Origin of the sequence: Paenibacillus tuaregi (assembly GCF_900086655.1) — a bacterium.
GTDB classification, from domain to species: Bacteria; Bacillota; Bacilli; order Paenibacillales; family Paenibacillaceae; genus Fontibacillus; species Fontibacillus tuaregi.
Genome location: NZ_LT575476.1, coordinates 2964256 through 3021926, shown reverse-complemented (window position 1 = coordinate 3021926; position 57671 = coordinate 2964256). Strand labels below are relative to the sequence as shown.

Sequence of the window (57671 nt, the reverse complement as noted above, 5' to 3'; positions counted from 1 at the left end):
TATGGTATCGGCGGGTTTTGACCTGATGGGCACAAGTGGGGAGAATGTGGACAAGCGGGTAGAACTGGTTGTTCTGCGTGAACTCAGCCTGATGGCTGGAAGAATCGGGGGCACACTTGTTTTTATTCTAATCCTGTCCTTCAGTCAAACAACGAGCACTTTAACGTGGCTTATCTTGGCTCTAGGCACGGCTCCGATAATCAGCTGGATTAGCATGCGCAGGCTTCTTAAAGCGGGAACCCGTAAAGCATCCTAATAAAAAAAGCCTCGAATCCGAGGCTTTTTGTGTGTACTATTGGAACCCATAATGCAGATTGGAGACAGTGATAGCCTGTCCGCCAATAATAATCTTGTAAGTGCCGTATGGTAAGTTCGGAATTGAAGCATTGATCGTTCCACTTCCGCCAGCAGAGGTAAAGATCTTGTCGTATACTTCTTGTCCATATTGGTTGCTAACATAAACTTCTGCGTACGTCGAACCTGAGAAATTCGCCGAAATCACTAACTGGCCTTGACCTGTAGCCTGTACACTTGTAGCAGCCGATGCGGATAGAGGTACAACAATAAATAGGGCGAAACAGAGGAACAACATGGCTAAAACTCTACTCTTCATTATTACACATCCTTTACCATAATTTAGGGCACATCATCAAATTAGCACATTAATGTAAAGGTGTAAACGGATAAAATTGTCAACTGAATTTAACCTGCAGCGATGGGTGCAGCATACGCCTTCGGAGCCTTTTCGCGAGCACAACCGGACTCTTAAACAAAATCAGGGGTCGTCTTTAGTGACGACCCCGTTCCTTTTAAATACACTTTATTGGTTCAGCAAATCATAAACATCTTTATATTCGTAGCCATGAGCCTCGGCAACCGCTTTGTACGATACATAACCGCCTACAACATTGATTCCTTTGGCTATCGCTTTGTTGTCCAACGCGGCACGCGCGTACCCCTTGTTGGCTATCTGAAGCCCATAGGGTGTGGTTACGTTGGTAAGTGCCAAGGTGGAAGTGCGTGCAACAGCACCCGGTATGTTCGCCACCGCATAATGGATCACGTCATGCTTTACATAGGTCGGATTATCGTGTGTGGTAATCCGGTCAATGGTTTCAATAGAACCCCCTTGATCAATAGCAACATCAACGATTACGGAGCCAGGACTCATGGATTTCACCATTTCTTCCGTTACCAGTCGTGGAGCGCGGGCACCAGGAATTAATACGGCACCTACAACCAGGTCGGCATTCCGGACAACTTCGGCAATATTATAAGGATTGGACATTACGGTTTTGACCCGTCCGTTGAATTGGTCGTCCAAGTGACGCAAGCGATCCGGGTTAAGGTCAACGATGCTAACATCCGCCCCAAGGCCGGCAGCCATTTTAGCTGCATTCGTGCCCACGATGCCTCCGCCGATTACGGCTACTTTCGCCGGCTCCACACCAGGAACACCGCTTAGCAGAATTCCTTTGCCGCCATGAGCCTTTTCCAGGAAATGTACCCCGATCTGAATGGACATTCGTCCAGCCACTTCACTCATAGGCGTGAGCAGGGGAAGACTGCCATTATCAAGCTGTATCGTTTCATATGCAATTGCGGTTACTTTCTTCTCCACAAGCGCTTGGGTCAGTTCCTTCTCGGGAGCAAGGTGAAGGTAAGTGTACAAAATCAAACCTTCGCGGAAGAAGCTATATTCCTCCGGGAGAGGCTCTTTAACCTTGACAACCATCTCGGCGGACCATACTTCAGCCGCATGATCTTTTATTTTGGCACCTGCTTTGGCGAAATCCTCATCCATATATCCGATCCCGGCGCCAGCCCCGGTCTCAACCCAGACCTCATGGCCAGCATGGGTGTAAGACAGCACGGAGCTTGGTGTCATGCCCACTCGGTACTCGTTGTTTTTGATTTCCTTTGGAACGCCTATAATCATGGTAAATCTTCCTCTCTTGACAGGTCCCCTATGGGTAGCGTGCCTGGATTTAAATTTAATTATAGACCTCGTAAAGGTGATCTCCACTGGACAATTTGTAAGGAAAGCTGTCAGTTAATTTTTACATTGACAATTCAGGATGAAGCAGTTGATAAGCGCGTATGGCCACTTGGAGGGCCAACCGGTTCTCTGGAGACATGTAATCTTGGCCGAGCAATTCTTCGATTTTCTCCAGACGGTAGTATAAGGATTGCCTTACGACAAAAAGCTGCTGCGCGGCGATCTGCTTGGAGCCGTCACAATCCAGGTAGACTTTTAACGTTCTCAGGAGCTGGCTGCCCCTTTTCTTATCATAATCAAGGATTGGGCCGAGGTATCTATCAATGAACACATGCATAATTTGTTTGTCTGTAATGTTAAACAGCAGTTGAAAAACTCCAAGCTCGTCAAAAAACAGGACATCCTGGTGCAGTGTGGGTGACAGGGAGATGGCCTGAATCGCTTCTTGATAGCTGACATAAGCCTGCATAAATCCTTTGTAAGCCTGCCCTATGCCAATGGTCAGCCTCATATCCTCATCTGATTTCAACTCCTGGATCAATTGAAAGGCATGCCGCAGTCTCAGCTTGGCAGATTTGCCGCCGACTCTGTCAAATATCATGACAACCAGCCTGTTATTCTGCAAGGTGATCAACGGATGAAAGGCATACTGCTCAAATATGGAGCGAACGCCAAGGGACAGATGGATACCGTCCGTTTCTATACCGGAGGTTTCCGAAATTTTGCGGGTATCCTGTTCCAGGCCAAAATCAATTAGACATACATAACAATTCAGCTCATTCAGTATGCCGAAATCCGTTCCAATTAATACTTTAATCTGTTCTTCCTCACGAATTCGCAGATGGAGCAGATCGTCCACCCATAACGTTTGGGAGTAGAGCTTGCGTTCTTCCATATATCTTTTGCGAAGTATATCCTGAGCGATGGACAGTGAAGCCGAGTCGAGAATCAGATATTCAAATTCCTGGGGCTTGCGGTCTAGAAGAATGACGAGATGCGCCCACGTCTTACCAAGAGCACCGACCGGCTGGGCAATCAGAGTTCTCTCATTCCATTCCTTTAGGAGAGGAGAGAATGAATCCCGGGCTTCCTTTTCTAGGAGATTCTTTAACGTTTCCAGCCACTCTTTGGCTTCACTGCGTTCCATTTGCGGCACGAAAGTGGGACTGCCATCCGACGGCAAGTAGATGACCTGTGATTTAATGCTGCTATGAAGCAGTTGAAGCACCTGGGAAACGCCTTGAGAAGTAAGGGTCATCCGGTGAAACTCACGGGATACTTTCTCCAATCCCCTAAGCACCTGATGGTGCTGATTGATCAGATAAGAATGAATGTCCTGGGTAATATCAATAAACCGGACAGACTGGGGAAAAATAATTAAAGGGAGCTCGTGCTCCTCCGCGAGCGTAATCCATTCTTCGAGAACTGAGTTCACATAGTGGCCCATTTCGATACATAAGCAGGATACATTCCGCTTGATGAGCTGGTTCATATACAGCTGAAATAACCCGATATCCTTCTTGAATGCTGCTCCGGTGGTCAATATCATTTCTTCCCCCTGCAGGAGTTCCTCAAAGTCTATGACTTCAATGATATGAACCCAGCGGACCGGGCGATTCAAGCCCTTCTCGCCGGCGGCAATGTAGGCATGCTTAAAATGATGCCTCTCTAAAACTTCCTTAACGGTTAATTGATAATTAGGATTCAATATATTCCTCATCTCTTTTCGCGCTAAAAAGTGAAGGTTGAATTTGAGCCTAGTCTAGTATACCGCAAAATGGAAATTTGCTGACTGGATAATCATGATTTCATAAATGGTATCGGATTTTTGTTTTATTACAAATATCTTGCTTGTTCAGGCTAAAAAGGGTTACACTTTTTTGTAGGATTAATCAAACAAAACTTCGATTCTGCGTATGCTGCTCCAGGCTTAAGCTGCGGCCATCTGCATCAGGCAGGATAAGAAGGAGAGGTAGAGATGCTTGATTTAAGTGTGAAGGACCCTGATAAATTAGTTGCGGTTGCGCATGCGCTGTCTACGCGGGCCCGGGTTGATATGCTCCGATTGCTTAATACGAGAAGCATGAATATTATTGAGATTGCGGAAGAATTACAGCTGCCTGTATCGACAGTAGCGAATAATGTCAAGATACTAGAGGCTGCCCAGCTTCTAACCACTGAGTTACTGCCTGCGGTTCGTGGGGCTATGAAGGTATGTACCCGGACCTACGATGATATTCATATGAACCTGAACCCTTCCATTCAGTCTAATAAAGCTCCTTACGGATTGTATGAGATTGAACTTCCGATCGGTCACTACAGCACCTGTGAGGTTTACCCAACCTGTGGCATGGCTAACTCGGACGAGATGCTTATCCGCGAGGACGAACCTGCCAGCTTCTATCATCCGAAGCATATCAGCGCTCAAATCATCTGGTTCCGTCAAGGTTATCTGGAATATTTGCTGCCGCTTGAGCTTCCAGAGCAAGTGAAGATCAAATCACTGGAATTCTCCATGGAGATTTGTTCGGAGGCTCCTAATTATGATAATGATTGGCCCTCAGACATATCGGTGTGGGTCAATGGGGTGGAGATTGGAATGTGGACCAGTCCTGGAGATTTCGGAGACCGCAGAGGGAAGCTAAATCCTTCATGGTGGTTGGATTGGACAACCCAGTATGGCCTTCTCAAAACCTGGAGGGTAGAAGAGGACAGAACCACGCTGGACATGAAGAAAATTTCGGATGTGGGTATTAACGACCTTAAATTAGAAACGCAACCCTATTTGAAATTGCGCATCGGTGTTGACCCTTCTGCTGTGCACAAAGGTGGGGTTAATCTATTTGGCAGAGAATTCGGAGATTATGAGCAGGATATTAAAATGAGAATTCAATATGATCCAATATCGGAATGAATGGACAGGACTTTGTTACATCAATCATGTAACAAAGTCTTTTTTTATTAATTAGTTACAATTATTTTAAATGAATGCGTTGACATTTGGTGAAATCACCATTAATATACCCGTATAAGAACAAAAAATATGTAATAAAACAATTTATTTGTTCTTAAAATACTTTACTTAGAAACTGGGGGGTACACATGAGAAGGAAATTCAGTACATTGATTGGTGCGCTATTCTTGTTATCACTTATCCTTAGTGCTTGTGGCAGCAGTGACAATTCTTCGAAAGACTCCGGTGGTACATCAAGCAACAAAACAAATGAAACCGCTTCAACCGGAAGCGGAGAGAAAGTAAACTTGTCGTTCTGGACCCTGTTTGACGGCGGTGACGGTGACAATATGCAGGCGCTGGTGGACAAATTCAACCAAGAACACCCGAATATCCAAGTGAAAAACACAAAGCTGGTATGGGCTGAATACTACACGAAGCTTATTACCGCAGTTGGAGCAGGCAATGGTCCTGATATCGGAATTTCCCACATTTCCCGGCTACCTGACTTAATCAATCAAGGTGTTGCTACCGAACTGGACGAAGCTGCGAAGGAAGCAGGGGTTGACTGGAGCACATTTAATCAGAATATTCTGGATGCTTCCGTCTACGATACCAAGCATTATGCAATTCCTATAGATACACATCCCTTCATTATGTATTACAACAAAGCTCTTCTGAAGACAGCCGGGCTTCTGGGTGAGGACGGCAAGCCGATCATTGAGCAATCGGCTGACGGATTCATCAAATTTCTGACCACGCTCAAAGAAAAGCTGCCAAAAGGCAAATACCCTTTTGCACTCTCCAACACGAATGACGATCCTTTCCGGTTATGGTGGGCACTGTATTCCCAGCAAGGGGGCAATGATGTTGTGTCCGATGATCTGAAGTCGCCGGAAATCGATACGGCCAAGGCGGTCAAGGCGGCCGATTATATCAAGGACCTATATCATAAATACAACTTCATCAAGCTAAATGATCCGGATTTCTACAAAACATTCCAGAGCGGGAATGCTGCCATCATGATGACTGGAGTATGGGCTACAGGGACTTGGGAGAAGACAAAAGGTCTTGAGTTCGGAGCAATGCCGATCCCTAAAATTTATGATCAACAAGCAACGTGGGGGGATGCTCATACGATCATCCTGCCAACAACCACCAATGAAGACCCTGAGAAACGCAAAGCTGCACTCATCTTCGCGAATTGGATCGCCGACAACGGGCAAATCTGGGCCAAAGCTGGCCACATTCCAGCCAAACCCGCAGTGTTCGACAAACCGGAATTCAAAGAAATGCCTTACCGCAGTGACTATGTCTCTGTAGCAAGTACAGTTAAATTCCCGAAACATTCGGATAAGAACTGGCAGATTCGTGATAATGCGATGTTCAAATATCTGAATGAAATTTGGTCCAATAAGATGTCAAGCACCGATGCTTTTGGTAAGATCCAGACCGAAATTACGAAGATTCTAAGCGAGTAATCAAGCTTTGACTTTCGTTTCAGGCGGCTTGTGAGAACCTGCTCCAAGCCGGCCTGAAGCACGAAACGAGGTGAAGTAAGCATGAAAAAACTTCGGATAGATATGCAGGCGCTCCTGTTTCTGCTGCCTTTTCTTATTGTATATGTACTCTTTACGATATGGCCTATGATCAAAGGTATTGAAATGAGCTTTTACAAGTGGACCTTGATCAAAAAGCTGAAATATGTCGGTTTTGACAACTTTAAGCGAATGTTTCAAGACGACCAATTCTGGGCAGCCGTCTGGCATTCAACCATATTTGTATTTTTGACAACACCAACGATGATCGCTTTGGCTATTGGGCTGGCACTGATAGCTAACCGGAAATCCCGGCTGCAGAAGCTGTATCGCAGCGCCTTTTTTCTCCCAAGCATCTTGTCGGTCTCCGTGGCATCCTATCTAGGACTGTTCATGTTCCAGCCGTATACGGGATTCATTAACGGATTTCTTCACGCACTGGGGATTCTGCCGGAAGGCAAAGAAGTGTTCTGGTTGACTGAGCCTTCTCTTGCCTGGATTGCTATCGCTGCACTAACGCTCTGGTGGACGGTTGGCTTTAATTTCATCCTGTATTTATCTGCTATGCAAGAAATCCCGGACGATATGTACGAAGCGGCTTCACTAGATGGGGCAACCCGGGGTCAGATGTTTTGGAGAATCACCCTACCTATGTTGAATCCGATCACCCGCACCATACTGATGCTGCAGATTATTGCTTCCTACAAGGTGTTCCTGCAAATATACATCATTACAGGCGGCGGTCCACTGGATTCGACAAGACCGATTATCCAGTATATCTATCAGACCGGCTTCCGTAAGAATGATCTCGGTTATGCGGCAACGATGTCATACATGCTGTTTGCGATCCTGCTCGTTCTCTCGATTATTCAATATGTAATTAGCAATCGGAAGGAGGCAGTCTAAGGATGAAATGGGTATATCGAATAATTTCACTGGCCGCTGCCTTCGTGTTCCTTATTCCGTTAGTCTGGATGATTGTGGTCTCTGTTAAGGAGGAGGGGATGAAGGTGTCGGGTACGGTTGATTGGTTCACTCCTCCGTATTCCTTCGCGGTTTATTCCCAAATCATCGGTGGAACCAAACTGCTGCAATGGGTATGGAACAGCTTTTTTGTAGCGGGAGTCGTTACAATCTTAACTGTACTAATCGCGGCAATGGCAGGTTATGCGATGTCTAAGATCAGGTTCCGCTTCAGATCCGTCATGTTCTTTGTCATACTTGCCGGTCTGTTAATTCCAGGTGAGGGCATTATTATTCCACTGTATCAGGTTGCCAAAGACATGCATTTGCTGAATTCGTATCAGGGGCTGATTTTCACCGTGTTGGCCTCTCCGATGGCTGTTATTGTACTTAAAAGCTTTTTCGATGGAATTCCGAACGATTTGATTGAAAGCGTGCAAATTGACGGGGGAGGGACCTGGCGGATCTTCCTGACCATTATGCTTCCGCTTACCCGTCCAGCACTGGCATCTATGGCTATTCTGACCTTTATTGGCTCGTGGAACAATTTCCTGTGGCCATTTCTATCCATCACGAACGATAAGTTCTTCACACTGCCGATGGGAATTCCGACCTTGATGAGTCAGTATTCAGAAGATTATGTAAAGCCTATGGTAATCAACACGCTATCCTCCATTCCAATTATTATCTTGTTCCTCATCTTCGAGCGTCAAATTATTAAGGGTATCAGCTTGTCCGGCATTAAAGGATGAGTGGTATATATAAAGGAGTAGAGAAGAATGACAGTAACAAAGCGTAACGAGTATCCACGCCCACAATTTGTTCGTAAAGAATGGATGAGCTTGAATGGGGAGTGGGATTTTGAATTTGATGATGATTCCGTGGGGGAGAAGGAAGGCTGGTATCGAGGAGGTCATGATTTCTCCCGGCAAATTCAAGTCCCCTTCTGCTATCAGAGCCAGTTAAGCGGCATAGGAGACACCTCGTTTCATGACATTGTCTGGTACCGCAAGAACTTCTCGATACCAGAAGAATATGCGGGAAGACGACTGATTCTGCATTTCGGGGCCGTGGATTATGAGGCCAAAGTATGGGTGAATGGATGCCTGGTTGCGGTCCATGAGGGCGGTCACACCCCATTTCATGCGGATATTACGGATGTCCTCGTGGAGGGGGATAATACCGTTATAGTGAAGGCAGTAGATTACAGCCAGGACTTTACGCTCCCGCGTGGCAAGCAGTATTGGGAAGAGGAGTCCATGGGCATATTCTATACACGTACAACAGGGATATGGCAGACGGTATGGCTGGAACCCGTAAGTGAGACTCATCTGAAGCGTATCCGGCTTACGCCAGATATTGATACCAATGAGATCGCCTTACAAGCTTTTATTCAAGGTCCCTTATCTGAAGGGAAGATTCAGCTGAAATCGGTGATTCGGTTTGCCGGTGAGCTTGTGTCTGAAGATATTTTCTCCGTATCCGGCAATAACGAATTCCGCAGGATTAGACTGCAGGATTTCAATGATCATCACCTTGGCCGCTGGTGGTCACCGGAAAAGCCAAATCTGTATGACATTGAGCTTACTTTGCTTGTTAACGGCCAGGCCGTAGATACCGCCTCAAGTTATTTCGGCATGCGCAAAATTTCCGTTGAGGACGGCGTTGTTCTGCTTAATAACCGGCCTTATTATATGAAGCTAGTTCTTGACCAGGGGTATTTCCCTGAGGGGATATTGACCGCTCCTTCAGATGAGGATCTGCGCAGAGATGTTGAGCTGACTAAGGAAATGGGCTTTAATGGAGCGCGCAAGCATCAGAAAATTGAAGATCCAAGGTATCTATATTGGGCCGATAAGCTGGGACTGTTGGTTTGGGGGGAAATGGCCAATGCTTATAAATTTACAGAGAATTATGCTGGTCAGATTACACGGGAGTGGATACAGGTCATAGAACGCGATTACAACCACCCTAGTATTGTGGCGTGGGTCCCGCTTAATGAGAGCTGGGGTGTCACTGACATTTTGATTGATAAAGCACAGCAGCAGCATGCGCTTGCCCTTTACCATACGACTAAATCGCTGGATACTACCCGCCTTGTAATATCTAATGATGGCTGGGAACTCGTCAAGACGGACCTGGTTACGATACACGATTATGAATGGCGGCGTGATGTACTGGAGGATCGTTATTCTTCTGTAGACAAGACTCTTTCCGCACGCCCCGGGAATCGATGGATTCTGGTTCCTGGTTTCCCTTATGAAGGCCAGCCGATTCTGCTCACCGAGTTCGGGGGAATATCGTTCAAGAAGGGCAGTCTTCAGGAAGGATGGGGCTACTCCGGAGCTTCCAGTGATGAAGACTTTATTAAACGCCTGGCGGATGTTGTGCTTCCAGCTCTAAGCTCGCCAGTGCTGCAAGGGATCTGTTATACCCAACTGACAGATGTGGAGCAGGAGATTAACGGACTTCTTACTTATGACCGCAAGCCGAAGATTCCTCTTGAAATCATCCGGAAAATTAATGAAGGGCAGCAGCCTTAAAAATAAACAGAACGTCAAGATCCTTGATTATGAAGGGCTTGACGTTTTTTGTTATTAGGAAGGGGCGTATTCATATAAAAATGATGTGATATAGACTAATTATGGAACCACTATCACTTAAGTCTTGGTAGCCTCTATAGGATTTAATAGACTATACTAAGTGGAGGTAGATTGAAGGAGGAATTTGGGATGAAATACATACTGAAAAGAACATCATTCATTGTTGGGGTCACACTGACCCTACAAGCCGGAATGGGGAGCTTCGATACGTCAACAGCCTTAGCAGCCGGTTCTACTCAAAGTCCTACAGTGATTACAGCCATTGGATCGGCTGCCTTCACGGCTGGCAATAACACGAGCCCGGTCCCCGTCACTATTGACTCCAGCTTGACGATTACAGATCCAGACAGTATTACACTTGAAAGCGCAACGGTCGCCATCACGGGGAATTTTCGATTAGGGGAAGACGTTCTGCGTTTCATTAATAACGGGGCAACCATGGGGAATATAGTAGGAAGCTATAATACCGCTACTGGCGTGCTCACATTGACATCTATAGGTGCTACAGCTACCTTGTCCGAGTGGCAAAGCGCCTTACGCTCTGTAGCGTATACTAATGTGGCCATTACGCCAAATACTTCGCCTCGTACGATTAGTTTCAGCGCATATGATGGCACGAATAACAGCAACAGTGCAGCGAGAGCAGTTACTGTGACCGCTGTGAATCAGACGCCAATCGTGACCACGAGCGGTGGTCCAGCGACTTTTACAGCTGGCCCCGCCGCGACTCCAGTCGCTATCGACAGCGTTCTGATAGTAACGGATTCGGACAATACAACCCTGTCCAGCGCCACGGTCTCCCTTACGGGCAATTTTCATTCAGGGCAAGATGTCCTGGGTTTCAGCAATGATGGGACAACGATGGGAAATATAGTAGGAAGCTATAATAGCGGCACTGGCGTACTGACATTAACCTCTTCAGGTGCAACAGCCACCTTATCCCAATGGCAAGGCGCCTTGCGCTCTGTAACTTATAGCAATACGTCGATCGCCCCGAATACGTTAACCCGTACAATTAGTTTCAGCGTAAGTGATGGTACGAATAGCAGTAACGGTGCAACGAAGACCGTAGACGTAACCTTGGGCACGGTAAACCAAGCTCCCAGCGTGGCAGCAAGCGGTGGCTCTACCACATTTACAGCTGAGGATGATACAGCTTCAATTCCTGTCGCGGTTGACCCTGGATTAACAGTCGCAGATCCGGACAGCCCGGTTCTGAAAAGCGGAGTTGTCACGATCACAGGCAATTTTCATTCCGGTGAAGATGGACTTGCATTTACCAATGACGGAGTGACAATGGGGAATATTTCGGGCACTTACGACCAAGGCACTGGTGTATTAACCTTAACCTCACCGGATACATCAGCCACATTAGCCCAGTGGCAGAGCGCCTTACGTTCAGTTGTTTATACCAATAAGGCAGCGGCTCCTCATACGGCAGCCCGCACAATCAGCTTCTACGTCAATGACGGGGTCGCTGATAGCGGCAGCGTATCGAAGAACGTTACAATCAAGGCGCTTAAGAGCATTACCGCGAAACCGCAAACCGTAAGTGTTCAAGCAGGTCAGACCGCCTCAGTTGCGATTTCCGCTCTTTATTCGGAAGGACCGGAAACGGATGTGACCTCCAAGGTGAAGTGGACTGTTCAGTCACCGGAATTGGCCAGTATTTCAAACGGGACTATAACGGGTCTTAAAGCAGGGACTACGGTCATTACCGCAGTGTACGGGACTCAATCTGTAGGAATTAACCTTACGGTAACTCCTAAACCAATCGTCGAAAATCCGAACCCAGGCTCAAATCCGACCCCAAATCCGAATCCTGTGCCGCCTTCATCGTCTTCGGATAACCCAATTCCTGTGAAGCCGCCAGCTGCACCGGACCCGGTAGTCCTGCCTTCGAAGAAGCCTTCTGCTTTCAGCAATTTGGTTGATCTGGACCGTCTGAAGGATGCTGTTCAAAAAGCCTTGGAGTCCGGGAAGTCTACCGGTTTCAAGGATACAGCATCGCACTGGGCTAACAATGATATTGCGCTAGCCTCCAGGCTTGGCATAGTAAATGGTTATGGTAATGGAACCTTTAAGCCGGATGCGCCGGTTACCAGAGCAGAGATCAGCGCGCTTGTTGTCAAAGCATTTGCTCTGGAGCAAGGAAGTGGTGTGAATACATATCCGGATATTAAGAACTCATGGGCGAGGGAGTTTATTGAGGTTCTTGCTTCAAAGGGTATCCTGAGTAGCTATCCCGATGGAAAATTCCGTGCGGATGAGCAGATCAACCGGGCTGAGATGGTTTCGATCCTGTCGAAGATTGTAACCCTTCAGGATGACAAATCAGCTCTTGGGAACAGGTTCATTGACGTAGCCCCTGAGTATTGGGACAGCAAAAATATTGAAGGTGCCGCAGCTGCTGGATTAATTCAAGGGGTGGGCGTTAACCGCTTCCTGCCAAATGGCCGCCTCACTCGGGCGGAAGCCATCACGGTGATCATTCGTATGTTGAAACAAGATCCCGTTATCAAGGGCTTGCTTCAGTCCTAATTCAGGAGTAAGCCGACTCAACAGAACTCAGGTTTTTTATACAAAAAAGCCTCCGGCCCCCCCCATAAGTTCATCTTAAAGATGGACCGATGGGGTTGTATGCCGAAGGCGGCTTCTTAACCGAAGCGGGAAATCAAGTTATGGGAGATAAATCCAGTAAGATTCATCACGGTCAGTAGATGAAATGACATTTTTCAAGAAATAAATCTTGCCCCCATGCAGACAAGTCTGATCGGAGAGGCCAGCAAGTTCACCTGGATATGCTGTGCTTGTGCCGTTATTGGTCAAAAATCTGTAATTACCCCATTTCGCAGGTGTGCTCCAGCCTACGTGGAAAGGTGTCGTCTGCGGGGTTTGTTTGGGTTGACCAATCGTTGTCAGACGTTTTACTTTCATCCCGTCCAGATTCTTAACATTCGGGTAATTCACGACATATAGTTCGCTGTTGCCAATCAGATAACGAAGCTTAAGATAAGGCTCGTTGGTCTTGTAGTATACCTTATATCCAGAAACCGTCTGGCCTGCGGTATATGGTTTGCTTGTGTCATACCAATAGCCAATGTCACTGCTTCCGGGACCTTTCTCTTTCGTGGCACCTGTTGAAGGGGTTCCGTGGAATAATGGGAACCATGCGGTTGGATATTGACCAACTGAGGATGAAGCTGTACCAAAGCCTACCTCTGCATAGCCTCCACCAACACCGTCAAATCCAGTATAGAGATATCCTGCCTCACCGTATTTATTTGCTGTTGCAATATCATAGGCGGGGAAAGTGATATCATCTGCGACTGCTCCCGTATAGCTTTTGCTGGCTGAGCTTGCTGGGGTAGTCAAACGGTGAAACGCTCCATCCCCTGATACATTATTCTGAAGATGTATTCCTCCGCCCGGAAGATTAGGGGTGGCTTGAATGGAGACGTCATGGTTAGATGTAAATAACGAATTTCTTTCAGAAGACCCGTCAGTATCTTTCTTCTCTTCAAAAACAAAATCCTTGGTTATGTCTCCACGTTCGGAGTTCTCTGCAGAGACGAATGCTCCATCACTATCGAAATTGACAATAGTCACTTCCGCATTCTGCAGCTTTTCGATATTGTCCTTAAGGGCAGGATCCTGAATGCTATCCAATGAAGCTGTCAAGCCGTTGGCATTTAACGATTGTCTAAGACCCGAAGGCACGTTATGCAGTGCCAACTCGTCCTGGATTGCTTCTTGGATATAGGCACTGAACTTATCGTTCTTGGGCGCTTCAGCATGAGCACTATAGAGCGGCGCAATACTCATAACTAGCAGTGACGATAAGAGAATCTTGGTTTTATTAAACATATAAAACAAGCCTCCCATTCATGTAATGTTAGTTGTCTGCATTTCATGAGGTTATATGAAAGCTGGCCAGCTATTCATAGCAAAAACAGGAATACTTTAGAAATATATGTAAATATTTACCTTGTACAAGTTATTCTAGTAATTAATAACATATTTGTCAATTGGATTTTGCGATTTATAACAAAGTTAATAAATTCCTGAATGCAAGGGGGAGTTGATTTATATGTTTCCGCTATTAGAAACTAAGAGATTAATCCTAAGAGAGTTGACTGAGGACGATGCAAAGGACATCTTCTCTTGTTTCTCCAATAAACAGGTAACACGTTATTATGGCCAGGACACTTTGCGGAACGTGAAGCAGGCCAAAGACTTGGTTGAGTTTTTTGATGATAATTACAAAGCAAAAAGAGGGATACGCTGGGGGATTGAGAGGAAGGAAGCCAAGGGAATCATCGGTACCATTGGATTTAATGCTTGGTCTACCAAACATAAACGGGCCGAAATAGGCTATGAAATTCATCCGGACTACTGGAGGCAAGGTTATGCTTCTGAGGCGGTGTCCAGAATTATAACGTATGGCTTTGATAATATGGGTCTGACCCGCATTGGTGCTGTTGTGTTCCCTGACAATACGGCCTCCAGTACTTTACTGGCAAAAATGGGCTTTCAAAAAGAAGGGGTTCTTAGGAACTATATGTATCAAGCTGGCATAGCCTATGATACGGATGTTTATGCATTGCTCCAAGAATGTCAAAATTAAAAATATCCTTATTTAGACGATTTTCGCACTTTTTCTACCCGTGCTAAATCGTTTATAATTATTAGATAGTAGTAGATATTTTAATCCATTAATAATTATAATAGACTATGTAAGGTTACCATTCAGATAGACAAGAGGTGTCCTAAGTGGCGGCTTGCTTGTTATTACACCCGGGCAGGAACGTCATCTCTTTTTTTGCAAATACAGGGATAAGGAAGGTTGTCATGAGCAATTTACAGAAACAAACAGACGTTATCTTAATTGGGGCCGGAGCCATGAGCGCAACTTTGGGAGCATTATTGAAAGAGCTGGCACCGGAATGGGAAATCAAAGTATTTGAGAAGCTTGCAAGCGCCGGGGAAGAGAGCTCTAACGAATGGAATAACGCGGGTACGGGGCATGCTGCACTGTGCGAGCTTAACTATACAACCGAAAAACCTGATGGATCCATAGATATTAGCAAAGCTATAAAAATTAATGAACAGTTCCAGATTTCAAGACAGTTCTGGGCTTATCTTGTGAACAGCAACCTGATCCAGAGTCCGCAGGACTTTATTATGCCGATCCCTCACATGAGCTTGGTTCAAGGGGACAAGAATGTGGCTTTTCTAAAGAAAAGATTTGAAGCGCTATCAAATAATCCGCTGTTTCAAGGAATGGAATTTTCCGACGATCCAGATAAACTGGCGGAGTGGATTCCGCTTATTATGGAAGGTCGTACATCGGATGAACCTATTGCTGCGACAAAAATCGACTCTGGGACGGACGTTAACTTTGGTGCTTTAACGCGCATGCTGTTTGATCACCTGCAAAGCAAAGGCGTACAGGTACACTATAAGCATAGTGTTAAGAATATTAAGCGCAGCAGCGAGGGCGGATGGCAAGTTAAAGTGCAAAATATCGATAGCGGCACAACCGAGTACCATACTGCGAAATTCGTCTTTATCGGTGGTGGGGGCGGAAGCCTGCCTTTGCTTCAGAAGACCGGCATTCCCGAATCCAAACATATCGGGGGATTCCCGGTAAGCGGATTGTTCATGGTGTGCAAGAACCCGGAAGTTATAGCTCAGCACCACGCCAAGGTATACGGTAAGGCTAAGGTGGGGGCTCCTCCGATGTCTGTACCACATTTGGATACCAGATATATTGATCATAAGAAGTCACTGTTGTTCGGGCCGTTCGCCGGTTTCTCACCCAAGTTCCTGAAGACAGGCTCTAATTTTGATTTGATTGGTTCTGTTAAACCGAATAATCTACTGACCATGTTGGCGGCTGGAGTAAAAGAAATGAGCCTAACCAAATACTTGATCCAGCAGGTTCTGCTCTCGAATGAGAAACGGTTAGAGGAACTGCGCGAGTTCATCCCGACGGCCAAGCTTGAGGATTGGGATATCGTGGTAGCAGGCCAGCGTGTGCAGGTTATCAAAGATACAGAGACAGGCGGGAAAGGTACTCTTCAGTTTGGTACGGAGGTTGTTAGTGCCGCTGATGGCTCGATCGCCGCTCTTCTGGGAGCCTCCCCAGGGGCTTCTACTGCCGTTCATGTCATGCTTGAGGTGTTAGAGAAGTGCTTCCCGCAGCATATGAATGAATGGAAGCCTAAGATCAAGGAAATGATTCCGTCTTATGGCGTGCATTTAGCGCAGAACGCGGAGTTATTCCAGGAAATTCATAACGCTACAGCACAGTCACTCGGCTTAATCAAGAAAGAGCCGGTCTTTAATTAATTCAAAAATGAAGAATTAGTGGTCTCTACTTCATAGCAAGTTATAAATTAGCGCGTCAAGAGCCTTTGATTATTACCTGATCAAAGGCTTTTTTGTGCTTCATATTCACTTGGATGTGATCCTTCACCATCCTGCGCAATTACACCACCAGCTAGGCTCCTGCATACGATGACATTGTAGTTGAATTGAAACATCGGAAGCGGGGGAGCGACGTGAGTATTCAAATGCCAGGGTACCATCAACAAGTGTTGTATCAAGCCGATCCAAATGTAGTTCATAATCTGAGGCTTATGCGGGACAGAGTGCATCATATCTGCAGACAGCATATGAATCAAATCGTTCGAATTGAGACGATGGATGGTCAAGTGCTGGTGGGAAGGATTATGAATTGTGATAAGGGGATAATGTACCTGGCTGTATCTAAGCAAGGGGGATATCGTGCGTTCTTTGGAAGTCCTTTCTCGAGTCCAAGCGATGAGCTGATATTGACACTTGTTCTTTATGAATTGCTTGTGATCACGCTGCTGTACACCTGAATCAAAAGCAAGAGCCTCAGGAAATCCTGGGGCTCTTGCTTTTCGATATTTACAATGAGGACAAACTTAGAACGTTCTCAGCACAATTACCAGCAAGATGTAAAGCACCAAAATCACCGCTGTGGAAGTGAAAAATGCTCCGTAACCTACATTACCACTCATTTATATTCCCTCCCTTAACGTTTTCTACACTCACTATATGCCTCATGGATGATCATGGATTGGTCATTTAACCAGTTCTCGTTTTTTAGGAAGATTTTTTTTGTAAATGCAAAAAAAAACGTTGAAAAAAACCTGCCATATAAAATGAACTTTAGAATTAACCGCTCTCAGCGGAGAGACCGAGTGATTCTGAAGAAGCGGAGCGTCCGAATAATTCAACCAATTTAAATTGTACACATCTTGGTGACATCTTGGTGAAATGACCGTCACATTCATACATTATATTTCTTCTCAGAAGTCGTTCATTCATGAGGAGGAGCTATGATCAGTCGTAATAAACGAAGAAAGTCTATCAAAGGCATTTATATTCTGCTCATACTATTTATTGTTTTGTTAGGACTCAAATTAACTTGGCACAACGATTCCTTAACAGGGAAGCTGATCTCTAATCTTGCGGAGAGAAAAGAGACAGCTATGACGGTATCCCCACCGAAAATTGTAAATAAAACGAAATACCGGATCGTTGTTGATGCTGGCCATGGGGGCAAAGATCCGGGAGCGCCTGGAGCCAGCGGGGGCCATGAGAAGATCTTTAACTTGGCTCTTGCCCAGCGGGTATATCAGCTGCTGAAAGAGGAACAGATGTTCGAGCCCCGAATGACCCGAACGGAGGATCAGTTTGTTGAATTGCAGGATCGTGCAGCTATTGCCAATGATTGGAATGCGGATGCACTGATTTCGATCCATGCCAACACGTACAAAGACCCAAAGATATCCGGGACGGAAACTTTGTATCGCCATAGTGACAGCATCCCCTTGGCAGAGATGATTCAGGAGCAGGTGTCTAAAGCGTTAGGTTTTCCGGACCGCGGGATTAAGATGGAACAGCTCAAAGTCTTGTCGTTATCAAAGATGCCGGCGGTTGTGGCAGAGATAGGGTACATTACCAATCCGGAAGAGGAGGCCATATTGCTGTCAAACAAGGGACAAGATTTGGCGGCTCAAGCTATTGTGGATGGGTTAAAGAATTATTTTGGGCAAAACGGTTCCCTTAACCCGCCCAAAACTGAAGAGTCAAGGCAGATTCCGTCACCTCCTGCCCTGAACCAAAATCAATATAAAATTGAAAATAAAGTATATTTCGACGGTTCAGCAAAAGACGGGAAACAGGTAGCCTTAACGTTTGACGACGGTCCTGATACCATTGCAACCCCTAAAATCCTCGACATCTTAAAAGAAAACAAGATCAAGGCAACCTTTTTTATCCTGGGAAACCGGGCCAAATCCCATCCTGAGCTGATCCGTCGCATCGTAGACGAGGGGCATGCAATCGGCAATCATTCCTGGTCCCATCCTAATTTTGACAAGACTCCTATGAATGAAGCCATGAAGGAGATCGAGGACACACAAGACGTGATTGAAGACGCAGCCGGAGTTCGTCCTATTCTGTTTCGTGCTCCCTATGGGGCGCTGCCAAAGGATAAATTAAATGCGATCAACAAAATGAATATAGCGGTAATAGGATGGACTGTAGACACGTTGGATTGGACGGGGGTGTCTTCGAACAAAATTTTGAGCCTGGTCCACAAGCAGTTAAGGCCGGGTGGCATCGTGTTGCAGCATTCGGCCAACGGAAAAAAACATATGGCCAACACGATTGAGGCGCTTCAGCAGATGATTCCTGAGCTTAAGGAAAAAGGGTATAGCTTCGTTACGGTCCCGCAGCTTCTGCATCTGCCTGATTCGCAGTCGCAGTAGAGAAGGAACGGGAGATCAAGTCCTGGAACGAACGCTTAACTATTCATGTTTTTTGCTTCTACTATGTGATAAAATCGACTCGAATACAGGCTAAATAACGAATAAGGAACGGAGAACTTCATGACGAAGACGAAAATTCTCATCATTGAGGATGAGGAGCCAATTGCCGATCTGCTTGCTTACGGACTAGCGGCGGAAGGTTTTGAGACCTGGACCGCGTCAAGCGGGGCGCAAGGCATAAGCAGGCTGGAGGAATTTAAGCCGGACCTGCTTCTGCTGGATTGGATGCTCCCGGATCAGAGCGGGCTTGATATATGCAAAAAGGTTACCGCAAACTACAATATCCCCATTGTTATGATCACCGCCAAGTCTGACATTACGGACAAAGTTCTCGGGTTAGAATTTGGTGCAGACGACTATATAACCAAGCCGTTCGACCTGCGCGAAGTTATCGCCCGAATCCGTACTATTCTCCGCAGAGTGGATCAAGCTAACACAGATGAGCGGAGGGACGATAAGGAGAATATCATCCGGTTTAAAGACATCGAAATTGTGGCTGAGGAACGGCTGGTGAGGAAAGGCGGTAATCTGGTTGAATTGACACCCAAAGAATTTGATCTCCTCATGACGTTATGGCGGCATAAGGGTAAGATCTTTACCCGCTCAGAGCTGCTTGATTTCGTATGGGGGTATGATTTCGTCGGTGATACTCGGACGGTAGATACCCATATTCAGCGGCTCCGTAAAAAGCTTGACGCAGGTGGCCTAATCACGACCGTATTTGGAATTGGATACAAATTCGAGAAACAGGCGGAAGAAAGATGATTCGGACGATCAGAGCCAAATTTATTGTAGGTTTTTTTCTCATCTTTTCCCTTTCATTTCTGGTGCTCAACCAGACGGTTAAGGAAGTCATCCGGACAAGTAACCAAAGAATTGTTACTTCGGATTTGACTGGGCTCAAAAACAACAGCAACGTCTATGTACGCCAAGCCTTCCTGATCAATCATTTTACGAATAACAAGCTATATTTCGGCCAAATGGCTGAGGAGATGGTGAATGACCTGAACCATGCCACCGGAAGCAGTGTCAGTGCTTATACGGTGGATGGTGTTTTGTTGTTTTCCTCTGACAAGTTGAAGTTCACCGGGCGGGGGGACGACGATCTCAAACAGGCGATCGCTGGCCGCACCGCGTACAACATCACTTATGATGGTGACCAAGGTGCGGTTCTATTCTCTTATCCGGTTGTCATAGATGGCACGAAGGTAGGCATTTTGCGTTTTGCGAAAGACTTTTCCTTACTCTATGAACAGAGCAAAAGAATATCGGAGATCATCTTCTATATCGCATTAGCGGTCTTTGCCGCGGCATTTCTGTTCTCTTATATTCTGTCCAGACATATCACAGTACCGCTGGTCAAGCTGACCCGGGCTTCCACTGAGGTGAAGAACGGAAATTTAGATGTGCGCATCCATTTCCGCCGGAAAGATGAAATCGGCCGTCTAGCCGTTAATTTCAACGATATGATCAATCGGATTAGCCGCCAGATTTCAACTATTGAGAGCGACCGGGACCGGCTCAAGGAGTTGAATGAACAGGAAAAGCGGTTCTTCGACAATGTGACGCATGAGCTGAAGACGCCATTGACTTCCATTCTAGGCTATGCGGAAATAATCCGGCAGAAAGGGGAAGCTGACCGCGTTTTTTTTGAAAAAGGTATGAATCATATCGTACAGGAGAGTAGACGGCTGCACACTATGGTGCTGAAGCTGCTGGAAGTATCCCGCAGTTCTTCAAATTTTGGCGAGTTTGAGAAGGTGGATTCGGGCCAAATTTTGCATGAAGTTTGTGATTCGATGTCCTTCCGGGCCAAGCGCTACAAGAAGCGGATCGTCTGTGAGGTGGAGGAACATCTGTATGTGAACGGACAAGCGGATCGGCTGCGTCAGCTTTTTATTAATCTCTTTGATAATGCGATCAAATATAGCTCGCCGCAATCCGTGACCTCTGCGAAGGCAGAGCTTCACTCAGGACTCGTGCGCTTTACTTTCACTAATCCGGGCGATCCGGTACCACCTGACCAGATGGAGAAGTTGTTTCAGCCGTTTCATTCGGCAAGCCGTAGGTTGATGGAAGAAGGCAGTGTCGGTCTTGGTCTGAGCATCGCCAAATCAATTGTCGATGACCATGGCGGGAGCATCCGGTTGGTTAGCCAGGAGGGGCAGTTTAAGGTTTACGTGGAGTTACCTTTTCAGAAGGAGGAGGAGTCATGATACGCAAACGGCTTGCCATATTGCTGGTGTTAATTTCTATTATATTCCTCCTCTCTGGATGCGGTTGGGGACCGAAGTCAGAGACAATTGTTATTCCTGGTACTGAAGATGAGCATCTTGCCGATTCTGGCAGCAAGCCGTTTAAAGTGAAAACTATTTATCGCCTCCCGGTAACAGATACAGCTCAATTACTCGGTTGGATGGATTCGGAATCTGTTGTCGGTCTATTTCGGGAGGGGATTGTCACAACCAGGGATATGCCGGATAGCTTGCAGCGGCTTGCGCCTCCTTATAAACAAGTCGAAAAAATGCAAAACATGGACAATGACCTTGGGTATTTAAAGTTGTCTCCAAACGGAAAATATATTATCGGGTTTAAAAAAGCGCGTGATGGCATAGTAGTTAAGTTGATTTCACTTTCTAATGGAAGTGAGAATAATATAGCTACCTTAGTACCCTCTGAGGAGCAGCTCTTGACCAAGCTGGAGTGGTCGGATAACAGCAGATACATCTCCTATCTTGTTGCAACAGACACTGACACTGCCCAGGGCAGATCTAGTAAGACAGAAACCAAATATCCCCCAGTCAAATTGGCCGTATATGACACCATGGCTGGTCAAATTAAACATTATCTTCTTAAAGGCCGTCAATTCACATACAGCGTTTCCGGGGCGAAAATATCGGATGATGGGCAAAGCGTTTTGATAAACTGTGGTCCGAGTGAGCTGAATACCAGCATTGCGATGGGGACAATAGACGGTACAAGTGTTGAAATTCAATACGAGCATCAGATGGATTCCGAGCAGATGACTTGGATGAACAAAGATCAGTTTGTATTTCTCGGAACCGAGGGAGTGCTGTATGAATACGACCGGCGGAATAAGGCCCTTACCGTCCTGCTGGAGAGGGTCCTCAGCTTCCAATTATCGCAGGACAGGAAGTATATTGCCTACTCCCAGAAAGACAACGACTCAGTCTCCATCTTTGCAGGAAAGCTTCAAGGTAACAATGTCCTGTACAAAGAATCGGTATATCAAGGTGTCTCTCCGGCAGAAATGTATTGGAGCCTGCAAAATAACAGCCTTCTGGTAATAGGACGAAAAATGTACTCAGCTACCAAGCAGTCCGTGAAATCAGCTCCAATTCCTGACTCGTCTAATCAGCCTTTTATCATTAAGTTTCAATAGTTCGTTCGGATCAATACAAATATCCTCTCTATGCAGCTGATTGAGAATAAAGAGCCATCCCGTGAGGATGGCTCTGTTCATTAGTTCGGTACAGAAGCCCGAACTACCTGCACTAATGCTCTATATGTTTTGCCCTGATATTCGGCAGTGATGTAGGTGATCCCGGCACGAACCCCGTTAATATTGCCATCCTTGTCATAGTCAACGATAGCCGGATTCTCGCTCTTGAAGATGGATTGCTTGGTGACGTCATGGATTTTGCCATCTTTGTCTTTGAATAGAGCGACTGTGTCTATTGAAGTTCCTTCAGTTAAGGAATATTCCTCTGAATCCAGATAGAATGTTCCTTCCGGGTCGGGGTTGCCGCCGCCTGATTTGGTTACTTCAATCGGAAGCTGAGCCGTAAGCCCCTGGTAGACGGCATGTATCACGGTGCTGCCCGGTTTAACCCCGGTGATCAAACCTTTGGAGTCCACAGAAGCCGTATTCTCGTCCTCCGAGGTAAAGGACATGGATTCCGTGAGAGCTTTTTCCGTTCCATCGGAATAGCGGGCTTTTACCGAAGCGGTTGCTGTCTCGCCGACAGCGATTTGTTTGCTTGTATCTGAGAAGGAGATTCCGGTTAAGACAGGCTCCACCGGTGTGTCTTGACCAGAGGTCTTGGCCACTTTCAGAAGGGTTTGATTGTTTATTTTAACCGCTCCCATCAGTACAAACTTGCCATCTTGTGTTACGGTTCCCTTGTCAAGATTAGATAGATTCGGTTCTGTAAAAAGAATCTTGCCCAGAATCTGTCCGTTGTCATCAAGCTTTAAAGCTGCGACCCTAGTCTCTGTATCAGGATAATTTCCCGTGCTTTGGGCACCAAGCAAGGCATACCCTTGGCCAAAACGAACGATTTTATTGAAGAACTGACCTTTAGAAGCCTCGAAAGATTTCTCCCAGATTACCTCACCAGACCCATTAATTTTGGTCAAGTAATTTATACCATCTCTCGTTCTGCTGGCAATCAAATAATTATCCTCATTTGCGGAAATGATGGAATACGCTTCACGTCCAATCGGGAGGAATTTCTTGGTCCAAACTTCATTTCCGTTCGCGCCTAGTTTAGTAACAATAGCCCCGTCATCTTCATTGCTGCCGATAACCGTTTTAACGGTACCCACTGCAATTGAACCGCCATCGGATGTAGCGATGATGTCATTATAGTTCTGATAGTTGCCAAACCGGTACGTTCTATTCCACAATTCTTGTCCGTGAGCATCGGTCTTCAGCACATAGGCTGAGTCCTCTCCTGAAGCGGACAGGGTATAACCGGTAACCACGAATCCACCATCCTTGGTCTCAGCCACAGCGTCCCCCGACCGATTGGCTCCACCCTCAAACTCGCGCTCCCATTCTACAACACCTTGAGCACTAAGTTTGGCCATGAAAACAACATCACGTGGTCTATCATCATAGTTTCTGGTAGTCCCGCTGACGAGAATTCCGCCGTCTTGGGTCTCCACTGCATCATAAGCCTCTGTGTATTCAGACAGGCCATGTTGAATCATTTGCTGCCACTGAGTGACACCGGCAGCGTTCAACTTAAGAATGTAGGCTTTTGAACCTCCGAACATTTCGCCCTGAGTGTTGCCAGCTATAATATAGCCTCCGTCAGAGACAGGGATTATGCTGCGTGCTGTTGTGAAGTACTGATTCTTTCCGTACAGGTAAGACCATTGATCAGGATCCCCATGATTGGGGGTTTCGACTACTTCTACTTTAAGCTGGGCACGATGCCCTTCGTAGACTGCGTTGATCACGGTGTTGCCCGGTTTAATCCCAGTAATGAATCCTCTGGAGTCAACGATAGCTACACGCTCATTTTCTGAGCTAAGGGATACGAACTCTTTTATCAATTCTTTGGTTCCATCCGAATAATGCGCATTTACAAGTGCGGCCGTAAGTTCACCAACTCCAATCGTTTTACTGGAATCTGTGAAGCTGATACTTTCCACGGTTGGTTCTCCAGGTTGGCTGTTTACGGCCAGCTTGGTAACCTGTATGAAGGTATTGTTTTTTGCGCCTTTTGTTTCTCCAAGCAGAACAAAACCGCCTTCCCGTGAAACGGTTGCACTAACCATCCGTTCAAAATCTTTGACACTAAATGCACTCTGTTTCAGGATCTTTCCGGTATCATCTATATTAAATAGCTCATATTTTCTTTCTTTAACATTCGTGGAACCTTTCTTATATTCTGAGAAGAGGGCATACCCATCATTAGTCCGGACAACTTTCTTGATAAAGCTGCTCTCCGGAGTTGGGTCGAACTTTTTATCCCACAGTACTTTACCATTTGCGTCAATCCGGGTTAGATACTGATCTTGCTCCGTGCCTGTGCCGTAGATCATATAACCGCCATCACCGGAGGAAACAATTGAAAATGCCATGCGTAATGAATCAGGTTCAGACAGCTTCTTGGTCCATACTTCTTCCCCGGCCTCGTTCAGTTTCGTGATGATAGCACCCATTTTCGGGTCGTTGTAATGTCTATCATGCTGGCTGCCCACCGCGATGGAACCGCCATCTTGAGTAGCAATAATATCGTAGTAGTCATTCTCGTCGTTAAAATTGAGCTTTTTGAGCCAATTCTGCTGGCCCTTAGCGTCTGTTTTAAGCACAAAACCATATTGAACATCCGGCCAATTCCAGGATTGGCCTGTAACTACAAAGCCGCTATCTTTCGTCTCAGTTACGGACATATCTGACACACTGAAAGCATGGTCATAGTCTTTCTCCCATTCCACAGTACCTTGTGCACTGAGTTTGAGTAGAAAGACAGAATTTTTTCCTTTTTCAGTTTCAGCCGTCCCACAGACTAGAAACCCGCCGTCCTTAGTCTCAATTGTTTTATCCACCGAAGTGGATTTGTTATTATGCTGAATTTTTTGTTCCCATTGCAGTTTCCCGGAAGAGTCCAGCTTCACAATATAACCCTGTAAATTTGGTGAGATGGTGATGGTACTGGTTACAATATAACCTCCGTCTGAGGTAGAGATTACGTCGCTGCCTCCTACATACCATTGATCCATGCCATACTGCTGTGACCATTCGACCACAGGTCTGCTTATCGCAGAAGATGCGTAACCGTGGCTAGCTGCGATACCCGAGACGAGGGTAAGGCTGAGAAGTGCAACACTTGCTTTACGAATAATAGAACGAAACACGCTTTAACACTCCCTCCAAAATTTAAGTGATGATGGCTTATTCTGGAATGCGGATTCTCTTAATCATTATTAAATAATCGGGAGGGGGAGGGAATCCAACCTTTTTCATATATTTGGCAAGCTGCTAACTTAAGTAAGTTTTGAATTTCAGATTTGCAGTGCTTTTTAAGTACAGATCTAGTCAGTTAGTCATACAACCTGTATGCTCGAAGTTCAATTGAGACCATGCCAGTTTAGCAAGCATGGCAAAAAGGGAAGGCCCCATTCAAAGCGAATGTGGACCTCCCAAAATTTGCTGTACCTCTCTTATAAGTTCAAGGCGTTATCTTGGCACAGAGTCACGAACAACCTGCACTAACGCTTTGTAGGTCTTGCCCTGATATTCGGCGGTGATATAGGTGATGCCTGCACGAAGGCCGTTAATGCTCCCGCCCTGATCATAATCGGCGATCACCGGGTTCTTGCTCTTGAAGGTGGTCGCTTTGGTGACATTATGGATTTTTCCGTCTCTATCTTTGAGGAAAGCAGTCGTATCAAGAGAAGTACCTACTGCTAAGGAGTACTCCTCAGAATCCAGATAGAATATTCCTTCCGTCTCGTTGATTACTTCGACTTGGAACTGAGCCGTATGCCCCTGATAGTCGGCATGGATTGTAGTGCTGCCCGGATGAATACCGGTAATAACACCCTTAGAGTCCACGGTGGCGATATTCCCGTCTTCTGAGGTGAAGACTACAGAGTTTTTAAGAACCTTTTCGGCTCCATTAGAGTAACTGGCTTTTACGAGGGCTGTTGTTTGTTCTCCGATGACAATCTTTGCGTTCGGATTTGCGACTGAAATTCCGGTCACAACAGGGTCACCAGGTGGATGTTCCGTTCCTGTGCTCTTGGCCGCTTGCAGAACGGTTTTATCTTTACTGGCTTTAACAGCTCCTATGAATACAAATTGCCCATCAGGGGATACGGTACCAACATCAAGACCAGATAAATTAGGCTCTGTAAAATAAAGATTGGCTGCAACCTGTCCATGGTCATCAAGCTTTAAAGCTGTGGACTTGCTCTCCCTGTTTGGGTAATCTCCCGTTGTAAGGTTTCCAAGTAATACGTATCCTTGGCCATAATGGGAGACTTTATAGAACTGTTGGCCCTCCGAGGCCTCATAAGATTCCTCCCAAATCACTTCACCGGATGCATTAAGCTCAGTTAAATAATTAACACCGTCCGTCGTTCTGCTCGCGATTAAGTAATTATTCTGCTTCGTTGAAATAATAGAATAGGCTTCGCGCCCAATCGGGGCGAACTTCTTGGTCCACAACTCCTCTCCGCCTGGGCTCAGCTTAGTAACGATCGCTCTATCATTTTCATTGCTGCCTACATAGGTGTTGATGGTACCGACAGCAATGGAGCCGCCATCCGGTGTGGCTAGGATATCATTGTAGTTCTGGTTGCTTCCGAACCGAAAGCTTTTCTCCCACATAAGCTGCCCATGGGCATCCGTCTTCAGCACGTAAGCTGAGTCTTCTCCAGAAATGGAGAGAGTTCCGCCGGTAACCACGAACCCGCCATCGGTAGTCTCGTCTACGGAATACCCCGACTTATTGCCACCACCATCAAAACCTTTCTCCCATTCAACAAGACCTCGGGCACTGAGCTTGGCCAAGAAGACTTGATTACGCGCACGCTCATCCTGGATTCTGGTGATCCCGCAGACAACAATCCCGCCGTCCTTAGTCTCAATAGCTTTTAAGGGCAGGGTGTATTCAGAGAGGCCGTGCTGAATTTTTTGCTGCCACTCCAGGGTGCCACCAGCATTCAGCTTAAGGATATAGGCTTTGGTACTTGAGTAAAGTTGGTCCTTGGTGTCCGCTATTACAATATAACCTCCGTCTGAGGCAGGGACTATGCTCCGTTCCAGGATGTAATATTGGTCTTTCCCGTATTGATATGACCAATGATCGGGATCTCCGTGGTTCGGATTTTCGAACACTTCTACGTTTAGCTGGGCCTTATGGCCTTTAAAGTCAGCATGTATTGTAGTACTGCCAGGCTTAATTCCTGTAATGAATCCTTCGAGATCAACAGCAGCTATCCCGCTGTTATCTGAGGTGAGGGATACAGAATCGATGACGGCCTCTTTGGACCCATCCGAATAATTAGCCATGATGATCGCAGCTGTGTGTTCACCGACAGCCATCGTTTTCCCGGTATCGGCAAAGCTGATTCCCTCCAAGGTGCGTTCTCCCGGCTGACCGTTTGGTCCAGCGAGCTTGGTCACCTGCATAAAGCGATTATAATCGGGACCCTTCACGTCGCCTAACAGTATAAATCCGCCATCCTGTGAAGCGGATAATCCTGTCATGCGATCAAAACCTTTGACGGTAAAATCCGTTATGTCCAGGGTTTTCCCGGTATCGTCCAGCTTTAAGAATTCATATCTTCTTTCTTGAACATTAGAGGTATGACTATATTCCGAGAAAAGGGCATAACCTTCTTCAGTTCGAACAACCTTCTTGAAAAAGTCAAAATCCGGTGTTGGATCGAGCTTTTTCTCCCATTTTATATTGCCGCTTGAGTCAATTCTGGTTAGATAATGATCATCTCTGGAAGATTTGCTGTAGATCACAAATCCACCGTCCCCCGACGGGGCGATTGAAGATGCCATGCGCAGGGAATCCGGTGTTGACAGGTTCTTGGTCCAGACCTCATCACCGTCCACACTTAGCTTGGTGATCACAGCGCCTTTATTTGGATCATTAAAGTAGGTGTCGTATTGAGTGCCAACTGCAATTGAGCCGCCATCCGCTGCAGCTATAATATCTGCATAGTACTGCTCATCGCTAAATTTAAGCTTTTTGAGCCATACTTCCTGCCCCTGAGTATCTGCTTTCAGCACAAAAGCATGCTGACCATTCGGCCATCCATAGCTCTCACCCGTAATTACGAAGCTGCCATCTTTCGTCTCAGCCAAGGACAACGAGGATGCACTAAAGCCAAGGTCAAATTCTTTCTCCCACTCCAGAGCTCCCTGGGCCCCCAGCTTAATTAGCAAAATATTGTGCTTCCCGCTTTCACTTTGAGTACTCCCGGTGACTAGAAACCCACCGTCCTTTGTCTCAATGGTTTCATTGGCTGTTGTAAGTTTGCGGTTATCATGCTGAATTTTTTGTTCCCACTGCATCTTTCCGGCAGGGTTCAGCTTCAGAATATAAGAACTTCCAGCTGATGCGCTAAAGTCGCCGGTAACTAGATAACCTCCATCGGATGTAGAGGTGACGTTACGAGCAGCTAAGTATCTCTCATCCATGCCGTACTGGCGGGACCACTCAACTACAGGCTTTTCGGCATTGGAAGAAGCATAACTGTGACCAGCTGCAATACCTGAGGCAAGGGTGAGGCTGAGAAGAGCATAACTGGCTTTACGAAACAGAGTACGATACACTTGTGACACTCCTTTCAAGATTTGGGGATAGGATTGTCTTGACCAAAGGCTCCTCTCAATTATTGAGTAAGAAGAAGAGGATGAATATCCCACCAACATCATAACTTTGGTAAAAAGTAGCGTAGGGAGAATAGAACTATACATATGTCTTTTGTACAACTACTCATAAAAAGCTATTGACCCTCACACTAATGTCAGGGTTTATAATGAGTTTGTATCGTCCAGGAAGGGAGCGACTTTGATGAAAATAGGGGAACTGTCTGCGTTAACTGGAGTGAGCATCCGCTCGCTGCGCTATTATGAGCAGCAGGGCCTGCTTGTTCCCAGCCGCCAAGAGAATGGTTACAGAGACTATTCGCCACTCGCGGAGGAACAGGTTCGTACCATCCAGTTTTATTTGGGTCTCGGCTTGTCTACGGAAGAGATCGCCGGTTTCCTGCAGTGCGTACTGAAGAATAAAGAGGCGTTTTGCCGGGAAGTACTGCCGGTCTATCAGCAGAAGCTTGCCGAGATTGATGACCAGATTCATTTGCTGAAGAATATCAGGTCGAATCTCGAGGAGCGCATACGCTCGATCCTGGACGAACGACAAATGGATGGACAGGAGGAAGAACGATGAGTATATTAGCTGTAGATGAAAGAACTTTTGAGGGTAAGGTGAGGGAGCAGGGGGTAACGCTTGTTGAGTTTGGTGCAGTATGGTGCCCGCCGTGCAAGGTTTTGCTTCCGATTCTTGATGAATTGGCAGGGGACTATGGTGAGCGGTTAACCGTGTTAAAAGTGGATTGTGATGAATCACCGGCGGTTGCTGCTGAGTATGGAATTATGTCCATGCCAACGGTTATTGTGTTCCATAACGGGGAGCCTGTCGACAAGCTTGTTGGTTTACGGCCAAAGAATGTGTATGAATCACTGATTGAGCGGTATCTATAATTAGGTATGAAATAACCCAATTATATATATAACGGGCAGCCTTAGCGGGTTGCCCGTTTTTTTTTGGTAAGGGAAGTACTATGTGCCTTCTGGCAGCGGGATGAATATGGCGTCAGTCCCTGGGATGCTGAGCACATCAGCCAGGCATATTGGCATCTGCAACAGAACCACGAAGCTGTTGAACATCCAGCATTGGAGGCCGTCCGTACATACGGGCATATTCCCGGCTGAATTGTGACGGGCTCTCATAGCCTACGTGGAAGGCCGCGTCTGAAGCTTGCATGCTTTCGGTCAGCATTAAACGCCGGGCCTCCTGTAGACGTACCGTTTTTTGGTATTGCAGCGGGCTCATCATCGTGACACGCTTGAAGTGTTTATGAAAGGCCGACGTGCTCAGGTTCACGGATTTCGCCAACTTTTCGATGATCATCGGGCGGTCGTACTGCTGGTTTATGTACTGGATGGCTTGAGAGATACTGTGCGCATGACTGCCAGCGATCGCAAATTGATGGATAAGAGCACCATGCTCGCTTTGAAGCACCCGGTACAGGATTTCCCGGATGAGAAGCGGGGCAAGGACCGGAATATCTTCCGGTGTACTGAGCATCCGCATCAGCCGGATTACAGCTTCCAACAATGCGGGAGATGTCTCGTTAACGGTTATACCCCGGCCGGATTCCGGAGGAATGGAACCGGAATGCTGCATCTCTTTGAAGATGTCCAGGATCACATCGGTGTCGAAGCACAATTTCAGGCTCAAATACGGAATCTCAGGTGATGCTTCAATAATTCGGCCGATAATCGGGAGTTCGACGGAAGTGACCAAATAGGTGGAAGGATCGTACCTATAAACTTCGCCAGCCAGTGCGGCCGTCTTCGCCCCTTGTGCCACGACACAAATGGATGGCTTATATACAGATTCCATCGGTTCCGATGAATCTGTGGCATGCATTAAACTCAGAGAAGGCACAGCTGTCTGATATGTACCGCTGGACGGAGCGTGCTGACGGATCAGGAGTGTTAATTGCTGCAGCGCTTGCTCCATGTGCAGTGAATTATTTACGGTATCCATGGTTGCGGACTCCCTTCAGGAAGAGTATGTTCGTATATTTCTTATAATAGCGAGAGTGAAGAGAATTAGGCAAGGATCGAACAGGGATGTTCTAACGGTCAAGTACACTCAATTACTATAATAAATTCGTAAACATAAACAAAGGAGAGAATGAGTATGAGTATAAATGAGCAAGTAGCTATTGTAACCGGGGCATCACGGGGGATCGGACAGCAGATTGCGGTCCAACTGGCACAATCCGGAGTGAAGGTTGTTGTCAATTATTCCTCAAACGCAACTAAAGCGGATGAGGTCGTTAAGACGATTGAGCAGTCTGGCGGCGAAGCGATTGCAATCCGTGCAGACGTTAGTAAAGTGAGTGAGGTGGAAGCATTATTCTCTGAAACACTGGAGCGGTTCGGACGTGTGGACATTCTGATTAATAATGCCGGCATTATGGAAGGTAGAGCCATTGCGGATGTGACAGAAGAAGACTTTGACCGGAACTTCGCGGTCAACGTTAAAGGGACTTATTTTGCATGTCAACAGGCCATGCAGCACATGGCCGAAGGCGGAACAATTATAAATTTCTCTACCTCTGTGGCTGGGGCGATGCTCCCTACATACAGCATTTATGCTGCAACTAAGGGGGCAGTCGAGCAGTTGACCCGTCAATTAGCGAAGGAATTTGGCCCGAGAAACATCGTCATTAATTGCATTGCACCAGGCCAAGTCGCTACCGATCTATTTCTAAATGGGAAGTCAGAGGAGTTAGTTGACTCTTACCGCCGCATGAATGCGTTTGGACGCCTCGGTGAACCGGAGGACATCGCAAATGTCATTGAACTGCTTGTCAGCGGCAAGGCCCGGTGGATTACAGGGCAGACGATTCGCGTAAACGGCGGGTTCAATTGATGGAGCAACCTTTATCTCAAAATTAAAGCTTAGGTTGATAACTAAGAGAAGCTGCGATCTTCGCGGCTTTTTTCTGTTTCAGATCCTATTATAGGAATTGTTGAAATTTGATACCTGTCCGAATTATTGATATATTCCCTAAGAACGAATATGTTGTTCGATATTTACTTACATACAAAACAGTAAGATATTGGAGGTTGCAACAATGGAAAAAGAGCTGAATAGAGCAGTTGATTTACGAAAGAGTAAGAATTACTTAGAATCGAACGAAATTCTTATGAAGCTGGTTCAGGAATTCCCCGATCATGCGTCTATTAACTATCAATGTGCCTGGAGTTTTGACCTATTAGGAGAGGAAGCAAAAGCAGTACCTTTTTACGAAAATGCCATCCGCTTAGGATTGTCTCCGGGAGAATTAGAAGGAGCTTTAATAGGGTTAGGAAGCACTTATAGGACTTTAGGGAAATATGAGGAGTCAAAAAGGGTATTTCTAAAGGGGATCGAAGCCTTCCCACATAATAGAGCGATCCAAACCTTTTACTCCATGACGCTTTATAACTTGAACGAGCATAGTAAAGCAATGGAGATGTTGTTAAAATGTTTAATCGAAACGACAAAGGATACGAAGATTTTAGGTTATAAAAATGCAATTGAATTCTATTCGGATAAACTAGATGAAGTTTGGGAGTAACGGCGAGACGCCGGGGGTGCCTGAGGCGATGAAGGATAAAGTCATGCATTTGAGGATGACCGTGACGGGTGCAAATTCGCTTATGATCTCCGATTCTTTTTAGCCGGTCTCGTATAATCGCAACGTGGATGTTTACCAAATCGTAAGGGGGCGCAGCCCCCTGCCTAGAATCTGCTAAGAGGTAAGGGGCACGCGGCTCTACACTACCTTAGCTCCATAAGAGCGGGTCAACAGCACACACTGTCCGCTGTCCATTTTCACACCCGTAACTGAAAATGATTTGAAGTCAATTCCCTCCAAGCTAGCTCCTCTCAGGTCAGCCCCAATGCGGTTGATTTCTGTAAAATTCTGATTCATGCGCTGATACATAAGATTCCCTCCGAGGTGTTTGCAAGATGTACATAGACGATTCTAATATAACACGTGTATGTTAAGGCCCATATAACCGTTACTTAGATGTCAAGTAGTTTATTTGTGTCTAAGATGTGTGTATTATTTTAATATTGCTTTATAGCAACCTAGATTAAAGGAGGTTTTAAATATGAAAATTCTACTGGTGGGTGCTTCAGGAACTTTGGGAACCGCCGTTCACAACGAGTTGGGAAAGCGGCATGAGATCATTACTGCTGGACGGAAAGGGGCGGACATTACCGTGGATATGTCTGATCCGGAGAGCATCGTAAATATGTATAAAACGTCCGGCATGGTAGATGCAGTAGTTTGCACTGCCGGTCAGGCTTATTTCGGTCCGCTTAAGGAATTAACGCCCGAGTTGAATGAAATCACCATCTCCGGCAAACTTAAGGGTCAGATGAACCTGGTGCTGCTTGGACTCGACTATGTTCGGGATCAGGGCAGTTTCACGCTGACTACCGGTATTATTATGGATAGCCCAATTATTGGAGGCGTCTCATCGGCAATGGCCGGAGGGGCGATCAAGGCCTTTGTGCAGTCGGCCGCCATTGAAATGCCAAGAGGAATCCGCATCAATAATGTAAGCCCGAATGTACTGGAGGAATCGATGGACACTTATGGCCCATACTTCCCAGGTTTTGAACCCATACCGGCGCGGAGAGCAGCGCTTGCCTTCCAGCGAAGTGTTGAGGGTGCTCAAACAGGGCAGACCTATACGGTGTACTAACGGATGAAACAACAACATTTGGGATTTCCACATCGCAACCCCCTCGCTGAGAAGAAGGTTACCTGGCTGGAGCTGTTTTACGATCTGCTCTTTGCTGCCGCTGTATCCAAAGCGGCACATGTCTTGATACATGTGGAAGCCGGCGTAGTTCCAATAGAATACTTAAGCAAATTTGTGCTCATTTTTGTGCCGATCTGGTGGGCTTGGGTGGGACAATCCCTCTTTGTTAACCGGTTTGGGAAGGATATTTTTTCGCACCGGATCTTTTTGATCCTGCAGCTATTTTTTGTGCTGATTATGACAGCGAGCCTGTCGGTGGATTTCGATCAGTACTATATCCCATTCTTCATAGGATACATCGGCTTAAGGGCTATGACAGCCATTCAGTATCTCTCGGTACATAAAAGAGAAGAGGCAGACCGGAGGGTCACCGCCCGTTATCTGGGAAGCCGGTTTTGGATAGGACTTGTGGTATCATCGTTATCCTTATTTTTTGATTCGTGGGTCCGTTATGTCCTTCTATATGCGGGAATTGCCATAGACATCCTGCTGCCGATCATCGGCCGGCAATACTTGCGGAAAACACCGACCCAAACACATCATTTGTTAGAGAGGTTCTCGCTGTTTACGCTTATTCTTCTTGGTGAATCCGTAATCAGCATTCTTAGTGTTCTGCAATCGGGTATCATGACCTGGGAATCGATTCTGTTCGCCACAATAACCTTTATCTTAATCATTGCGATCTGGTGGCAGTATTTCGATAATGTAGAGAAGAAGGTGAACAAGGAGATTGAAACCGCAGGGCAGACTATTATTTACGGCCATTTGTTTATTTATCTATCCATGTGTATGATTGCGGCTTCGATCAAGCTGTTATTCTTGAACCAATTAAATGAGTCATTTAAGTTAGTGTTCATTTTTGGCTCGGTATTGATTTATTTTCTGTCAACCTCATTGGTCTTCCACAGATACAGACATGCGGAGGAGCGGTTGAAGTTCTATCACTTGGTGTTATTTTTGGGATTACTGGCCGTATTTTTTGTAGTTGATTTGTTATTCCCACTGCCTAATTACATCATTATTGGGGAACTGGCATTGTTTTTTATCGTGTATGCGAAGTTGACATCTTAAGGGGGGAGATCTTCCTCATAGCCGATTTGAAGGTTGTCTAATTTGGGGGGAATCAAGGGTCAATATCCCCCGTGATCATATCGCTTAGTGCCATCCCTTGCGGGACCATAGGGTACACAAGCTCATCTTTATCAACAACAAAATCAATTAAAACAGGCCCTTTTGTCTCCAGGGCTATCTGCCATACCCGCTGTGCTTCCTCCGGGGTCTGAGCTCTCAGTCCTGTTATGCCATACGCCTCCGCGAGTTTGACAAAATCCGGGCTGCCCGACAAATCGATATGGCTGTGTCGTCCCTCGTAGACAAGCTCCTGCCATTGCTTGATCATGCCTAAAGTGCGATTGTTGATCACAACTATCTTCACTGGGATTTGATGGATGGAGCACACGGCCAGCTCTTGTGCGCACATCTGCATCCCACCGTCACCATTGATTGATATGACGGTTCGTCCGGGATTGCCGATTTGAGCGCCGATGGCAGCGGGAAATCCGAATCCCATTGTACCAAGCCCCCCTGAAGTAATCAGGGTGCGGGGATGGTTAAACCGGCCAAACTGCGCGGTCCACATCTGATGCTGTCCGACGTCCGTCGTAACAATGGCTTCGCCTTGGGTGGTTGCAGCAATCATTTCGATCACATATTGAGGCTTGAGCACCTGCCCATCCGCCCGGTAGTGGAGAGGATGGAGCATTTTTATCCGGTTCAGATCAGCGATCCATGATGCGGTAGGGCTGGAAGAAGTGGGACTGTCTGCACCCGAATCTGCCCGCAGCTCATCAAATAAGGCACGAAGCACCATGCAGGCATCCCCGGTAACCGGGATGGTGGAAGACACCAGCTTGCCTACCTCGGCGGGATCAATGTCGACATGGGCAATGACCGCCTGCGGCGCGAAACCTTCAAGCTTCATGGTCACCCGGTCATCAAAGCGCGAACCGACTGCGACAAGCAGGTCGCACTCCAACAACGCCCGGTTGGCGGCATAAGTTCCATGCATGCCTGCCATCCCAAGCGAAAGAGGGTCTTTGGAAGGAAATCCCCCGATTCCCAATAGCGTTGTCGTGACGGGGATACCCATGTGCCGGGCCAGTTCCGCGAGCGCCTGTTCAGCTCCTGCATGGATAACACCTGCTCCTGCCAAGAAGAGCGGTTTCTTGGCCGTCCGCAAGGCTTCGGCCAGCCTGGCGACTTGATCCGGCCGGAAGGCAGGAACCGGCCTGTAGCCCCTTATAGAAATTTCCTCCGGATATTTAAATTCGGCCACCTCAGCGGACACATCTTTCGGAATGTCAACCAGTACAGGCCCTTTACGCCCCGAATTTGCCAAATAAAAAGCTTCACGGAGGACCCGCGGCAGTTCATCTGCCGTCCGAACCATATAACTGTGTTTGGTTACCGGGAGGGTCATACCGACGATATCGGCCTCTTGGAATGCGTCGGTGCCGAGCAGCGGCGTAGCCACATTGCCGGTTATAATGACCAGTGGAACACTGTCCATATGTGCGGTTGCAATACCGGTGATCAGATTGGTCGCACCTGGTCCTGATGTGGCTAGGCATACACCTGTTTTACCGGTGGATCGGGCGTATCCGTCTGCGGCGTGGATGGCTCCTTGCTCATGCCGGGTCAGAATATGCTTGAAATCCGGATTTCCATACATCGCATCATAAATATAGAGCACCGCACCCCCGGGATAACCGAAAACGCACTCAACCCCTTCCAGTAGCAAGGTCCGCAGCAGGATCTCCGACCCACTGATTCGGTCTTTCTTTAACAGTCGTTCACGATCCATTGGATTCATGGACACTCACCCCTTCGTTATCACGGTAACATGTAAGAACGGGAGGGAGTACTATCCATACTGTTACTTTGATAGTATACTTTTGGCTAAGAATTTAACCGGGAGCGAACCCAACATGGAGACGATAAGAGATGTAATGATCAGGCTTGGGGCCGAGGAATTCACGGGAAGAGTATTTGAGTGCCAGTATTTTGGCAGGATGCTGGAAGCCCGGAGTGAAGGAACGGCACGCATATTAAATGTGTATGGTACGGGCGGCATTGGCAAAACAACGCTGCTCGCGCGTTTTGGCCATCTGGCTGGGACATCAGGGGCTAGGTTTATGCTGATGGACATGCGGGATTATATGGGCAACCCGAGTCTTTTTATGGAGGACTTGGCGTCCAAGCTTGGCTGGGACAATGGGAAAAGCCCAAGGGGGACCGATCTTGCTGGTCACGTTCTGGAGCAGCTTAATCGCAGTACAGAGGGGAAAAAGGTAGTACTGGCACTGGATCAATACGAGGAAGCCGGAAGCATGGATCCATGGCTCCGTGAAACTTTTCTTCCCGGTCTCCGGTCCGACCTGCTGATCGTTATTGCAGGGAGATACCCCCTCGGCGGCCCTTGGAAGCTGTCTCCCATATGGAGAAGACTGATCATCTCTCTTCCACTGGCCGAATTGCAGTATGAGGAGGCAAGAGCCTATCTCCGTCAGCAGGGGGTTACGGACGAGTCGTTAATTGATCAGCTGTGGCTGCTCTCATCAGGACATCCGCTTTCTTTATCGCTGCTCGCTGTTAGCGCGGGGGGCGGTCAATTCCGCGACAGCCATAAGCGGGAAACACTCGCGGAGCTTCTGCAGTATTGGCTTGAGGAGGTGCCTGACGAAATACTCCGATCCTTGGTATATGCGGCATCTATTCCCCGAAGCTTCGATCTTGAGATGCTGCAGCGAATGATGGAGGCAGAGCTGCCGGACGGAGTATTCGAACGTTTGATCAAGCTTTCTTTTGTCTGTAGCTCTGCGAGAGGCTGGCAGCTGCATGACCTTGTCAGGGATGCTGCCCGGCAGACTTTCCGTGAACGGCAGCCGGATACGTTCACCCTGTATCTTGATCGGCTGGCAGTGGTTCTTAACGATCGGATTCATTTGAAATTAGCAGAGGGGACGAGTGCAGCCCCGGATATATATGAATTGATCAGCCATTCGGGCCATCCGATCCTGCGTGCGCATTTCCGGTACAATCGCAGCTCCGCGAATTATTGGGAGCCGGTGACGGAGAAGACCCTGCCGGAGATGGAGAAATATATCGAACGGCGGAAGGTAACAGCCAAGACGGCGAGAATCGTATGCGCAAATCCGGACAACGATGAGTGGTTCCATTATAAGTTGACAGCAGAAGAGAGCCTGCTGCGGCTATCGGGATGGGATTCGGCCGAAGTGGCCGCATTTGGACTTGATTCATTCCGCCTGCTGCGGGGGCCGGACGGCGATGTTCTCGGGCTGGCGGTGATGCCGTCTGTCCGAGCCGACACACTAGCCTATTTACTGCGAAACCCGCTGTCGGCCCCGTTTTTCCGTTTGCTGCCGGAGGAGCACATCCTTCGGGGCAACGAGTCATTCAAGTTTGTCTTTGCCGTGGACGTTCTGGATCCGGAAAGCCGTGATTTGCGTTCGGACAGTGTTAATCTGATCATGGAGCATGTTTTATCGGGGACATGTCTTGCCGCTTGCCCTCCAGCACTGCCCTTTTTCCAGAATTCTCATATCAGTATGGGCTTTGAACCCGTAATCGGCATAGAGAAGCCATATATCTACAGGACTGGCATTCACGCTGCGGCTTACCAATTGGATACCCGTGGGAGGAAGTTGGAGGCATTTTTAAAAAAGGTAGCACGCTTTAGGGCAGGAAATGGCTCTGCCCAGCAACACTATCGTATGCCTCAGCATCAAGTGGAAGAGTCTCTGCTAAGCCGGTTGACTCCCAGGGAGCTTGAAGTCGCTGAACAAATTGCCCGAGGATTTACGAATAAGGAAATTGCCAGCTCTTTGTTTGTTAGCGAAGCGGCTGTCAAAAAGCATTTAAACGCCATGCTGCAAAAGACAGGCCTGAAGAACCGGACGCAGCTTGCAGCCGAGCTGCTGAAATTGCGGGTAGACCGCGTCTGACCCGTAAAGATTAGAAGGGGCTCCTTTGCAGCAGTGTGAATATCTAGGATCACAGAGGGTGCTCGTCCAGATTATAACAGCCTATAGGATTCCAATAACTTAAAAGGAGAAACCCGAACCGAGATGGCGGGTTTCTCTTTTATAGGTTTACATGGTTTCATCTTTTGTTTTTACTGTTTCAGTATTTTCTCAGCTTGCAATCTAGGCTCACTTTTATAAATAGTGATCTGGTATTGGGATATCATGCTTTTTGATCTGTAATAGACTGTGCCGGTTAGAACAAGGGGCAGGAAGCTAAGTCCTAACCGTTCACAGGAAACCAACCAGTTAAGAGTGCTCCACCGTCTGGATGATTATGTGCGGTGAGTTCACCCCCGTGACGACGAATGATTTTTTGGGAAATCGTTAATCCTAATCCGCTGCCTCCGGTTGACCGGTTTCTCGATACCTCACCACGATATAAAGGTTCAAACACCCGCTCCAGCTCTTCTGAAGAGAACCCCGGCCCAGAATCACGTATCGAAAACTTTACATGGTCCCCATCTTGAGAACACTCAATTGTTATTTTACCGTGAGCAGGTGTATGTCTGACGGCATTATCCAAAAGATTGTTCATCGCACGCTCTACCAAGTGGGCGTCACCGTTAATGGTACAGTCACCCGCAGAGTGAATCGAGACCGGGATGTTCTTGTGCTGAGCCAGCGGGCCTAGGCTGTCCATTGATTTTCTGAGAATAAGACTTAAATCAACGGCGGTGCTGTTTAGTTTGGTCTCCAAATACTCCATTTTTGTGAAAGTAAAAAGCTCCTCTACAAGCCGGTCCAATTGCGTTGATTTCTCCTTACAAACCGCCACATACTTTGCTATTTTGTCCGGTGATTGAGCAATCCCTTGCTCCAGGCCATCCAAATATCCTCGTAAAGCGAATAACGGAGTCCTCAAATCATGTGCAACAGCTGCAATGACGAATTTGCGTTCTGCTTCTAATTCGGTTTGCTTCTGATAAGCCTGTTGAAGCCCGTTCACCATGACTTCATACCCATCCCGTACTTCCTTGATTTCGGTGATCCTGGATAGCGGTAACTGCACACTCCAATCTCCCACGGCAATTTGTCTAGCCCCCAGACTCATCTTCTCCAGAGGCTTAAGCAGAAGCCTCCGCATGCCAATACCAATAATCAGGAAGGCCAGCAGCAGTCCTAGAAACGCTGAAATGACCTGAACCTGTCTGGAATCCACATTTGGAAGGTATAGGATGACCTTGCCGATGATGTGGCCATCCTCCAGGATGGAGAACCGTTCGGTTGACAGTGATGCACTCTTGCGGTCCGGGTTAGAGGAATATATCTCCTCATCTGATGCAGTAAGAATAACCGCATCCATTCTCGCCAGCTGCAGCTCTTTATGCAGTTGGCTTTGCCACTTGGAATCCATCCATTGATCTGATCTCACTTCGATCTGATGAATAATGTCCGTCAATTGTCTTTGGAGCTTCTCGTCTCGCGGCGAGTTTTTGGTGAAGTTTATTGTGTTTGTTTCCATAAAGTGAGCTGTAACGAAGAAAATCCACGGCAGGAAAAGTATAACTACTAAGCACAGTATCATAAAGGAACGAATGCGGAGAGTTCTCATCATTATCCTCCATCAAAGCGATAGCCAATGCCCCAGATATTGATTAAATATTGCGGCTGATTCGGATCGGATTCGATCTTCTCCCGCAGCCGGCTGAGATGAACCCTGATCGTGTGTCTATCGCCAATCCCATCCCAGAATTTAGCGAGCAATTGTTCATATGTAAAAACATGCCGTGGGTGTTCTGCAAACAACCGGAGCAGGTCATATTCCCTTGGGGTTAGGGCTACGAGTGCTCCGTCTACCAGAACCTCTCTTGTAGAAAGGTTTATTTTGATGCGTCCATAGTCGATCACCCTGCCGTCCATAGGCTGCTGGGTAGGGGAGCGGCGTAGTACAGCCTTTACTCTAGCAACGATTTCCCCGGGAGAGGCTGTTTTGACGATATAATCATCCCCGCCAATGGTAAGCCCCCGAATTTTGTCCACATCATCGCTGCGCGCACTTAAGAACAGAATAGGAACGCTGCTCTCTGCCCGAATCCTGCGGCACAGTTCAAAACCATCCTGTCCCGGCATCATGATATCAAGGACAATGCAGTGGATCGTATTCTGCTGAAACAGGGACAAGGCTTGAGTGGTGTCGCAAGCTGTAATCACGCGAAAATGCTCATTTTCCAAAAAGTCTTTTAATAGTTCGACAATACTCTGGTCATCATCGACTACAAGTATCGTATTTGCCAAATTCATGTATATCCCACCTCTGCCTTTCAGTGTATCACTTTTTGCGGTCAGAACTATCGTAACTCTCGATTTTGTAATGAGTTGTTTATAGTTTTGTGACTTTTTTATACCCTTGTTTGAGATACTCATTTGTTATGATTTCCCAAGCGAATACGAAGGGAGGTATAGTTATGCTGAAGGTTCAAGTTGTGCTGTTTGATGGCTTCGATTTGCTGGATGCCTTTGCACCTTATGAAGTCTTTTGCGCCGCGTCTTTGTATAGTAAAGAACCGGTAAACGTAGAACTTGTCACCGCTGAAGGACCTAGGTCCGTGGCAAGCGGTATTAACGGGTTGAAAATTGATGCAAGCGGTACACTGAGTCCAGATCAAGGAGGGATCATTATCGTGCCTGGCGCGTCCGGTGACGTAGAGGGGGATGGCCCCAGCTCGGTTCCGGCGATTCTAGTCAAGGCTATGAATACGGAGCTGACCCATCTGGTTGGACAGGCGCTCGGACACAAAGATACCCTGGTTGCCACAGTGTGCGGCGGTTCCCTGCTGCTGGCGATGGGAGGACTCCTGGAAGGCCGGCCGGCGGTAACGAATCATCTGGGCATGGATTTTCTGGGAGCCACCGGAGCAGTTCCTGTAGCCGCACGGGTAGTTGACGACGGGAACCTTGTTACTGGCGGCGGCGTCACCTCGGGACTTGATGTGGCTCTGTATCTGGTGGAACGTGAGCTTGGTCCAAGGATCGCACACGCGGTAGAGCAGTTGTTTGAGTATGAACGAAGAGGAACGGTTTGGAGGAAGGTTGGAGCAATCCCAGGAGCTGTGAAATCGACCGGTGACGAAACGGATAAGACGGGGAGCATCAATATCGCCGTAGCGAATAACGACCCCTTGCGCGGCGCCTCTGCTCAGGAATCTGTCTTTGACGGAGACTGGGACACGACAATCTCTACACCAGTGGGGAAAATGCATGTTAAGCTATCAATATCAACAATAAATGGAATGATCGAGGGTAAGGCCACACAAGGGGAGGAGACCCTTCAGTTGATTAACCCTGCATATCAGGGCAGCAAGCTTACCTGGTCCTTGAAAATTACAAAGCCTATGCGCATCAATTTGAAATTCGAAGTTGCTGCGCTCGGAGATGAAATGACCGGAATCGTCAAAGCCGGATTGCTTCCAGCATCCAAATTAATAGGAAAGCGGGTATCCTCACCTTAATGAGGAATTGCAATAATACGCCGCTGTGGAGGTTCAAGACTTTATGAATATACGTAAAACACTATACGGCCTATTAGCCGGAGTTAGTATTTTGTTCATCTTATATGCCTTGATAACTAATTATATTGTTGATCCTGGTGCCACGGACTTTTTAAGCCATAAAACAGGACTTAAGCGCGCACTTCATCTCCCGGTCTGGTTAAACGTTATGTATGTGCATGTTGCGTTTGCCTGTATAGCCATGGCGTCGGGACTGCTGAATTTTTCGAATCGGTTCTTTGCGGCAAGCCGCAAGCTGCATCGCGTCAACGGCTACATATACTTCGTGTCCGTGCTTGTTGTAGTTGTGACATCCGGTTATATGGCACCCTACGCCACGGGTGGAAAAATAAGCAGCATGGGGTTCAACGTGCTGAATATCATTTGGCCGGTAATGACTATTGTGGCTCTTGTACAAATCAAGAAAAAGCAAATCAACCGGCACCGGAATTGGATGATCCGAAGTTACGCTTTCTGTTTTACGAATATGCTGATTCATCTGATCACCTTTCTATTCCACCAGGGCTTCGGCCTCGTCTATGCGACAAGCTATATCATTGGTGTGTACAGCTCCATTGTACTGCTGTTATTCATACCTAATGTGATTATCCGAGCTATAGGCATGCGCTCATAACCGAATGGTACTCATCCATTTAAGCTGAATTTTCCCTTTCAACTTTTTCTTATCACTTTACAATACAAGTAGAAGAGAAGAAGGGGATGCATATCATGTTGATGGAAAGTCCTAGCATTATTTTAGTTACAGGAATTATGGCTAGTGGAAAATCTACAGTAGCCCAGCTGCTCTCCGAACGATTTGAGAAATCGGTGCATTTGCGGGGGGATATCTTTCGGAGAATGATTGTGAACAACCGTAAAGAAGTGAACCCGGATGCAGGGAATGAAGAGCTCGACCAGCTCCGGCTGCGATATCGGCTAGCTGCACATTGTGCGGAGGAGTATGCCCGAGCAGGCTTTACTGTTGTAGTCCAGGATGTCGTTGTCGGAACTGTGCTGAATGATTTCTTATCTTATATCAGAAGCCGCCCTGTATATGTTGTGGTGCTTTGCCCAGATACGACGGCGGTCGCCTTAAGAGAAGCCGCCCGTTCAAAGAAGGGATATGGGTTGTGGAGCGTTGAACAGCTAGATCGTGTGTTACGGGATGAGACACCCAAGGTCGGTCTATGGCTGGACTCATCGGAATTGACCCCAGAGCAAACGGTTGATGAAATTATTATAAGGTTACAGACTGAGGCATTAATCCAAGACTAGCGCCAACTGCTAATTCTTGATATACTTTTCCCATGTTATGGATAGGAGGTATTATTTATGGCAACGATGAATTGCTCATTTGCTAGGAAGGCCTCATGCAAAGCCTGATCAGGGGCGATACTTTGCGTGAGGTGCGATAGGCTAGATTCGATCGCCCAAACTTTACATTATCGTTTCTAATAACAGGCTTTGCACCTTATATTCATTTAAGAAAAATAAGGGGCTGAAAGCTATGAAAACACCATTTATTAGAAACCATCAATTTAATACGATTAAGAACCAAGCGGAATTTCTTCAGAAAACACTGCGAAGCGTTGCGGACCAGCGCGTCTTGGAAACTGTAAGGTTTACCGCTGCTGCGAACATTGTTGAAGCTTTCACGGATCTAACAGTGGATCAGCAGCAGATGCTGGAACGAATATCCACCTTCGAGACGGCATACGATTTCCAGAGTTATCTTAACGCGCTAGAACCTTATTTGGAGCCATTTCCGCCGATTACGCTGAAGCAGATTCAGAAGTTATTCCCTAAACATAAAAAGCTGAAGGTGCCTGACTTGCAAGCCATCGACTTCCGCTATCTTACGTATTTGAGCTGGGTCGATATTGCGGCAAACAAGCTGTTCATTGTTTATCCAATGGATGGGAAGTTCGTCGGGATAGAGGGAAGAATCACACCAACCCACAAAAAAGGGTACTGCCTGTTCTGCAATCGGCACCATGAGCTTGCATTCTTCACAGTCAGAACCAGACCTGCTATTGCTTCGCCGGACAATATTGCTGCCATTGGCCATTATGTATGTATGGATAACCAAGAATGCAATCAGTCCATTACGGATACCGGTGCACTCGAGAAGTTTATTTACACGGTTCGCAAATAACTAACCAAACAGCCTTCGTCCGGTCTGTCGGACGGAGGCTGTTTTTTTGTGGGCAGAATGCCTAGAAAAAGCTTGAGTCTTTTTTAGCGTGCTGGATAGGGTCATTATTCCGTGAGACTGTCATTTTTGATAGTGATGAAATGTAATTGCTTTCGCGTGATGTTCTGTCAATTTCTGCTTTGTGACGATTTATAACTAGGTGACATGACGGAAGCTGGGTGACAATGATGACAAGGCGAATGACTCATGACACATGGATCATTAGTGTGTGCATGAGGATGAATGTCGCTTAAATCTATCGTTGAGGTGAACATGATGAACAAAACGTTGCACATTGGAGTGGCCGCTATGGTCAGCGCTTCTCTACTAATTGGAGGATTTACACAGGAAGGGGGCGTCCAGTCGGTGGGAGCTAGCAGCTCATCTAAATCGGTCCAGCAGAACCTTATCCAATCTATTGCTTCACAGGCGAGGCCATTTAAAACCACCGACCCTACAAAGTCACTTGATGATCTAAAGCCGCTTAAGAATATGATCGGCAGCGCCCGATATGTTGGACTAGGGGAAAGTACACATGGAAGCTCAGAGATTTTCAACATGAAATTTCGGCTTGTGAAATATTTGGTTACAGAAATGGGCTTTACGAATTTTGGACTGGAAGAGGATTGGGGAGTTGGCTTAAAGGTTAATGAATACATCCAAACCGGAAAAGGAGATCCTAGGAAACTGTTGAGACTTCTATATCCGACAGATGAACATGTAGCTATGTTAAAGTGGATGAAAGATTATAATGCCAATCCTGCAAACAAGAAGAAGATTCAGTTTGTCGGGCTTGATCTAAAAGCGTTGGATGAAACAGTTTTTAATAAAGTGATTAACTATGTTAAGCAGCATCATCCTGAAGTGCTGGATGAAGTGAAGAATAACTATACAGAGCTGGCCAAGGCAAGCGGGAACTTGCAGGGTTATGTGAAGCTTACACCTGAGGAGAGAAAGAGTTTTAACGAACAAGCGAGGAAGGTGGTGCAGCTGCTTGATAAGGTGACCAAGCAGGGAAGTGCAGAGAGCAATACATCCGAGCTTGTCTGGGTGAAAGCAACAGCAAGAGTGATTGAGAACTTTACATCCATGACGATTCCAAGTGATTACACGGGCCTCATCAAGCTTCACGAGCAGTACCTGGCTGATAATGTCATATGGGCTCAGACGGCCTTAGGCGGGAAGACGATCTTCTCGGGTCATAATACCCACGTTGCCAAAGGGATTGTGGATAAGAAGTTATATCCTTACGTAGCGGGTAAGATGCTGAAAGAGCGCTTAGGTGATCAATATGTCATCATGGGAAGCACGACTTCAGAGGGCAAGTTCACATTATATCGTGAGTACGACCCAAATACCGGAAATGGAAAGCTGTCAACCTATGAAATACCGAAGAATGTGAACAGCTTCAATTATACACTTGGAAAAGTGTCGCATGATAAATATTTACTCGATTTGCGGCATCTTCATGGAAAGGCCAAATCATGGGTTCAAGAGAAGCGGAAGATCCTGAGTGCAGGAGCGCAAGTTTTTTCGAAGGATGACCTCTATTATGATGCGTCCTTGAAAGAGCAGTTCGATATTATTTTTCACATTCGTAAAACGAGTCCTTCCCATATTAAATAAAGCGTACTTGTTGAGTGCTAAATCTTGAGTTCAAATAGGAGGCCGTCCCAAAGGACGGCCCTTGATTTGGTTTAGGGGGGCGATTTATGTCGAAAGGCTCCGGGAACGAACGCCAGTCCCCATCACTGCTATGAACGAGACCTGTCAAGCAGCTGCTGTAACTCCCTCGATTTTCCCCTTCCCCTTTCACTGTTGTTTTTTTACTTTCAAGGGGATGAAATCCAAAACCAAAGGCGAGCGCTAGCGCTTGGCCGCAGGTCGTTCGTCTATTAAGCAGCTTCAGTGAAATCACCCACCAATTTACCTGATCCTATGGACTGTAAATTGACCCGTTGAGGCATGTAAAGCATTGGCGGCCTCCGCAGGATCAAGTTGAGACCGGCGTTCCACCGCATAGCGGAATTCATAAAAGCCACCTAAAGTCGCTTTGAAGTTGGTCTCCCAATAGTTTGTCAGAAGCCACGCATAAGGGAGAGGACGGGAGCCTTCGGCTTGCGCTCCATGAAGCTTGCGCGGTCCGTGTTCCAGTGAGCCTAGCTGCACCAGCGGGGTGTCGGTCATCGACACCAGGAGCGCTTCCCGGTCTGAAGGCGAGTGCCAGAATACCCCTTCTTGAGCACAGGTGTAATCTAGGCAGCTGCCTGGAATCTGGTCTTTCCATGGCCGGAGGAAGCAGCCTGCCTTTTCCACATAGAGCTCGGCTTGCGGTCCCATGGAGAAAGGTAGAGCAACATACAGGTTCTCGGGAAGCCAGACGCTATCCTTATGGAGCCGGATAGATACTTCAACGCGGGGCTGATTTGCGAACATTTTGAGATGAATCGCATAATAGCTCAGGCCCTTCACTTCGAAAGTCAGCTCCAAGAGTGCATATAGTGAACCGTTATCCAGCACCTTAGCCCGGACCAAGCGCCCGGTGTCCCGCTCTACATGACTGCCTTTCCGGTTGCGGCCCATCCGTGACCGGACGGCACACATCTCAGGCGGGGTATGTTCGCCTTGAACCGAAGTTACCTCATATACTGGTGTAAATGGGGCGTGCTTATGCCCAGCATCCATCAGGTCACAAGAACGGGTCTTATCCGTCCAGGAGGTAATTCCCTTGTTCAAGGCCCATTCGATCCGGAAAAAATCAGATTCAATCGAGGTGTCCCCAATCACAACTGGATAGGACGCCTCGGGTAAGGCCCAAATGTCGCTGATTCCTTCGCAAGCGATCGGCTCATTGTTGCGGGCTGTCACGATTGGAGAAGGTTCATCCGCTCGTTGAAGCGGACGAATGTGCAAAATGCGTGATTCATCTGGCTCCAGTGTGAGCTCTGTGATAAGGTGCCGTCCCGGTGACAGTTGGTAAGGTATGGATGCTCCCGTCGATTCATCGATAAGCTCGAACGGCTTCTGCACAATCGTTGTTTCCCAGCCATCCAATGGAATTGCGACTTGAAGTGAAGCTTGCGCCGGTTCGGTGTTAATCACCTCGTAACGGAGGGGACGACCGGGGGCCAGCAGGGCTCCATTACGGGCGGCGAGAGCTTTGTCCAATGCCCGGTAAGCTCGTGTGCTGGCCTCTGCGGCATAAGCTTGCTTGCGTACCTCCAGCATCTGCACTTGAGGGTGCCAAGGCTCATATACAGACGAGTGGAAGCCCCAAGTATGCTCGGCATACATGGTTAATGCCTGGGCCGCTTTATCTAAATCTTCAGGGGCTACCACCTCATCACCCGGGTTCAGCCGTTTCACTTTCCGCAGGGTCCGTTGCGCGTCACGGTACACTTGGGTATGCATCGCTGTCGAGGCAACCCCATCGGTCCACCAGTCCGGCCAGTCGCCTTGGTGAACCGGCAGGGAGGACAAGTCCTCCTGTTTCAATGCAGAGAAAAATTCGGAGAGAGTGGCCATCTTAATCGTGATCCGGTCTCCGTGCTGCTCATTCCACTCGGCGATCCATTCGGCGATCTCCCCATTCGGGGAGGCGTTGTCGGTTCCTAGGCCCGAGATCATAACTGGAACGAAGGAATAAGGATAAGTCTCCTGTTCCAGATTCCATAAGTAGCGGTTAATCCGCAGGGCAGCAATTTCATTGTGACGGTGCTCTGGCTCCACCAAGTTATGCTGGAACTCATCCTTGATAATGTATTTGCCTAGTGCGCCCGGACAGAAGGCAAGCTCATTGCCGAACATGTAATGCTCCCCATTCCAGACCAGAAGCCGTCCGCCGTCTGGAGCTTCCCACCAGAATGGGGTTTGTTTACGTCCAAGCGGGTACATGCCGTGATGGGTGTGTATGCAGGAGAACAGATGCTCAATGTCATTCTGCAGAAGGCTGGAAGCATATCCCCAGCTGTAACCGTTGATGTCGGCCGTCATGGCGCTATCAATCCGGTGGCCGAACGATGAAGCATACTGCTGTGCCTTGCTGTGATTCCGAAGGAGAAGATCGAAGTCCGGGAGCTCCGTCATATTCAGATACGTTCCTGACAGCTCGATCTGTCCCCGGGTTACAGCCTGCTGGAAAGCTTCTTGTTCGTCAGGAGAAGCTTCCTTCAGGAACTGCTCTACAGCCCAGAATGTCTCACATGTCCAGCGGAAGGATTTCCATTCCGGATGTTCCTGTGTATGTGCAGTATTGCAGATCTTGAGTGCCTGGCGTATAAAGTCCACATGATACTGCTCGATTCGCTCCTGTCGTTCCGTGTAACCGATATCTGTATGTGAATGATGAATAACATAGATCGTCCAGGGACGGGAAGGTGCATGTGGTTGCTTGGTAATTGTACTCATAAATGTATAACCTCCAATTAGATTGGGTGAATTTAAAAGTTGTTCTGCGGGTCCGTCTGGATCGTTCCGAACAGCATATGAATCCCGCGAAATACATCCGACATTGCATCCGGCAGCGCAAGTGTGGGAGCGTAGGATGAACCAAGTGCTTGACGAAAGCTTGCTTCCCATAGAGGGAAGCTGGCCGAGATTTGGCCTCCAAGCACAATATGATCCGGCTTGAAGGCTGCTGCGTAGGGAAGCAGCATGTCTCCCAGTTTGGTCCCGTAAATATGAAATAAGCGCAAAGCTTCTTCGCTGCCTTGCTCTGCTGCTGCCGCCAGATCAGCTACATCGGCGTCCTCTATAGCGATTCCTTCGCTTGCGGCCATACGCAGAATGCCTCTTCTTCCGAACTGGTTGTCTACGATATCATCTCCGTAGGGCTCGTTGTAGAGCATTCCACTCTTCGGCAGCCCTTCCATGCTCGTAATCATTTGCTTGTCAGCTATGAAGACCGAACCCACTCCCGTACCCAAGGTAAGGCATATTAGTCTTTGAGAAGGAAAACGGAGAGAAGTGCCCAATCCAAACATGGCAGCATCATTGCCAAACTTTATCCCGGCAAAAGCCAGGCAATCAGCCACGATGCCGGGGGAAGAGATCTGAAGCCGCCTAAATTGCGCTTGGAGCAGGTCATGGACGGACAAGCGGTATAAGTTGTCGTACTTACCTACTCCCTGCAGATGTGCTGTGCCCGAGTTGTAATCGAAGGGTCCGGGAAAAGCAAACCCGATCTGAACCCGGTCTTCCGGGCACAGCGGACGGGAAGCGGTAATAAAATAATCCAGCAGCTCCACGCATACAGCGGCAATCCCCTTAATCACAATATCCGCCGACGCCTGGGAATTCGAGGGCCGGCAGATGAATGAGCCGGGCACGACTTGGCCGTTCATCAGTATTGCTCCTTTTAGGAACGTGCCTCCGGCGTCGAGGGCCAGCGTAAGCTCAGCAGGGAAGCCATGGAGACCGGCCTCCTTGGCGCCATCTCTATAGGAATCCATGGCCGGCCTCCACATCAGCTGCCTGAGGTGTAGGGAGCAATGGATGTTCCCAATCCGGATTAACACGGGCAGCAATCAGGGTGCAGGGAGTGCCAGACAAATTCTCAAGGCGATACGGGCCTACACTTGCCGGGATAATGAAAGACTCGGCATAACCCCACTCGAAGACACGCCCTTGACCATCGAGAGGGATAAGCCGGACACGTACACCCTCCACAAGATTTAGCATGACGAATTCCCCGTTCGTTTCGGATGTCCATGGGCCATACAGGGTTAGTCTATGAACCTGGAAGAGAAGATCCTCCCGGTGACCTAATAGCTCTTCAGTGCTCTCACCTTGGCGGCTTATGAGCATTGGCCGTGCAATGAGTCCTTGGGCTGCAGCGCTCGTGTCCATTGCATCGTTAATGTTATGTCTGGCGTGTTCGGGGTTCATGGGTCTTGGACGGCCATCCTTATCCAGCCGCAAATAGTCATAGATTTTGAACGTAAACCACCAGGTGGTTGAGGAAATTTCCAGAACCAGATTGTCCTTTCCTGAGCAGTGGACGGTACCCGGAGGGATCAGATACAGATCACCGACGGAAGAGTCATACTCATTAACATAGGAAGACACTTCAAGTGGATCTTGATGACGGTGGGCATTCTCCACGGCTTCGAGGAGATCCTTGCCGGTAACCCCATCTTTTAAACCAAGATACACCTTGGCACCGGGTGCACTCTTCATGATGTAATAGGACTCTTGCTGGGTCATGTGCTCGTTGAAGTGGGTTTCCACATAATCCTGTCTTGGATGGACCTGCAGGGACAGTCTGCCACCTTGCATGGTATCCAGATAATCAAACCGGATCGGGAAGTAACTGCCGAACAGCTCTACGTTCCGCACTCCCAAGATATCCTTTGGAGAAGCTTCCATGAGCAGTGTAAAGGGAACCTCCAGTATGGTGTCCTGGATGCCGAGCAGAAGCGTGTTCTCAGGTGCGATGGGTTCAAAGCTCCACGCACAGTTCGGCCATTCCTCCGGGAGGCCGCACAGCTCTTTCAGATACTGTCCGCCCCAGATGCCAGGGGCAAAGAAAGGCTTAACTCGAAAAGGCTGTTGGCCAGTCTGACGGAGCAGTTCCTTTAAGGATGAGGGGCGCAGCCATTTCGGCTCCTCCGAACAGTTCAAGTCCATATAATAAGCTTCCACATCCGGTCGGCCGGCATAGTAATCTAACCAGCTGCGTCGGTAAGTCTCCCAGACAGGCCATTCGAGGAACAAGCAGTTCTTATAGGTTTCCACCGGATCCTCAGAACGGCCAAAACCGAAGCTGCCCATCCCCTGGGCATGACACTGCTGCTGATTCTCGCGGGAGAAGTCGGCAAAGAATCGCAGATCAGGTTCCCTGCCTGCCAACATGGAAGCGCCGGGTCCGTATAATACGTAAATTCCCTTCCCGTTGTCGAACCCGGATACCCTACTATTCAAGGCTTCCCGGGTACCGCTTTGAAAGTATTGGCCTGGCAGAACATCGGTCGCTTTGTATCCGAATGCCCGGCTATCGGTTAGATAACGGGCCATTTCAGCACGCAGGTCTTGTTTAGGCTTCAGATAATTAGAGGTAGGGTCAGAGGTAAAAGAAATGCCTTTCTCCCCGCAGATCTGCCGAAGCCTGTTCAGCAGTGAATCGAAATTCGCACCGTGGGTTCCATCAAGTGTAACGAAGATCCCATGGTCCTGTGCATTCGCTGTATAGCTCGAGATCACAAGTGAACACCAGGTGCTGATTCCATTCTGGATCATTTTTTGCTCAGTCGGGACACTCAGAACGTTAACCGGGTGTGTCTGGAAGGTGGTTAAAGATGTCATGAAACAGTAAATCCTCCCTTACTGGTTGTTGGATAACAACTTCATTGTAGAAGGTAAGGGAGGATTCGTATTTATAAAAAGAGGTAGTGTTTTTGTACAATCAGGACATGAGGGGATTAGGACATGTTTAGGACATGCTGGAATCGGAGCGTCCTTCGTTAAATTGGGAGCGCCGGAACCTGGCCGGGGATACGCCAAGTTTGGTTGTAAAAACGCGGGTGAAGTAGTGTACGGATTCAAACCCGCTTAGTACAGCCACTTCTTTGATTTGCATACTTGTATTCAGAAGCAAATGTTTGGCCTTTTGCACACGCAGTTCTTGCACATAATGTACGAACGATTGATGGCCGTACTTACGGAAGAGCCGTGTCAAATGGCGTGTTGTGATATGTAGATGCCCTGAAATCCGCTCCAGCGACAGGGGTTCATTCAGATTGTCCTTAATAAACAACTCTGCTTGACGAAACATAAAATGACCTTCATCGTAAGTTTCGGCAACGAAATGGTCTGCATTCAAAGCAGGACCATGCGCGGTGAGAATAGACAAAATAAGTGACAAGGCCATGCTATTCAGAACTAGATTAGGGTACTGAATTCCAGGCGAATTGGAATGAAAGAGAGAGATCAGAGACACCCAGAGGAGGCCTGGTGTGGGATTCAACTCTTCCTGCAATACAGGGCTGCCAAGTTTGGCGAGCTGCTGAAACGCAAGGACATAATAATCAGAACTTGAGATCTCATCGGGCTCAAATGCAACATAGCAAAGGGATAGGCCTTCCGCGCTCTTGATCTGGTGCTGGATACCGGGTCTGGAGAGAAACAGGGTGCCAGACTGAAGGGGGAATTCGACACCCTCTTCCAGGTAGTAGCCGTTCCCAGTTAATACATAACACGCCTCAAAGAAAGAATGTTTATGCTCCATATTGTCAAAATGGCGGGGCATAAATCCCCAATAGTGGATTTGTATGCCCAGCTCGGGATTCTCCACGCGGATTACGCTGCGGTTCAAGACCGAGTTGGCCCGTTTAAAGGATGAGACGTAGGCAAGCTTGTTGTTCGGCATAGAAAAGGTTCCTCCTCAGGATGTATACAGGAAACGAGCTGTTCATTTTGAAGGACATGATTGAAATATGAAATATAACAGGCATCGATGCTGCCTATTTGTTGATCATAGTCCAATCATGCCAAGGGATCAATTAAAAATCAAACAGCACACGCCGAAGGGGAGCGGCGCGCGCTGTTTGAATCACTCTGTTATTGACTCCAATTCGTTAGAAAAGTTAGGAACCAATCGAACCAGCTTATCTGGCGTTCCGTCACCATTCTTGTCGCCATTGTTGCTGGTCACGAAGTAAAGCGAACCGTCCGGTGCTTCAACGATATCACGAATCCGGCCGTATTTATTCACGAATAAGTAACTGAGATCGTTGCTGCTAATTGTCGGTTTGCCGTTCTTCTCTCCAATAGCCATGCGAATGATCTGTTTGCCTTTTAAATTAGTAACCAGAAGATCTCCTGCCCACGGCCCTTTAGTCACAAAGGTAATGCCTGAAGGCGCCCAAGTTGTGCCGCTTGCATAAATGAGTGGAGGCGTGATGCCTGGCTGATTCTGGTTTCCGCCCTCATATTTAGGCCAACCATAATTGTTGCCCGGCTCGATGAAGTTAATCTCGTCCTTGGAAGCCTCACCATGCTCTGATTCAAAGAGACGGTTCGTCCCAGGCTGCCATGCTAATCCTTGCGGGTTCCGGTGTCCACGGCTGTAGATCGGGGAGGAGGAACCGAACGGGTTGTCGCTTGGAATGGTGCCATCTAGGTTCAAGCGGAATATTTTCCCCCCGAGATAAGACAAAGTGTCATCTTTGTTTCCGTAGTTTCCGTCAGCAAAATACAGCTTCTTGTCTGGACCAATTTTCAGACGGCCGCCATTGTGATAGACCGCACCCGGAAGATTAGTCAGAAGAACCTTGTCTATGGTTGCTTTATTGTTATTTTCAATCAGACGGACAACCCGGTTAGCTACTTTATTGTCAGATGTTTTGTAGGAATGATAGATGTAGATATAATGATTGGTGGCGAAATTAGGATCAATTGCAAGTCCTAGCAGTCCGCCCTCGCTCTTAGGCATATAATAGAAAGGATCGCCCAAAGTGATGACCGGTGTTGATTTCAACTTCCCATTCTCAACGACACGGACTCGTCCGCTGTTGCGTTCAGTGAAGAAAATACGTCCATCTGGTGCGAAATCGATAGCCCATGGCGTTTCCAGGTTGTTAGCGACAACCTCTGGGGTATAAGGATCGGAAGAGGTGGGGTTCGTTTTAACTGACAAGGCTTTGCTTGCCCCGGACACATTTCCTGCCAAGTCCCTGGCTTTCACGGTGAAACTGTAAGTGGTATTCGCCTTAAGTCCTGTTACATTGAAGGATGTGGCGGGTGTAGTGCCAGCCAAAGTATCGTTTCTATAAATGTCGTACTCATAGACACCAACGTTATCCGTGGATGCCGTCCAGCTCAGATTAATGGAGGAGGACGTTTTGCTTGGACTTGTTAATCCTGTAGGGGCAGTGGGAGCCTGTGTATCCGTTTGATTTGTCGTTTTCACGGTTAGAGGGCTGCTGGAATTCGAGATATTGCCCGCTGTATCTCTGGCCTTTACCGTGAAATTGTATGTGGTATCCGGCTTTAGACCGGTAAACGTGTAGGTCGTAGCTTTTACATTTGCCTTCACCAACTCGTTGTCTTTGTAGACGTCGTAGTCTTTTACGCCAACATCATCCAGAGAAGCGGTCCAGGATATGCTGACTGAGGTATCTGTTACACTGGTTGCTTGCAGGTTAGTCGGTTCGGTAGGCGGGAACACGTCTCCTGAAGCATTGACTTTCACCTTGTCAAAGGTGGCCGTGCTTAACTTAGATTCATTATGGCTGGATACAGCCAATCCCACATAGAGCGAGGAATTCATGTTAAGCGTCAAATTGCCCAAATCTCCCCAGTTCAAACCGTTGTTGGATACATAACCTTTGATGACGTTGCCTTTGCGTTCCAGCTTGATCCATGCTGGGCTCGTCGAAGCAATTTTCTCACTTTGCATCGTTCCGCCCGTCTCAGTGCGGTATTGGAATGTGAATCCGTTGGAAGGGGTTAACAGCAAATCGACATGTTTGGAATCCGCCTTCAGCGTTTCTCTAATCATGATGCCTGCCTTCGCGAAATCGTGAGAATTCGTCTGAGAAGAGACTAGGGCTACAATAGAACCGTCGCCCGTCCAAGGCTGATACACATAATTGAACTGGTCTGATTTGCCCCAGATGTCCTTGCCTGCTCCGCTTACCGTGAATTGATCGGCCGCTGGATCGTAGGAAGCGCTGCCTGTTACGGTAGGGGACCCGATATTTTGCTGTTTCCAAGGGCTCGGGATGGCTGCTGTTACCACGGCTTCTTCAGCTTCAGTCTGGATTTCAGTCTCTGTCTGGACTTCAGTTTCGGCAAAGCCTAATGCAGGAAATAAAGTGAGCAGCATACAGATGCAGAGACTTAAAGCCATTATTTTGCGTCTTGTAATCATCGCTACACTTCCTTTCAAGTTTTTTGGAACGACAAAAGGGTGGAGCTTTGGCAATGAACAAAATTTCCTCCTTTCCGAAAGTGAAAGTTAAACCGCTTATACTTTCGAACTCTACTTTACCATATATGAATAAAAAGGCTGTCGAAAGCTGAGGGATGAAATTAATTTTTTGAGGAGTTTTATTCATAAGTGAAGTTTGGAAGTTTTACGGGATGAATGTAATGAGATAGACTGGAATCAACAAATTTTGAAGGGGAGTGATCCTATGATTGACCACCCATCAGCAGTGGAGGTAGAGAGCGAAGAGAAGAATGTGCGCCGTCACTGGCTTGATTTCATGATCATCCCTTCAAAATTCGAAATTCCTCCGATTCCCGTAAACTATGTCAAACGGCAGCGGCTGCATAAGAAGCTGAGGGGGGCGCTGAGACGAAGGCTTACTCTCATTGAGGGACCACCCGGGTCGGGGAAAACAACACTTGTCAGTGGATGGAAGGAAGAGGCACCGGCTGCACTCGCTTATATCACCCTTGAGGAGGCAGACAATCATCTGCTCAGGTTCTGGCTTCAGGTCATTGCTGCCATGGATCAGGCTGTGCCCGGAACTGACGAGGGCCTGACGATCCGGTTCATCGAGCATTTCGTGCAGCAGCCTTCCCGGGCTTTGGCAGAGCTAAACGCCACGTGCGCCCAGCTGTCAGAGCCATTGATCCTCGTGATTGACGGATATCATACGATTGAAATCGCGGAAATCCATCTTATGCTGACAGATTGGCTTTATAGCTTGCCCGAGCAGCTTCATATTATATTAATTACCCATTCGGAGGTTCCTCTCAAGCTGCCCAAACATCTGGTTTACAATATAGGCTGGCCGGAACTGGCTTTTTCAGTGGGAGAAATAAAAAGGCTTTACCAAAAGCTGAATTGGCCGGCTGTTACCAGGGAGCAGGCACTCCAACTGCAGAAAGAGACGGAGGGCTGGGCACTTGGTCTGCATATGTTAAGTACGATTCCAAACTCCGGGAAGCAAGAAGGGGAAACTTCTCAAGCGAGCCTGGAAAATAGTATTTTAGATAGGCAAATTACGGTGTGCGGGCGTATGATGGACCAGTTAATGTCCAGGTTAACGCCGGAGACCATTTCTTTTCTTATGCGAACGGTCGTGCCGGAACGCTTTAATGAATCGCTAATCAGGGATTTAACCGAAAGCCCGGAACCGGAGCAACTGCTGGCCGATTTGGAGAACGAAAAATTGTTATTCCAACGAATTCGCGAGGGTTCAGACGTATGGTACAGATATCATCCGCTGATTGCTCAGAAGCTTCGTAATCTTCTGCAGGAGCAGGATATACAGCTGTGGTGTTCCCTTCAACGGACAACGGGAACTTGGCTGGAGAATAACGGATTTCCCATGGAAGCCATGGAGCACTATATGCGGGGAGGCCACTATGATGAGGCGGGACGGCTGCTTGAAGTCCTGTTCAATCAGTTTATTCTTTGCGAAGCCTGGACACTCCGGCGATTCTTTGCCAAAATTCCCGAAGAAACGATGCAAAAACGGCCGAAGCTGTATCTGTCGTCGCTCTTTTTTACCGTAGGTGAGCAAGGTCCACAGCGGACACTTGAGCAGCTGGATTCGGTCGAGTGGAAAATTGCTGCCGGTCAAGGGGAGCTGAGTGAGGCACAGCGGGCTTACGCTATGCGGGTGATCAAGGTGATGCGGGCCTATGTGTGTATTTTCAAACAGGATTTGCACGGGCTTGTGTTCCACTTAAATGATTATTTGGATCAGGGCTATTCACCTCAAGATGAAATATTCTCTTATATTGATTATCAGCAACGCCATTATTCCCGGTTAAGAAGTTTCCCAGGGATAACGGGCCGCCTGCTTTCGGCGGAGCACTGTTTTGAGCCAATTATGCGGCGCTGGTCAAATATCCGTTCCTATAACACAGGTTATTATGCAATTGGTTATGGGGAACTAATGTATGAGCACAATCGGATGAGAGAAGCGGAGGAAGCGGCCGCTCTAGCCCGTTCAATTGGGGAAGAAATGGGAGCGGATGCATTAATTGTTCCCGCCGCGATTCTGCAGAGCCGAATTGCATTCAGCAGAAAGCAGCTGCAGTCTGCACTGCAGATCCTCAGTGAAGTCCGTGCAGGTCTGAGTGACAAGGCCGCTCGGGAGTGGTCTCTTGTATTGGATGCTTGTGAAACGAAGCTGCAACTGCAATCGCCCGCAGGAG

The 57671-nt window shown here is 47.5% G+C and carries 44 protein-coding genes (2 of these 44 only partly in view); 27 read left to right on the top strand and 17 right to left on the bottom strand.

Annotated elements, in window-relative coordinates; genetic code table 11:
• Positions 1–256, top strand: the 3' end of a protein-coding gene (locus BN6628_RS13670; RefSeq protein ID WP_068618291.1) for an MFS transporter. The gene continues 953 nt to the left of window position 1, outside the view; the window shows 256 of its 1209 coding nt (coding positions 954–1209); its start codon lies beyond the left edge, outside the window; it ends in the stop codon at positions 254–256.
• Between the two features lie 36 nt (positions 257–292).
• Here BN6628_RS13670 and BN6628_RS13665 read toward each other — a convergent pair whose 3' ends face one another.
• From BN6628_RS13665 to BN6628_RS13655, 3 genes are all read right to left on the bottom strand, one after another.
• Complete coding sequence (locus BN6628_RS13665; RefSeq protein WP_068618289.1) at positions 293–613, bottom strand: hypothetical protein; 321 nt, start codon at positions 611–613, stop codon at positions 293–295.
• A gap of 207 nt (positions 614–820) precedes the next feature.
• Entirely contained in the window at positions 821–1939 is a 1119-nt protein-coding gene (gene ald, locus BN6628_RS13660; protein ID WP_068618287.1) for an alanine dehydrogenase, read from the bottom strand.
• Between the two features lie 121 nt (positions 1940–2060).
• Entirely contained in the window at positions 2061–3707 is a 1647-nt protein-coding gene (locus BN6628_RS13655) for a PucR family transcriptional regulator (protein ID WP_235847643.1), read from the bottom strand.
• Between the two features lie 270 nt (positions 3708–3977).
• On the opposite strand from BN6628_RS13655, the gene BN6628_RS13650 reads away from it, so the two are divergent.
• The 6 genes from BN6628_RS13650 (at position 3978) to BN6628_RS13625 (ending at position 12597) form a co-directional block, all read left to right on the top strand.
• Positions 3978–4913 carry an ArsR/SmtB family transcription factor gene (locus tag BN6628_RS13650; RefSeq protein WP_068618283.1) on the top strand — a complete coding sequence of 312 codons (936 nt, stop codon included), beginning with the start codon at positions 3978–3980 and terminating at the stop codon, positions 4911–4913.
• A 188-nt stretch (positions 4914–5101) separates the two neighbouring features.
• Entirely contained in the window at positions 5102–6433 is a 1332-nt protein-coding gene (locus BN6628_RS13645; protein ID WP_068618281.1) for an ABC transporter substrate-binding protein, read from the top strand.
• Positions 6434–6514: 81 nt separating this feature from the next.
• Positions 6515–7396, top strand: a complete 882-nt coding sequence (locus tag BN6628_RS13640) for a carbohydrate ABC transporter permease (RefSeq protein ID WP_068618279.1) — start codon at positions 6515–6517, stop codon at positions 7394–7396.
• 2 nt (positions 7397–7398) lie between these two features.
• A complete protein-coding gene (locus BN6628_RS13635) occupies positions 7399–8205 on the top strand; it encodes a carbohydrate ABC transporter permease (protein WP_068618277.1) in 807 nt (268 codons plus the stop codon).
• Between the two features lie 27 nt (positions 8206–8232).
• The gene (locus BN6628_RS13630; protein WP_068618274.1) at positions 8233–9996 is read left to right on the top strand and encodes a glycoside hydrolase family 2 protein; all 1764 of its coding nucleotides are present in this window, start codon (positions 8233–8235) and stop codon (positions 9994–9996) included.
• Between the two features lie 189 nt (positions 9997–10185).
• Positions 10186–12597 (top strand): S-layer homology domain-containing protein, encoded by a 2412-nt coding sequence (locus BN6628_RS13625; RefSeq protein WP_068618272.1) that lies wholly within the window; start codon positions 10186–10188, stop codon positions 12595–12597.
• A gap of 138 nt (positions 12598–12735) precedes the next feature.
• Here the strand turns inward: BN6628_RS13625 and BN6628_RS13620 are convergent, their stop codons facing one another.
• The gene (locus tag BN6628_RS13620; RefSeq protein ID WP_068618270.1) at positions 12736–13923 is read right to left on the bottom strand and encodes a hypothetical protein; all 1188 of its coding nucleotides are present in this window, start codon (positions 13921–13923) and stop codon (positions 12736–12738) included.
• A 223-nt stretch (positions 13924–14146) separates the two neighbouring features.
• On the opposite strand from BN6628_RS13620, the gene BN6628_RS13615 reads away from it, so the two are divergent.
• The 3 genes from BN6628_RS13615 to BN6628_RS13605 all read left to right on the top strand — a co-directional run bounded on the left by BN6628_RS13615 (position 14147) and on the right by BN6628_RS13605 (position 16946).
• Entirely contained in the window at positions 14147–14683 is a 537-nt protein-coding gene (locus BN6628_RS13615) for a GNAT family N-acetyltransferase (protein WP_068618268.1), read from the top strand.
• Between the two features lie 209 nt (positions 14684–14892).
• Positions 14893–16410, top strand: a complete 1518-nt coding sequence (locus tag BN6628_RS13610; RefSeq protein ID WP_262363170.1) for a malate:quinone oxidoreductase — start codon at positions 14893–14895, stop codon at positions 16408–16410.
• Positions 16411–16622: 212 nt separating this feature from the next.
• A complete protein-coding gene (locus BN6628_RS13605) occupies positions 16623–16946 on the top strand; it encodes a hypothetical protein (RefSeq protein ID WP_068618264.1) in 324 nt (107 codons plus the stop codon).
• A gap of 66 nt (positions 16947–17012) precedes the next feature.
• On the opposite strand, the gene BN6628_RS26685 is transcribed toward BN6628_RS13605, so the two are convergent.
• Positions 17013–17108 (bottom strand): YjcZ family sporulation protein, encoded by a 96-nt coding sequence (locus BN6628_RS26685; protein ID WP_213620348.1) that lies wholly within the window; start codon positions 17106–17108, stop codon positions 17013–17015.
• A 321-nt stretch (positions 17109–17429) separates the two neighbouring features.
• Between BN6628_RS26685 and BN6628_RS13600 the strand changes: the two genes are divergently transcribed.
• The 4 genes from BN6628_RS13600 to BN6628_RS13585 all read left to right on the top strand — a co-directional run bounded on the left by BN6628_RS13600 (position 17430) and on the right by BN6628_RS13585 (position 22329).
• On the top strand, positions 17430–18866 hold the full coding sequence (locus BN6628_RS13600; protein ID WP_068618262.1) for an N-acetylmuramoyl-L-alanine amidase: 1437 nt from the start codon (positions 17430–17432) through the stop codon (positions 18864–18866).
• A 120-nt stretch (positions 18867–18986) separates the two neighbouring features.
• Positions 18987–19691, top strand: a complete 705-nt coding sequence (locus BN6628_RS13595) for a response regulator transcription factor (protein WP_068618260.1) — start codon at positions 18987–18989, stop codon at positions 19689–19691.
• Positions 19688–21142 carry a HAMP domain-containing sensor histidine kinase gene (locus BN6628_RS13590; RefSeq protein ID WP_068618258.1) on the top strand — a complete coding sequence of 485 codons (1455 nt, stop codon included), beginning with the start codon at positions 19688–19690 and terminating at the stop codon, positions 21140–21142. Before BN6628_RS13595 ends, BN6628_RS13590 begins: the two co-directional genes overlap by 4 nt.
• Positions 21139–22329, top strand: coding sequence for an LPS-assembly lipoprotein LptE (locus BN6628_RS13585; protein ID WP_068618256.1), 1191 nt, complete (start codon positions 21139–21141; stop codon positions 22327–22329). The genes BN6628_RS13590 and BN6628_RS13585 overlap by 4 nt, the downstream gene beginning before the upstream one ends.
• A gap of 80 nt (positions 22330–22409) precedes the next feature.
• On the opposite strand, the gene BN6628_RS13580 is transcribed toward BN6628_RS13585, so the two are convergent.
• Entirely contained in the window at positions 22410–25538 is a 3129-nt protein-coding gene (locus BN6628_RS13580; RefSeq protein ID WP_068618253.1) for an Ig-like domain-containing protein, read from the bottom strand.
• 322 nt (positions 25539–25860) lie between these two features.
• Positions 25861–28977, bottom strand: a complete 3117-nt coding sequence (locus BN6628_RS13575; protein WP_068618251.1) for an Ig-like domain-containing protein — start codon at positions 28975–28977, stop codon at positions 25861–25863.
• Positions 28978–29218: 241 nt separating this feature from the next.
• On the opposite strand from BN6628_RS13575, the gene BN6628_RS13570 reads away from it, so the two are divergent.
• Positions 29219–29596, top strand: a complete 378-nt coding sequence (locus BN6628_RS13570) for a MerR family transcriptional regulator (RefSeq protein ID WP_068618249.1) — start codon at positions 29219–29221, stop codon at positions 29594–29596.
• A complete protein-coding gene (locus tag BN6628_RS13565) occupies positions 29593–29910 on the top strand; it encodes a thioredoxin family protein (RefSeq protein WP_068618247.1) in 318 nt (105 codons plus the stop codon). Before BN6628_RS13570 ends, BN6628_RS13565 begins: the two co-directional genes overlap by 4 nt.
• A gap of 136 nt (positions 29911–30046) precedes the next feature.
• On the opposite strand, the gene BN6628_RS13560 is transcribed toward BN6628_RS13565, so the two are convergent.
• Positions 30047–30982, bottom strand: coding sequence for an AraC family transcriptional regulator (locus BN6628_RS13560; RefSeq protein ID WP_068618245.1), 936 nt, complete (start codon positions 30980–30982; stop codon positions 30047–30049).
• 156 nt (positions 30983–31138) lie between these two features.
• Here BN6628_RS13560 and BN6628_RS13555 point away from each other — a divergent pair, with 156 nt between their 5' ends.
• Complete coding sequence (locus BN6628_RS13555) at positions 31139–31876, top strand: SDR family oxidoreductase (protein WP_068618243.1); 738 nt, start codon at positions 31139–31141, stop codon at positions 31874–31876.
• A 205-nt stretch (positions 31877–32081) separates the two neighbouring features.
• Positions 32082–32567 carry a tetratricopeptide repeat protein gene (locus BN6628_RS13550; RefSeq protein ID WP_068618241.1) on the top strand — a complete coding sequence of 162 codons (486 nt, stop codon included), beginning with the start codon at positions 32082–32084 and terminating at the stop codon, positions 32565–32567.
• A gap of 198 nt (positions 32568–32765) precedes the next feature.
• Here the strand turns inward: BN6628_RS13550 and BN6628_RS26135 are convergent, their stop codons facing one another.
• Positions 32766–32936 (bottom strand): hypothetical protein, encoded by a 171-nt coding sequence (locus tag BN6628_RS26135; protein ID WP_187386135.1) that lies wholly within the window; start codon positions 32934–32936, stop codon positions 32766–32768.
• Between the two features lie 172 nt (positions 32937–33108).
• Between BN6628_RS26135 and BN6628_RS13545 the strand changes: the two genes are divergently transcribed.
• Together BN6628_RS13545 and BN6628_RS13540 are read left to right on the top strand one after the other, a co-directional pair.
• The gene (locus tag BN6628_RS13545; protein ID WP_068618239.1) at positions 33109–33708 is read left to right on the top strand and encodes a short chain dehydrogenase; all 600 of its coding nucleotides are present in this window, start codon (positions 33109–33111) and stop codon (positions 33706–33708) included.
• Between the two features lie 3 nt (positions 33709–33711).
• Positions 33712–34839 carry a low temperature requirement protein A gene (locus BN6628_RS13540; protein WP_068618237.1) on the top strand — a complete coding sequence of 376 codons (1128 nt, stop codon included), beginning with the start codon at positions 33712–33714 and terminating at the stop codon, positions 34837–34839.
• A gap of 52 nt (positions 34840–34891) precedes the next feature.
• Here the strand turns inward: BN6628_RS13540 and ilvB are convergent, their stop codons facing one another.
• The gene (gene ilvB, locus BN6628_RS13535) at positions 34892–36640 is read right to left on the bottom strand and encodes a biosynthetic-type acetolactate synthase large subunit (protein ID WP_068618235.1); all 1749 of its coding nucleotides are present in this window, start codon (positions 36638–36640) and stop codon (positions 34892–34894) included.
• A 115-nt stretch (positions 36641–36755) separates the two neighbouring features.
• On the opposite strand from ilvB, the gene BN6628_RS13530 reads away from it, so the two are divergent.
• On the top strand, positions 36756–38792 hold the full coding sequence (locus BN6628_RS13530) for a LuxR C-terminal-related transcriptional regulator (RefSeq protein ID WP_068618233.1): 2037 nt from the start codon (positions 36756–36758) through the stop codon (positions 38790–38792).
• Between the two features lie 301 nt (positions 38793–39093).
• Here BN6628_RS13530 and BN6628_RS13525 read toward each other — a convergent pair whose 3' ends face one another.
• Complete coding sequence (locus BN6628_RS13525; RefSeq protein ID WP_068618231.1) at positions 39094–40425, bottom strand: sensor histidine kinase; 1332 nt, start codon at positions 40423–40425, stop codon at positions 39094–39096.
• A 2-nt stretch (positions 40426–40427) separates the two neighbouring features.
• Positions 40428–41114 carry a response regulator transcription factor gene (locus tag BN6628_RS13520; RefSeq protein WP_068618229.1) on the bottom strand — a complete coding sequence of 229 codons (687 nt, stop codon included), beginning with the start codon at positions 41112–41114 and terminating at the stop codon, positions 40428–40430.
• Between the two features lie 164 nt (positions 41115–41278).
• Between BN6628_RS13520 and BN6628_RS13515 the strand changes: the two genes are divergently transcribed.
• The 5 genes from BN6628_RS13515 (at position 41279) to BN6628_RS13495 (ending at position 46181) form a co-directional block, all read left to right on the top strand.
• A complete protein-coding gene (locus tag BN6628_RS13515; RefSeq protein ID WP_068618227.1) occupies positions 41279–42322 on the top strand; it encodes a DJ-1/PfpI family protein in 1044 nt (347 codons plus the stop codon).
• A 43-nt stretch (positions 42323–42365) separates the two neighbouring features.
• Positions 42366–42995, top strand: a complete 630-nt coding sequence (locus BN6628_RS13510) for a DUF2306 domain-containing protein (protein WP_068618225.1) — start codon at positions 42366–42368, stop codon at positions 42993–42995.
• A gap of 95 nt (positions 42996–43090) precedes the next feature.
• A complete protein-coding gene (locus tag BN6628_RS13505; protein ID WP_068622294.1) occupies positions 43091–43636 on the top strand; it encodes an AAA family ATPase in 546 nt (181 codons plus the stop codon).
• 232 nt (positions 43637–43868) lie between these two features.
• Positions 43869–44516 (top strand): FusB/FusC family EF-G-binding protein, encoded by a 648-nt coding sequence (locus BN6628_RS13500; RefSeq protein ID WP_068618223.1) that lies wholly within the window; start codon positions 43869–43871, stop codon positions 44514–44516.
• A 315-nt stretch (positions 44517–44831) separates the two neighbouring features.
• Complete coding sequence (locus BN6628_RS13495) at positions 44832–46181, top strand: erythromycin esterase family protein (RefSeq protein WP_089153616.1); 1350 nt, start codon at positions 44832–44834, stop codon at positions 46179–46181.
• A gap of 300 nt (positions 46182–46481) precedes the next feature.
• Here BN6628_RS13495 and BN6628_RS13490 read toward each other — a convergent pair whose 3' ends face one another.
• The 5 genes from BN6628_RS13490 to BN6628_RS13470 form a co-directional block, all read right to left on the bottom strand.
• Positions 46482–48962 (bottom strand): glycoside hydrolase family 38 N-terminal domain-containing protein, encoded by a 2481-nt coding sequence (locus tag BN6628_RS13490; protein WP_068618221.1) that lies wholly within the window; start codon positions 48960–48962, stop codon positions 46482–46484.
• Between the two features lie 32 nt (positions 48963–48994).
• Complete coding sequence (locus BN6628_RS13485) at positions 48995–50005, bottom strand: ROK family protein (protein ID WP_068618219.1); 1011 nt, start codon at positions 50003–50005, stop codon at positions 48995–48997.
• Positions 49992–51857: a class I mannose-6-phosphate isomerase gene (locus BN6628_RS13480; protein WP_068618216.1), complete on the bottom strand. Its 1866-nt coding sequence runs from the start codon at positions 51855–51857 to the stop codon at positions 49992–49994. The genes BN6628_RS13485 and BN6628_RS13480 overlap by 14 nt, the downstream gene beginning before the upstream one ends.
• A gap of 127 nt (positions 51858–51984) precedes the next feature.
• The gene (locus BN6628_RS13475) at positions 51985–52920 is read right to left on the bottom strand and encodes an AraC family transcriptional regulator (RefSeq protein ID WP_068618214.1); all 936 of its coding nucleotides are present in this window, start codon (positions 52918–52920) and stop codon (positions 51985–51987) included.
• Between the two features lie 183 nt (positions 52921–53103).
• Positions 53104–55425: a PQQ-dependent sugar dehydrogenase gene (locus tag BN6628_RS13470; protein WP_068618212.1), complete on the bottom strand. Its 2322-nt coding sequence runs from the start codon at positions 55423–55425 to the stop codon at positions 53104–53106.
• A gap of 265 nt (positions 55426–55690) precedes the next feature.
• On the opposite strand from BN6628_RS13470, the gene BN6628_RS13465 reads away from it, so the two are divergent.
• Positions 55691–57671 carry the 5' portion of a winged helix-turn-helix domain-containing protein gene (locus BN6628_RS13465; protein WP_068618210.1) on the top strand. Its footprint extends 677 nt past the window's final position, so the window shows 1981 of its 2658 coding nt (coding positions 1–1981); the start codon lies at positions 55691–55693; the stop codon falls past the right edge of the window.

Excerpts from the sequence above, each read along its gene's own strand:
- BN6628_RS13665 (WP_068618289.1), bottom strand. The coding sequence starts at position 613 with ATGAAGAGTAGAGTTTTAGCCATGTTGTTCCTCTGTTTCGCCCTATTT.
- ald (WP_068618287.1), bottom strand. The coding sequence starts at position 1,939 with ATGATTATAGGCGTTCCAAAGGAAATCAAAAACAACGAGTACCGAGTG.
- BN6628_RS13650 (WP_068618283.1), top strand. The coding sequence starts at position 3,978 with ATGCTTGATTTAAGTGTGAAGGACCCTGATAAATTAGTTGCGGTTGCG.
- BN6628_RS13645 (WP_068618281.1), top strand. The coding sequence starts at position 5,102 with ATGAGAAGGAAATTCAGTACATTGATTGGTGCGCTATTCTTGTTATCA.
- BN6628_RS13640 (WP_068618279.1), top strand. The coding sequence starts at position 6,515 with ATGAAAAAACTTCGGATAGATATGCAGGCGCTCCTGTTTCTGCTGCCT.
- BN6628_RS13635 (WP_068618277.1), top strand. The coding sequence starts at position 7,399 with ATGAAATGGGTATATCGAATAATTTCACTGGCCGCTGCCTTCGTGTTC.
- BN6628_RS13630 (WP_068618274.1), top strand. The coding sequence starts at position 8,233 with ATGACAGTAACAAAGCGTAACGAGTATCCACGCCCACAATTTGTTCGT.
- BN6628_RS13625 (WP_068618272.1), top strand. The coding sequence starts at position 10,186 with ATGAAATACATACTGAAAAGAACATCATTCATTGTTGGGGTCACACTG.
- BN6628_RS13620 (WP_068618270.1), bottom strand. The coding sequence starts at position 13,923 with ATGTTTAATAAAACCAAGATTCTCTTATCGTCACTGCTAGTTATGAGT.
- BN6628_RS13615 (WP_068618268.1), top strand. The coding sequence starts at position 14,147 with ATGTTTCCGCTATTAGAAACTAAGAGATTAATCCTAAGAGAGTTGACT.
- BN6628_RS26685 (WP_213620348.1), bottom strand. The coding sequence starts at position 17,108 with ATGAGTGGTAATGTAGGTTACGGAGCATTTTTCACTTCCACAGCGGTG.
- BN6628_RS13600 (WP_068618262.1), top strand. The coding sequence starts at position 17,430 with ATGATCAGTCGTAATAAACGAAGAAAGTCTATCAAAGGCATTTATATT.
- BN6628_RS13595 (WP_068618260.1), top strand. The coding sequence starts at position 18,987 with ATGACGAAGACGAAAATTCTCATCATTGAGGATGAGGAGCCAATTGCC.
- BN6628_RS13590 (WP_068618258.1), top strand. The coding sequence starts at position 19,688 with ATGATTCGGACGATCAGAGCCAAATTTATTGTAGGTTTTTTTCTCATC.
- BN6628_RS13585 (WP_068618256.1), top strand. The coding sequence starts at position 21,139 with ATGATACGCAAACGGCTTGCCATATTGCTGGTGTTAATTTCTATTATA.
- BN6628_RS13570 (WP_068618249.1), top strand. The coding sequence starts at position 29,219 with ATGAAAATAGGGGAACTGTCTGCGTTAACTGGAGTGAGCATCCGCTCG.
- BN6628_RS13565 (WP_068618247.1), top strand. The coding sequence starts at position 29,593 with ATGAGTATATTAGCTGTAGATGAAAGAACTTTTGAGGGTAAGGTGAGG.
- BN6628_RS13560 (WP_068618245.1), bottom strand. The coding sequence starts at position 30,982 with ATGGATACCGTAAATAATTCACTGCACATGGAGCAAGCGCTGCAGCAA.
- BN6628_RS13555 (WP_068618243.1), top strand. The coding sequence starts at position 31,139 with ATGAGTATAAATGAGCAAGTAGCTATTGTAACCGGGGCATCACGGGGG.
- BN6628_RS13550 (WP_068618241.1), top strand. The coding sequence starts at position 32,082 with ATGGAAAAAGAGCTGAATAGAGCAGTTGATTTACGAAAGAGTAAGAAT.
- BN6628_RS26135 (WP_187386135.1), bottom strand. The coding sequence starts at position 32,936 with ATGTATCAGCGCATGAATCAGAATTTTACAGAAATCAACCGCATTGGG.
- BN6628_RS13545 (WP_068618239.1), top strand. The coding sequence starts at position 33,109 with ATGAAAATTCTACTGGTGGGTGCTTCAGGAACTTTGGGAACCGCCGTT.
- BN6628_RS13540 (WP_068618237.1), top strand. The coding sequence starts at position 33,712 with ATGAAACAACAACATTTGGGATTTCCACATCGCAACCCCCTCGCTGAG.
- ilvB (WP_068618235.1), bottom strand. The coding sequence starts at position 36,640 with ATGAATCCAATGGATCGTGAACGACTGTTAAAGAAAGACCGAATCAGT.
- BN6628_RS13530 (WP_068618233.1), top strand. The coding sequence starts at position 36,756 with ATGGAGACGATAAGAGATGTAATGATCAGGCTTGGGGCCGAGGAATTC.
- BN6628_RS13525 (WP_068618231.1), bottom strand. The coding sequence starts at position 40,425 with ATGAGAACTCTCCGCATTCGTTCCTTTATGATACTGTGCTTAGTAGTT.
- BN6628_RS13520 (WP_068618229.1), bottom strand. The coding sequence starts at position 41,114 with ATGAATTTGGCAAATACGATACTTGTAGTCGATGATGACCAGAGTATT.
- BN6628_RS13515 (WP_068618227.1), top strand. The coding sequence starts at position 41,279 with ATGCTGAAGGTTCAAGTTGTGCTGTTTGATGGCTTCGATTTGCTGGAT.
- BN6628_RS13510 (WP_068618225.1), top strand. The coding sequence starts at position 42,366 with ATGAATATACGTAAAACACTATACGGCCTATTAGCCGGAGTTAGTATT.
- BN6628_RS13505 (WP_068622294.1), top strand. The coding sequence starts at position 43,091 with ATGTTGATGGAAAGTCCTAGCATTATTTTAGTTACAGGAATTATGGCT.
- BN6628_RS13500 (WP_068618223.1), top strand. The coding sequence starts at position 43,869 with ATGAAAACACCATTTATTAGAAACCATCAATTTAATACGATTAAGAAC.
- BN6628_RS13495 (WP_089153616.1), top strand. The coding sequence starts at position 44,832 with ATGAACAAAACGTTGCACATTGGAGTGGCCGCTATGGTCAGCGCTTCT.
- BN6628_RS13490 (WP_068618221.1), bottom strand. The coding sequence starts at position 48,962 with ATGAGTACAATTACCAAGCAACCACATGCACCTTCCCGTCCCTGGACG.
- BN6628_RS13485 (WP_068618219.1), bottom strand. The coding sequence starts at position 50,005 with ATGGATTCCTATAGAGATGGCGCCAAGGAGGCCGGTCTCCATGGCTTC.
- BN6628_RS13480 (WP_068618216.1), bottom strand. The coding sequence starts at position 51,857 with ATGACATCTTTAACCACCTTCCAGACACACCCGGTTAACGTTCTGAGT.
- BN6628_RS13475 (WP_068618214.1), bottom strand. The coding sequence starts at position 52,920 with ATGCCGAACAACAAGCTTGCCTACGTCTCATCCTTTAAACGGGCCAAC.
- BN6628_RS13470 (WP_068618212.1), bottom strand. The coding sequence starts at position 55,425 with ATGATTACAAGACGCAAAATAATGGCTTTAAGTCTCTGCATCTGTATG.